This window comes from Microbacterium sp. RD1, assembly GCF_052220165.1.
In the GTDB taxonomy this organism is placed as follows: Bacteria; Actinomycetota; Actinomycetes; order Actinomycetales; family Microbacteriaceae; genus Microbacterium.
In genome coordinates this window covers 334,053-389,545 of sequence record NZ_JBQPOL010000003.1, presented here as the reverse complement: position 1 = coordinate 389,545, position 55,493 = coordinate 334,053, and the positions used below count along the sequence as shown (strand labels likewise).

53 protein-coding genes (2 of these 53 cut by a window edge) are annotated in these 55,493 nt (G+C 70.8%); 28 read left to right on the top strand and 25 right to left on the bottom strand.

The features are described 5' to 3' along the window. Positions 1 to 461, bottom strand: the beginning of a protein-coding gene (locus ACTU3I_RS16405; RefSeq protein ID WP_442926778.1) for a Glu/Leu/Phe/Val dehydrogenase dimerization domain-containing protein. Its footprint begins 616 nt before the window's first position; only the first 461 of its 1,077 coding nucleotides appear in the window; its start codon is at positions 459 to 461; the stop codon falls past the left edge of the window. Between the two features lie 144 nt (positions 462 to 605). On the opposite strand from ACTU3I_RS16405, the gene ACTU3I_RS16400 reads away from it, so the two are divergent. Then, entirely contained in the window at positions 606 to 1,412 is an 807-nt protein-coding gene (locus tag ACTU3I_RS16400; protein ID WP_442926777.1) for a methyltransferase domain-containing protein, read from the top strand. A gap of 7 nt (positions 1,413 to 1,419) precedes the next feature. On the opposite strand, the gene ACTU3I_RS16395 is transcribed toward ACTU3I_RS16400, so the two are convergent. Next, entirely contained in the window at positions 1,420 to 1,854 is a 435-nt protein-coding gene (locus tag ACTU3I_RS16395; protein ID WP_442926776.1) for a pyridoxamine 5'-phosphate oxidase family protein, read from the bottom strand. Between the two features lie 65 nt (positions 1,855 to 1,919). Here ACTU3I_RS16395 and ACTU3I_RS16390 point away from each other — a divergent pair, with 65 nt between their 5' ends. Next, complete coding sequence (locus ACTU3I_RS16390; protein WP_442926775.1) at positions 1,920 to 2,396, top strand: YbaK/EbsC family protein; 477 nt, start codon at positions 1,920 to 1,922, stop codon at positions 2,394 to 2,396. Between the two features lie 31 nt (positions 2,397 to 2,427). Here the strand turns inward: ACTU3I_RS16390 and ACTU3I_RS16385 are convergent, their stop codons facing one another. The 4 genes from ACTU3I_RS16385 to ACTU3I_RS16370 are packed head-to-tail and all read right to left on the bottom strand — an operon-like array spanning position 2,428 to position 7,630. Further along, positions 2,428 to 4,371: a glycogen debranching N-terminal domain-containing protein gene (locus tag ACTU3I_RS16385; RefSeq protein WP_442926774.1), complete on the bottom strand. Its 1,944-nt coding sequence runs from the start codon at positions 4,369 to 4,371 to the stop codon at positions 2,428 to 2,430. Continuing rightward, positions 4,368 to 5,291, bottom strand: a complete 924-nt coding sequence (locus ACTU3I_RS16380; RefSeq protein ID WP_442926773.1) for a carbohydrate ABC transporter permease — start codon at positions 5,289 to 5,291, stop codon at positions 4,368 to 4,370. Before ACTU3I_RS16380 ends, ACTU3I_RS16385 begins: the two co-directional genes overlap by 4 nt. After that, positions 5,288 to 6,388 (bottom strand): carbohydrate ABC transporter permease, encoded by a 1,101-nt coding sequence (locus tag ACTU3I_RS16375; RefSeq protein WP_442926772.1) that lies wholly within the window; start codon positions 6,386 to 6,388, stop codon positions 5,288 to 5,290. The genes ACTU3I_RS16380 and ACTU3I_RS16375 overlap by 4 nt, the downstream gene beginning before the upstream one ends. A gap of 3 nt (positions 6,389 to 6,391) precedes the next feature. Continuing rightward, on the bottom strand, positions 6,392 to 7,630 hold the full coding sequence (locus ACTU3I_RS16370) for a sugar ABC transporter substrate-binding protein (RefSeq protein WP_442926771.1): 1,239 nt from the start codon (positions 7,628 to 7,630) through the stop codon (positions 6,392 to 6,394). 154 nt (positions 7,631 to 7,784) lie between these two features. Between ACTU3I_RS16370 and ACTU3I_RS16365 the strand changes: the two genes are divergently transcribed. After that, entirely contained in the window at positions 7,785 to 8,795 is a 1,011-nt protein-coding gene (locus ACTU3I_RS16365; RefSeq protein WP_442926770.1) for a LacI family DNA-binding transcriptional regulator, read from the top strand. A gap of 25 nt (positions 8,796 to 8,820) precedes the next feature. On the opposite strand, the gene ACTU3I_RS16360 is transcribed toward ACTU3I_RS16365, so the two are convergent. From ACTU3I_RS16360 to ACTU3I_RS16340, 5 genes are all read right to left on the bottom strand, one after another. Continuing rightward, on the bottom strand, positions 8,821 to 9,285 hold the full coding sequence (locus ACTU3I_RS16360) for a SixA phosphatase family protein (RefSeq protein WP_442926769.1): 465 nt from the start codon (positions 9,283 to 9,285) through the stop codon (positions 8,821 to 8,823). Continuing rightward, positions 9,282 to 9,632 carry a gamma-glutamylcyclotransferase family protein gene (locus ACTU3I_RS16355; protein ID WP_442926768.1) on the bottom strand — a complete coding sequence of 117 codons (351 nt, stop codon included), beginning with the start codon at positions 9,630 to 9,632 and terminating at the stop codon, positions 9,282 to 9,284. Before ACTU3I_RS16355 ends, ACTU3I_RS16360 begins: the two co-directional genes overlap by 4 nt. A 16-nt stretch (positions 9,633 to 9,648) precedes the next feature. Further along, positions 9,649 to 10,917, bottom strand: a complete 1,269-nt coding sequence (locus ACTU3I_RS16350; protein WP_442926767.1) for a DUF445 domain-containing protein — start codon at positions 10,915 to 10,917, stop codon at positions 9,649 to 9,651. Continuing rightward, positions 10,917 to 12,074, bottom strand: coding sequence for an acyl-CoA dehydrogenase family protein (locus ACTU3I_RS16345; protein ID WP_442926766.1), 1,158 nt, complete (start codon positions 12,072 to 12,074; stop codon positions 10,917 to 10,919). Before ACTU3I_RS16345 ends, ACTU3I_RS16350 begins: the two co-directional genes overlap by 1 nt. Positions 12,075 to 12,205: 131 nt before the next feature. Next, positions 12,206 to 12,961: an alpha/beta fold hydrolase gene (locus ACTU3I_RS16340; protein ID WP_442926765.1), complete on the bottom strand. Its 756-nt coding sequence runs from the start codon at positions 12,959 to 12,961 to the stop codon at positions 12,206 to 12,208. Between the two features lie 253 nt (positions 12,962 to 13,214). On the opposite strand from ACTU3I_RS16340, the gene ACTU3I_RS16335 reads away from it, so the two are divergent. Beyond that, positions 13,215 to 13,619: a pilus assembly protein CpaE gene (locus ACTU3I_RS16335; protein WP_442926764.1), complete on the top strand. Its 405-nt coding sequence runs from the start codon at positions 13,215 to 13,217 to the stop codon at positions 13,617 to 13,619. Between the two features lie 57 nt (positions 13,620 to 13,676). Here the strand turns inward: ACTU3I_RS16335 and ACTU3I_RS16330 are convergent, their stop codons facing one another. Beyond that, a complete protein-coding gene (locus ACTU3I_RS16330) occupies positions 13,677 to 14,882 on the bottom strand; it encodes an MFS transporter (protein WP_442926763.1) in 1,206 nt (401 codons plus the stop codon). A 372-nt stretch (positions 14,883 to 15,254) separates the two neighbouring features. Here ACTU3I_RS16330 and nrdH point away from each other — a divergent pair, with 372 nt between their 5' ends. The 5 genes from nrdH to ACTU3I_RS16305 are packed head-to-tail and all read left to right on the top strand — an operon-like array spanning position 15,255 to position 19,591. Next, positions 15,255 to 15,488, top strand: coding sequence for a glutaredoxin-like protein NrdH (nrdH, locus tag ACTU3I_RS16325; protein ID WP_442926762.1), 234 nt, complete (start codon positions 15,255 to 15,257; stop codon positions 15,486 to 15,488). A gap of 5 nt (positions 15,489 to 15,493) precedes the next feature. After that, the gene (gene nrdI, locus ACTU3I_RS16320; protein WP_442926761.1) at positions 15,494 to 15,958 is read left to right on the top strand and encodes a class Ib ribonucleoside-diphosphate reductase assembly flavoprotein NrdI; all 465 of its coding nucleotides are present in this window, start codon (positions 15,494 to 15,496) and stop codon (positions 15,956 to 15,958) included. Positions 15,959 to 16,008: 50 nt separating this feature from the next. Further along, on the top strand, positions 16,009 to 18,108 hold the full coding sequence (gene nrdE, locus ACTU3I_RS16315) for a class 1b ribonucleoside-diphosphate reductase subunit alpha (protein WP_442926843.1): 2,100 nt from the start codon (positions 16,009 to 16,011) through the stop codon (positions 18,106 to 18,108). Between the two features lie 33 nt (positions 18,109 to 18,141). Beyond that, complete coding sequence (gene nrdF, locus ACTU3I_RS16310; RefSeq protein ID WP_442926760.1) at positions 18,142 to 19,116, top strand: class 1b ribonucleoside-diphosphate reductase subunit beta; 975 nt, start codon at positions 18,142 to 18,144, stop codon at positions 19,114 to 19,116. A 22-nt stretch (positions 19,117 to 19,138) separates the two neighbouring features. Further along, a complete protein-coding gene (locus ACTU3I_RS16305; protein ID WP_442926759.1) occupies positions 19,139 to 19,591 on the top strand; it encodes a hypothetical protein in 453 nt (150 codons plus the stop codon). A 108-nt stretch (positions 19,592 to 19,699) separates the two neighbouring features. Here the strand turns inward: ACTU3I_RS16305 and ACTU3I_RS16300 are convergent, their stop codons facing one another. Then, a complete protein-coding gene (locus ACTU3I_RS16300) occupies positions 19,700 to 20,788 on the bottom strand; it encodes a class I SAM-dependent methyltransferase (protein ID WP_442926842.1) in 1,089 nt (362 codons plus the stop codon). A 39-nt stretch (positions 20,789 to 20,827) separates the two neighbouring features. On the opposite strand from ACTU3I_RS16300, the gene ACTU3I_RS16295 reads away from it, so the two are divergent. After that, positions 20,828 to 21,292, top strand: a complete 465-nt coding sequence (locus tag ACTU3I_RS16295) for a DUF3817 domain-containing protein (protein WP_442926758.1) — start codon at positions 20,828 to 20,830, stop codon at positions 21,290 to 21,292. An 86-nt stretch (positions 21,293 to 21,378) separates the two neighbouring features. Here ACTU3I_RS16295 and ACTU3I_RS16290 read toward each other — a convergent pair whose 3' ends face one another. Continuing rightward, positions 21,379 to 21,534, bottom strand: a complete 156-nt coding sequence (locus tag ACTU3I_RS16290) for a hypothetical protein (RefSeq protein ID WP_442926757.1) — start codon at positions 21,532 to 21,534, stop codon at positions 21,379 to 21,381. A 95-nt stretch (positions 21,535 to 21,629) separates the two neighbouring features. Here ACTU3I_RS16290 and nhaA point away from each other — a divergent pair, with 95 nt between their 5' ends. Further along, positions 21,630 to 23,492 (top strand): Na+/H+ antiporter NhaA, encoded by a 1,863-nt coding sequence (nhaA, locus tag ACTU3I_RS16285; RefSeq protein WP_442926756.1) that lies wholly within the window; start codon positions 21,630 to 21,632, stop codon positions 23,490 to 23,492. On the opposite strand, the gene ACTU3I_RS16280 is transcribed toward nhaA, so the two are convergent. Both ACTU3I_RS16280 and ACTU3I_RS16275 read right to left on the bottom strand, forming a co-directional pair. Next, the gene (locus tag ACTU3I_RS16280; protein WP_442926755.1) at positions 23,443 to 24,213 is read right to left on the bottom strand and encodes an EI24 domain-containing protein; all 771 of its coding nucleotides are present in this window, start codon (positions 24,211 to 24,213) and stop codon (positions 23,443 to 23,445) included. The genes nhaA and ACTU3I_RS16280 overlap by 50 nt on opposite strands. Positions 24,214 to 24,244: 31 nt before the next feature. Beyond that, positions 24,245 to 24,616 carry a VOC family protein gene (locus ACTU3I_RS16275; protein ID WP_442926754.1) on the bottom strand — a complete coding sequence of 124 codons (372 nt, stop codon included), beginning with the start codon at positions 24,614 to 24,616 and terminating at the stop codon, positions 24,245 to 24,247. An 81-nt stretch (positions 24,617 to 24,697) separates the two neighbouring features. Between ACTU3I_RS16275 and ACTU3I_RS16270 the strand changes: the two genes are divergently transcribed. From ACTU3I_RS16270 to ACTU3I_RS16235, 8 genes are all read left to right on the top strand, one after another. Continuing rightward, a complete protein-coding gene (locus tag ACTU3I_RS16270; RefSeq protein ID WP_442926753.1) occupies positions 24,698 to 25,567 on the top strand; it encodes a hypothetical protein in 870 nt (289 codons plus the stop codon). A gap of 85 nt (positions 25,568 to 25,652) precedes the next feature. Then, on the top strand, positions 25,653 to 28,214 hold the full coding sequence (locus ACTU3I_RS16265) for an ATP-dependent Clp protease ATP-binding subunit (protein WP_442926752.1): 2,562 nt from the start codon (positions 25,653 to 25,655) through the stop codon (positions 28,212 to 28,214). An 82-nt stretch (positions 28,215 to 28,296) separates the two neighbouring features. Continuing rightward, positions 28,297 to 29,175, top strand: a complete 879-nt coding sequence (locus ACTU3I_RS16260) for an LLM class flavin-dependent oxidoreductase (protein ID WP_442926751.1) — start codon at positions 28,297 to 28,299, stop codon at positions 29,173 to 29,175. Beyond that, positions 29,172 to 29,960, top strand: coding sequence for an LLM class flavin-dependent oxidoreductase (locus ACTU3I_RS16255; RefSeq protein WP_442926750.1), 789 nt, complete (start codon positions 29,172 to 29,174; stop codon positions 29,958 to 29,960). Before ACTU3I_RS16260 ends, ACTU3I_RS16255 begins: the two co-directional genes overlap by 4 nt. Further along, entirely contained in the window at positions 29,957 to 30,379 is a 423-nt protein-coding gene (locus ACTU3I_RS16250; RefSeq protein WP_442926749.1) for a DoxX family protein, read from the top strand. Before ACTU3I_RS16255 ends, ACTU3I_RS16250 begins: the two co-directional genes overlap by 4 nt. 54 nt (positions 30,380 to 30,433) lie before the next feature. Further along, entirely contained in the window at positions 30,434 to 31,957 is a 1,524-nt protein-coding gene (locus tag ACTU3I_RS16245) for an ATP-dependent DNA ligase (RefSeq protein WP_442926748.1), read from the top strand. A gap of 26 nt (positions 31,958 to 31,983) precedes the next feature. Continuing rightward, entirely contained in the window at positions 31,984 to 32,595 is a 612-nt protein-coding gene (locus ACTU3I_RS16240; RefSeq protein ID WP_442926747.1) for a hypothetical protein, read from the top strand. A gap of 1 nt (position 32,596) precedes the next feature. Continuing rightward, the gene (locus tag ACTU3I_RS16235; protein WP_442926746.1) at positions 32,597 to 33,307 is read left to right on the top strand and encodes an NAD-dependent deacylase; all 711 of its coding nucleotides are present in this window, start codon (positions 32,597 to 32,599) and stop codon (positions 33,305 to 33,307) included. Here the strand turns inward: ACTU3I_RS16235 and ACTU3I_RS16230 are convergent. The 5 genes from ACTU3I_RS16230 to ACTU3I_RS16210 all read right to left on the bottom strand — a co-directional run bounded on the left by ACTU3I_RS16230 (position 33,304) and on the right by ACTU3I_RS16210 (position 38,526). Further along, entirely contained in the window at positions 33,304 to 34,578 is a 1,275-nt protein-coding gene (locus ACTU3I_RS16230) for a sugar ABC transporter permease (protein WP_442926745.1), read from the bottom strand. The two genes, ACTU3I_RS16235 and ACTU3I_RS16230, sit on opposite strands and share 4 nt — an antisense overlap. Then, positions 34,575 to 35,366, bottom strand: a complete 792-nt coding sequence (locus ACTU3I_RS16225; protein ID WP_442926744.1) for an ATP-binding cassette domain-containing protein — start codon at positions 35,364 to 35,366, stop codon at positions 34,575 to 34,577. Before ACTU3I_RS16225 ends, ACTU3I_RS16230 begins: the two co-directional genes overlap by 4 nt. 70 nt (positions 35,367 to 35,436) lie before the next feature. Continuing rightward, complete coding sequence (locus ACTU3I_RS16220) at positions 35,437 to 36,375, bottom strand: substrate-binding domain-containing protein (RefSeq protein ID WP_442926743.1); 939 nt, start codon at positions 36,373 to 36,375, stop codon at positions 35,437 to 35,439. A 285-nt stretch (positions 36,376 to 36,660) separates the two neighbouring features. Then, on the bottom strand, positions 36,661 to 37,524 hold the full coding sequence (locus ACTU3I_RS16215) for an NYN domain-containing protein (protein ID WP_442926742.1): 864 nt from the start codon (positions 37,522 to 37,524) through the stop codon (positions 36,661 to 36,663). Between the two features lie 18 nt (positions 37,525 to 37,542). Then, complete coding sequence (locus tag ACTU3I_RS16210; RefSeq protein WP_442926741.1) at positions 37,543 to 38,526, bottom strand: Gfo/Idh/MocA family protein; 984 nt, start codon at positions 38,524 to 38,526, stop codon at positions 37,543 to 37,545. A gap of 54 nt (positions 38,527 to 38,580) precedes the next feature. On the opposite strand from ACTU3I_RS16210, the gene ACTU3I_RS16205 reads away from it, so the two are divergent. Continuing rightward, on the top strand, positions 38,581 to 39,903 hold the full coding sequence (locus ACTU3I_RS16205; protein WP_442926740.1) for a M20/M25/M40 family metallo-hydrolase: 1,323 nt from the start codon (positions 38,581 to 38,583) through the stop codon (positions 39,901 to 39,903). Here the strand turns inward: ACTU3I_RS16205 and ACTU3I_RS16200 are convergent. After that, on the bottom strand, positions 39,887 to 40,429 hold the full coding sequence (locus tag ACTU3I_RS16200; protein ID WP_442926739.1) for a hypothetical protein: 543 nt from the start codon (positions 40,427 to 40,429) through the stop codon (positions 39,887 to 39,889). The two genes, ACTU3I_RS16205 and ACTU3I_RS16200, sit on opposite strands and share 17 nt — an antisense overlap. Positions 40,430 to 40,680: 251 nt before the next feature. On the opposite strand from ACTU3I_RS16200, the gene ACTU3I_RS16195 reads away from it, so the two are divergent. From ACTU3I_RS16195 to ACTU3I_RS16170, 6 genes are all read left to right on the top strand, one after another. Beyond that, a complete protein-coding gene (locus ACTU3I_RS16195; protein ID WP_442926738.1) occupies positions 40,681 to 41,697 on the top strand; it encodes a LacI family DNA-binding transcriptional regulator in 1,017 nt (338 codons plus the stop codon). 144 nt (positions 41,698 to 41,841) lie between these two features. Then, positions 41,842 to 42,576: an L-ribulose-5-phosphate 4-epimerase gene (locus ACTU3I_RS16190; protein ID WP_442926737.1), complete on the top strand. Its 735-nt coding sequence runs from the start codon at positions 41,842 to 41,844 to the stop codon at positions 42,574 to 42,576. 90 nt (positions 42,577 to 42,666) lie between these two features. Then, complete coding sequence (chvE, locus tag ACTU3I_RS16185; protein ID WP_442926841.1) at positions 42,667 to 43,737, top strand: multiple monosaccharide ABC transporter substrate-binding protein; 1,071 nt, start codon at positions 42,667 to 42,669, stop codon at positions 43,735 to 43,737. 93 nt (positions 43,738 to 43,830) lie between these two features. Then, positions 43,831 to 45,357 (top strand): multiple monosaccharide ABC transporter ATP-binding protein, encoded by a 1,527-nt coding sequence (gene mmsA / locus ACTU3I_RS16180; RefSeq protein WP_442926736.1) that lies wholly within the window; start codon positions 43,831 to 43,833, stop codon positions 45,355 to 45,357. A 22-nt stretch (positions 45,358 to 45,379) separates the two neighbouring features. Continuing rightward, positions 45,380 to 46,600: a multiple monosaccharide ABC transporter permease gene (mmsB, locus tag ACTU3I_RS16175; RefSeq protein ID WP_442926735.1), complete on the top strand. Its 1,221-nt coding sequence runs from the start codon at positions 45,380 to 45,382 to the stop codon at positions 46,598 to 46,600. Positions 46,601 to 46,659: 59 nt separating this feature from the next. Beyond that, positions 46,660 to 47,499: a sulfurtransferase gene (locus ACTU3I_RS16170; protein ID WP_442926734.1), complete on the top strand. Its 840-nt coding sequence runs from the start codon at positions 46,660 to 46,662 to the stop codon at positions 47,497 to 47,499. 101 nt (positions 47,500 to 47,600) lie between these two features. On the opposite strand, the gene ACTU3I_RS16165 is transcribed toward ACTU3I_RS16170, so the two are convergent. Continuing rightward, positions 47,601 to 48,542 (bottom strand): quinone oxidoreductase family protein, encoded by a 942-nt coding sequence (locus tag ACTU3I_RS16165; RefSeq protein WP_442926733.1) that lies wholly within the window; start codon positions 48,540 to 48,542, stop codon positions 47,601 to 47,603. 35 nt (positions 48,543 to 48,577) lie between these two features. Further along, a complete protein-coding gene (gene hrpA, locus ACTU3I_RS16160; RefSeq protein ID WP_442926732.1) occupies positions 48,578 to 52,501 on the bottom strand; it encodes an ATP-dependent RNA helicase HrpA in 3,924 nt (1,307 codons plus the stop codon). A 236-nt stretch (positions 52,502 to 52,737) separates the two neighbouring features. Between hrpA and ACTU3I_RS16155 the strand changes: the two genes are divergently transcribed. Beyond that, the gene (locus ACTU3I_RS16155) at positions 52,738 to 53,568 is read left to right on the top strand and encodes an aldo/keto reductase (RefSeq protein ID WP_442926731.1); all 831 of its coding nucleotides are present in this window, start codon (positions 52,738 to 52,740) and stop codon (positions 53,566 to 53,568) included. Position 53,569: 1 nt separating this feature from the next. Further along, on the top strand, positions 53,570 to 55,414 hold the full coding sequence (locus ACTU3I_RS16150) for a thioredoxin domain-containing protein (protein ID WP_442926840.1): 1,845 nt from the start codon (positions 53,570 to 53,572) through the stop codon (positions 55,412 to 55,414). On the opposite strand, the gene ACTU3I_RS16145 is transcribed toward ACTU3I_RS16150, so the two are convergent. Then, positions 55,399 to 55,493: the final stretch of an AAA family ATPase gene (locus tag ACTU3I_RS16145; protein ID WP_442926730.1), read on the bottom strand. The gene runs 667 nt beyond the window's last position; 95 of the gene's 762 nt are visible here — the last part of the coding sequence; its start codon lies beyond the right edge, outside the window — the gene reads right to left on this strand; its stop codon occupies positions 55,399 to 55,401. The genes ACTU3I_RS16150 and ACTU3I_RS16145 overlap by 16 nt on opposite strands.

Genomic DNA, 55,493 nt, shown 5'->3' with positions numbered 1-55,493 from the left:
GTGGGGCCGGCCGGCTCGCCCGACCCGCCCGCCGCGTCGGGAAGCCCCACGACGTGAGCGGTGCGCTCGCGCACGACGAGCATGTCCTCGGCGGTCGAGCCGACGTCTTCTGCGGTGCGATAGAGCCCGCCCAGCGACTCGACGGCGTCGCCGAGGTCGAGGAAGACGGCGCGGCGTCGCTCGGCGTCGAGCACCGTTCCCTCCGGCAGGCCGACGACGGACTTTCCTCCGCCGGCATCCAATCCGGCCGCGGCGTTCTTGAGCGTCATCGCGGCGGAGAGGCGCAAGGCGTCGCCCAGTGCCGCGCTCCAGTGGGGATAGGTCCACACGCGAGCGCCGCCGAGGGCGGGGCCGAGCGCGGCGGAGTGGAGTGCGACGGCGAGGAACAGACCACTGCGCTCTCCCGTCCTCACCTCCACGCGCTCGTGGGTGAAATCGGGCAGGGGCAGTGCAGGGGTCATCGTCGATCCTTCTCCGGCGGGCCTCGTGGGCCGTAGGTACAGCCGCCGCGGGTGTGCGGCAGCCGATTCCATTGTGCCCGGGCGCGGGACGAAACGACAGAGGGCGCGCTCCAGAGCGGGCGGCATCAGGGGTAGGGTCGGCGCATGGCGGAGCAGTACCTGCACGGGCACCATTCGAGCGTCGTCAGCTCGCACGCGCGGCGGACGGCCGAGAACTCCGTCGCCTACCTTCTTCCTCGTCTGCGTGAGGGGATGTCTCTTCTGGACGTGGGATGCGGGCCGGGGACGATCACTGTCGACCTGGCCGAGCGTGTCGCGCCGGGGCGTGTCGTGGGCATCGACACCTCCGAGGTCGCCCTTCAGATGGCACGGGAGGTGGCCGGGCACCGCGGCGTGCAGATCGACTTCCACGTCGACGACGCGTATGCGCTGTCGGCCGGGTCGGGGGAGTACGACATCGTCCACGCCCATCAGGTACTCCATCACCTCACGCGACCCACGGACGCGATCGCCGAGTTCGCCCGTGTCGCCGGAGCGGAGGGGATCGTGGCGCTGCGGGAGGTCGACTATGAGGGGATCTCCTGGTTCCCGCACGTGCCGGCCCTCGACGAATGGCTCGACCTCTTCGTGCGGCTGGGGCGCACGCTCGGCGGCGAGCCGTCCGCGGGCCGCCGCCTTCTCGGGTGGGCGCAGCAGGCGGGGCTCCGCGACATCGAGCCTTCCGCGTCGGTGTGGCTGTATGCCACGCCCGAGGACCGGGGCTGGTTCGCCGACTCGTGGGCCCAGCGCGCGACCGAGTCGGACTTCGCCCGGCACGCTCTCGAGCACGGGCTCGCCGACCGCGACGCGCTCGCGCGGATCGCCGAGGGGTGGCTCGAGTGGGCGGCGGCGCCGGACGGATGGATGCTGATGCCCCACGCCGAGATCATCGCGCGGGGCACCGCGTCGTGAGGGGCGCCTACCAGGCGAGCACGGTCTCCGGGGTGAAGACGAGCGCCGTCGAGAACGTCGCGACGATCGCGTCGAGCGGCTGCCCGTAGTCCGCGACGGCGGCGGCGTACTTCTCCTCGTACGCCGGCCGGAAATGCGCGAGCCACTGCGCCGAGGAGCGCTCCGAGACTTCAGCGGTGCCGCGGAGGATGACCACTTCGTTGCCGAACGCGCCAGTCTCCAGGTGCACCAGAACCGGCGATCCGGCACGCACGTGCGCCACCTTCGCCGTGGCGGCTCGGCTGAAGACGACCACGCGGCCGTCGTGCCAGAAGAACCAGACGGGAACCGCGTGGGGAGCGCCGTCGGCGTCGACGGTCGTGAACCACGCGATGATCCGCTTCTCCAGCAGGTCGATCGCCGCCTCGTTCGCGGGATCGCCGGGGGTGAATGTCCGCGCCATCATGCCTCCTCGGTGGATGCTCCCGAGAGTACAGAGCCTCCCTGACGCCGCTCTAGGCTGAGGGCATGACGGAGGCCCTTCCCGCCCGCAGCAGACTCGTCGCCGAACGGCTCGCGGAGGAGGGCATCGACGCGCAGATCGTCGTGCTCCCGGATGCCGCGTCCACCGCCGCCCTGGCGGCATCCGCTCTGGGCGTCGACGTGGGCGCCATCGCCAACAGCCTGGTCTTCGTCGGCGACGAGAAGCCGTTGCTGGTCATGACCAGCGGCGCCCACCGTGTGGACACCGTCGCGCTGGCGGAGCGTCTCGGCATGGAGCGGATCCGCCGGGCCACGCCCGAGGAGGTGAGGTCGGCCACGGGTCAGCCGATCGGCGGTGTGGCGCCCACCGGACACCCGGCGCCGGTTCGGACCGTCGTCGACGAGGCGCTCGCCGCCCACCCGGTCCTGTGGGCGGCCGGCGGCACCCCGCACACCGTGTTCCCCCTCACGTTCGGCGAACTGGTCGGCCTCACCGGGGGCGCCGTGGTGCGGGTGGACTGAACGGCGGCGAGGCCGAGGAGTATCCGACGACTCAGAGGCCTCCTCGAAGAGCCTCGCGGGCGGTGACCGCGGCGGCGGCCGACCACGCCTGCGGCCGGCAGGCGGCGGGGTAGGGCGTCGGGACCGACGACTCCGCCGCCGGGTCGCCGGAGTGCAGCTCGGGAACGCGGTATCCGAATCCCTCGGCGGCGGCGACGAGACCGTCCACGACCTCGCGCGCCCCGGCGCGCAGCCCGGCGCGGAGCATGCCGTGAACCGCGATCGCGGTGTCGTGCACCCAGACGCTCCCGCCGTGATAGGACAGCGGCCAGTATCCGGCCGACCCCGTCGACATCGTGCGGATGCCGTAGCCGCTCGACATCGTCGGGCCGAGCAGGAGCGCCGCGACGTGCGCCTCGTCGTCGGGAGAGAGGATGCCCGTTCCCAGGAGATGGCCGATGTTGCTGGTGAGGGTGTCGACGGCGTTCTTGTCGCGGTCCAGGGCCACGGCGGGGTAGCGGCCCTCCGGAGTCCGCACCCAGTACGCCTCGGCGAAGCGGGCTTTCAGCGCGGCAGCCCAGGCGCGCAGGCCTGCCGGATCGTCGGCGTCGTCTCCGAAGGCCTCCAGGAGGTCCGCGCCGGCGCGTGCGGCCTCGTACGCGTAGCCCTGCACCTCGCACAGCGCGATCGGCCCTTCCGCGAGCCGGCCGTCCCGCCACTGGATCGAGTCGCCGGAGTCCTTCCAGCCTTGATTGGCCAGCCCGGTCCCCATCCGGTCGATGTAGTCGAGGAAGCCGTCGCCGTCGCTGTCACCCTCCTCCCGCATCCACTGGAGCGCTCGCCGCAGCGCCGGAAGAAGGGCACGGACGTCGGCGTCGGGCATCCCCGCTCGCCATGCGTCGGCGAGGAGGCAGATCCACAGCGGAGTCGCGTCGACGCTGCCGTAGTACCGCGGCGGGAGGACGATGCCCTCGCCGGGGAGCTCGATCGCCGACGAGCGCAGCTCGTGGAGGATCTTCCCGGGTTCCTGGGCCGTCGCCGGGTCGTCGTCGGTGCCCTGCAGCCGGGCGAGGACGCGCAGGGTGGATGCGGCGATGCCGGGGTCCAGGGGCAGCGCGAGCCGCGCCGCCCAGAGGGAATCGCGCCCGAAGAGCGTGAAGAACCATGGCGCCCCGGCGGCGAAGAACTCGTCGTCCGGGGCATCCGGCAGCGCCAGGCGCAGGGCGTCGAGGTCGCCCAGCGCCACGTCCAGCCAGCGGGCGAGTCTCGAGTCGGCCGTCTCCTCGACGACCGACTCGGACTCCCACCGCACCGGGGTACGCGCGGCCTGCACGACCAGGGTCGGGTCGAACAGTTCGAGCGCCCATCCCACCGCGACACGTCCCCCGGGCGGGAGCTGCACGGGCCAGGTCGCCACGATAACCCCGTCGTCGTCGCCCAGGCGAGCGTCCGGGGCGGAGAACACGAAGCCCGCCTCCCCGGCCTCGACCCGGATGCTCCCGCGCGACGCCTGGGCGGTGAACGCCCGCGCGGCGACGGAGCCGGATTTCACCTCGAGGAGCGACGCGAACTCCGGGCGCAGGCGGACGGTGACCGCCGTCGTCACGGGCTCCCGCAATCCCGAGTGCAGCGTGTACGACTCGTGCACGAGCCCGGCTTCGACGCGGCGCTCGCGCATCACCCGCAGCTTCGGGTCGGGGGTGGCGTCGTCGACACCGCGCAGCAGACCGCCGAACACGAGCCGTGAGGGTCCGTGCGGGGCCGTGGAGATCCACTCGATCTCGGAGCCTTCGAACGACACCGTCACCTCGGCGACGTGGCGGACGTCGCCGTGGTAGACGCCGTCGACGGCGGCGCCGCCGATCTCGCCGGTGCTACGGGACCACACCTGAGTGGGTGCTCGCAGCCCGATGACGGCGTCCGAGAGCAGCGGCTGCCGCGGATGCTCCGCGGGGGCGGCGGCGTGCGCTGCGCGGGCGGGGGTGTCGACGGTCATTCCTTGACGGCTCCTTCGCTGGCGTTCATGATGCGGCGCTGGAAGATGAAGAACATCACGGCGACGGGGATCGTCATGATGGCCGCAGCCGCCAGCTTGATCGGGTATTGACTGCCCTGGCTGAGCTGGCCGCTCGCGAGCGAGGCGACCCCCTTCGTCAGCGTGGTCAGCTCGGAGGACTGGGTGGAGATCACGAAGTGGCTGAGTTCGTTCCACGACCCCTGGAACGACAGGATCACGATCGTGATGAGCGCCGGCCGGGCCATCGGAAGGACCACCGACCAGAAGATGCGGAACGTCCCGGCGCCGTCGATGCGCGCCTGCTCCTCCACCGAGGGCGGGATCGACTCGAAGAAGTTCTTCATGATGAACACCCCCGCCGCATCCACCAGAAGAGGCAGGATCATGCCGGCGTAGGAGTCGTAGATGCCCAGCTGGTTGATGACGAGGAACTTCGGGATGAGCAGGACGACGGTCGGCACCGCCATGACCGCCACGAGCGCGGCGAAGACGATACCGCGCCCCCGGAAGCGCAAGCGGGCGAGCGCATAGCCGGCGAGAGAGTCGAAGAACACCCGGCCGATGGTGACGAACACGGTCACGATCGCGGAGTTGGCGAACCACGTCGGGAAGTTCGACTGCAGGAAGAGCTGCTCGTACGCCGCCCAGGACACCGGGCTCGGAATCAGCGAGACCGGGTCGGCCGCCGCATCCGCATCCGTCTTGAACGACGTCGCCACCTGCACGAGGAACGGATAGATGTAGATGAGCGCGAGCGCCGCCAGCGCCGCATAGAGCACGACCTGCCACACCACCGTCTTGCGAGGGAGGTGCCGCCGCGGGCGCCCGAGACGAACGCCGCCGGTCTGCTCCTGCTCGACGAGGACGTCGGCCTGCAGGCCCGTCGCCGACGCCGTCATCGCACGGCTCCGTTCGAGCGGACCTCGTACTGCCGCGCGCGCCGGCGCGACACCGGCCGATCGCGCAGCACCCAGCGCTGGAGGATCGTGAAGGCCACGATGATGACGAAGAGCACAAACGCGATAGCGGCGCCCTGCCCCCACTCCTGCGAGATGAACGCGGAGTTGTAGCTGAGGTAGGCCGGCGTCAGGGTCGTCTTCCCGGGGCCGCCCTGCGTGCCGGTGTAGATCTGGTCGAAGACCTGCCAGCATCCGATGAGCCCCAGGGTGAGGACGGTGAAGAGCGTGGGCTTGAGCTGCGGGAGGGTCACGCGCCAGAAGCGCTGCCACGCGTTGGCGCCGTCCATCATCGCCGCTTCGTCGACGTCGCCGGAGATGTTCTGCAGCGCGGCGATGAACAGCAGCATGAAGGTCCCCGACGTGGTGAAGACGGCCATGATGATGAAGGCGCTCATCGCGACCGACGGACCCGCCAGCCAGTCCCACCACGTCACGCCCAAGAAGCCCGCACCGGTGAGGGCGTCGGGTCCGGACTGCACGCCGAAGACGGCCAGGAGATTGTGGAGGACGCCGCGCGGCTCGTTGAACCAGTTGGGTCCGTTCACGCCGAGCCACGACAGTACCTCGTTGACGGCGCCGGTGGTGGAGAAGAGGAAGAGCCACAGGACGGTGATGGCCACCGAGCTCGTGACGGACGGGAAGTAGAAGGCCGTGCGGAAGAAGCCCCTGCCGCGCAGCACTGCGCGGTTGACGAGCACGGCGAGGAACAGCGACAGCGCCGTCTGCAGCGGGACGACGAGGAGGACGTACCACGCGTTGTTGCGCAGCGAGATGCCGAAGTCGCGCTCGGCCAGCCCCCCGCCGGTCGTGATGGCGGCGTAGTTCTCGCCGCCGACGAACGACACGACGGAGGAGAACGGGCTGCCGCGACCGGTCCAGTCCGAGAAGCTCACCCACAGCGCCATGACGACGGGGACGAGGAGGAAGACGCCGAGGATGATCAGCACGGGGAGCGTGAAGATCCACCCGGCGGCGGCCTCGCCGCGCCGGATCCCGGAGGACCCGGCGCGGCGAGACGCCACGGTGACCGATGCCATGCGTTACTCAGCGATCACCTCGAGGTTGGACTGCACCGAGTCGAGGATCGTCTGCGGATCGCCCGTCTTCAGCGACTCCAGCTGCGCGTTGAAGTCGGTGATGACGTCGGCGGCCCCTGCCACGTTCGGCGGGAACTGCGCGTATTCGGCGCCCGCGAGGAAGGCCGACAGGTCGGGGTTGGCGCTGGTCCACGCGTCGGCGGCGGACTGGATGGACGGCATCGGGCCGAACGCCTCCGAGAAGGCGAGCTGCTGGTCGGTGCCGGTGAGGTACTCCACGAGGTCGAGGGCGGCCTCCTGGTTCGCGCTGTCGGCCGCCATGCCCCAGCAGTTCGTGAACTGCAGCGTGCCCTTGCCGGCGGGCCCGGCGGGAAGCTCGGCCACGGTGTAGTTCACGTCGGGGTAGTCGTTCGTGAGGGCACCGGTGATCCAATTGCCCTCGATGACCATCGCGGCCGCTCCGGTGCCGAAGGCCTCGCCACCCCATCCGGCGCCGATGTCGGCGGCGAACGCGAAGGACCCGTCGTTCAGATGCTGCTGCACGTAGGTGAGAGCCTCGACGTTCTCGGGGCTGTTGGCCGCCGCCGCGCCGTCGACGAGGAGGCCGCCGCCGGCCTGCGCCATGAAGGTGCCGACGCGCTGGTATTCGGCACCGAAGGCCAGGCCCACGTGATCGGCCGTCGTGAGGCGCTGGGCGACGGATGCCAGGGAATCCCAGTCGGTGGGGATATCGGCATCCGTCAGCCCGGCCGCGGCCCACAGGTCGGTGTTGATGACGAGCGCGAGCGTGGAGAAGTCCTTGGGCGCGCAGAAGAACTCGCCATCGAGCGTGAAGTTCTCCACGAGCGACGGATAGAAGTCGTCCTCGTTCGCGAGGTCGTCGCCGTACGCCTGGACCGAGCCGTTGCCGGCGTATCCGGCGAGGGCCTCGGGGGCGAGGTAGAAGAGGTCGGGCGGCGAGCCCGCGGCGAAGCCCTGCGACAGCTGCTGGGGGAGGTCGTTGGCGACCTGGACCTCCGCGTCGACGCCGGATTCGTCCGACCAGGCGGCGACGGCGTTCTCGACCGCTGCCGTCTCGGCATCACCCGAGGACCCGATGAGGATCGACAGGCTCCCGTCGTCCGAGGCTCCGCCGCCCCCGCCGTTGTCGTCGAATCCGGAACCGCACGCGGTGAGTGCGAGCGAGCCGGTGACCAGGAGCGCGCCGGCGCCGAGGACGGCGCGCGTGATGTGCCGTGTCATGTGTCTCTCTCCTTCGATGAGGCATGTGAGCGCGCTCGAATTTGAACGATCAAAGTTGCGCGCGGGATCACCGTACGTAGGGCGGGCGCGGGGTGTCAACCCCTCGCATCCGTCGCCATAGGATGGCGCTCGACGGACAGTGCGAGGAGGTGCGATGTCCCGGGCTCCCACGGTCGACGACGTCGCGCGCCTGGCCGGCGTGTCACGCCAGACGGTGTCGAACGTGCTCAACACCCCCGCGGTCGTGCGCGCTGCCACGCGAGAGCGGGTGGAGGCGGCCATCGCCGACCTCGGATACCGGCCCCACGCCGCGGCGCGGCGCCTGCGCACCCGCCGCAGCTCGACCATCGGCGTCCACCTCGACCCGTACGCCGGCGGGATCTCGGGGGTGGTGCTCGACCGCTTCGTCCATGCCCTGACCGAGCGCGCGAGCGACAGGGGGATGCGCGTGCTGGTCTACGCCGCGCGATCGCCCGAGGAGGAGATGGCGCGCCTGGCCGATCTGCTCGACGGCGGTGAGGTCGACGCCGTCGTCGTGACCGGGACCTTCCACGGCGATCCGCGCACCGGCTGGCTGAGCGGACGGGACATGCCGTTCGTGTCGTTCGGGCGCCCGTGGGGCGAGGACGACGTCGAAGCCCCGGCGCATCTGTGGGTCGACGTCGACGGCGCGGCGGGCACCGCGGCAGCCACGCGCCACGCGCTCGCCGTCGCCGGGCCGCGTGTGGCGTTCCTCGGCTGGCCCGAAGGCTCCGGGACGGGCGACGACCGGGAGCGCGGCTGGCGCGAGGCGCTGGCATCCGTCGGCGGCCGTGGCCCTCGGTGGTACGCGGAGGAGGGCGTCGGCACCGCCCGCGCCGTGGTCGAACGGGTGTTGCGCGCGGGGGAGGAGGTCGACGCGATCGTCTGCGTGAGCGACTCCCTCGCGATCGGCGCGCACCTCGCGGCGGGGGCGGCCGGTCTCCCCGGGTTGCCGATCGTGGGCTTCGACAACACTCCCGCGGCCGAAGCCTTGGGACTCTCGAGCGTGGAGCAGCTGCCCGAGAGAGTGGCCGCCGGGGCGTTGGAGCTGCTGATGGGGGCCACCGGCAGCGTCGTGGCACCCCGGCCCGCCGAATCCGGCTCAGCCCACGTGCTCGTCGAGCCGCGCCTGGTCGTCCGCTGACCTCCGCCGCGAAAGCGGGTGCGGGCTACGGGGTCGTGAGCTGCACGTCGTCGGGCGGCACGGCGCCGACGTCGTCCCACCCGCCGTCGTTCCACGTGAACACCGCGACCGTGGCGGTCGGCATGGTCACCTCGCGCCCGGCGAGCTCGCTGACGAGTGCGCTCATGCCGGGATCGTGAGCCACGACGAGCACCTCCGCGGCGCCGCTCTCGCGGGCGACGCGCAGGAGGGTCGGCGGGTCGGCCAGGTACAGCTCCGGATGCTCGGTCACCTCGGCTCCGAACACCTCGGCGAACAGCTCCGCCGTTGTCCGGGCGCGAAGCGCCGTGGAGGTCAGCAGAAGCTCGGGACGCACGCCCGAGCGCATCACGCGCCGCGCCACCTCGGGCGCGTCGCGCCGGCCCCGGGCGTTGAGCGGGCGGTCGTGGTCGTCGACCGAGGAGTCGGCCCAGTCGGATTTGGCGTGGCGGGCGAGGGCGAGCTGGATCATGCCGTCACGTACACCCAGGCTCGCAGGCCGCTGGCCAGCGTCACCGCGATGCGGCGGTACAGCGCCACCTCGTACTCGTCGGCCGCTTCCAGCTCCGTGTCGCTCAACCAGACCACTTTCCCCACCACCTTGTCCCGCGCGTCGCCGGTCTCGCGGAGGATCGGATGCACCGATGCCCCCGACAGCTCCGTCACGCGCGGATCGTCGATCTCGGCGTAGTCGATCGTGTACCCGGGGAGCACGTCATCGGCTCCGTCCAGCAGGCGTCCGAAGGTGTCGCGCTGCACGTCGGGGAATTGCAGCGTTCCGTAGGTGAAAAGCGCCTCGTCGGTGGGTGCGTCGACCACGATCCCAGGCTACTGGTCAGCCCCAGATCAGTTGCGCGATCGTGAAGATCGCCACGCCGGCCAATGCGCCGACGACGGTGCCGTTCAGACGGATGTACTGCAGATCGCGGCCGACGAGCAGCTCGATCTTCTCCGTCGTCTCCGCCGGGTCCCACCGCTCGACCGTGTCGGTGATGATCGAGGCGATGTCGTGACGGTAGCGGTCGACGAGGAAGACCGCCGCATCCGTCACCCACGTGTCGACGCGGTGCTGCAGGGCCGGTTCGGTGCCGAGGCGCTCGCCGATCTCGGTGAGAGCCTGCACGGCGCGCTGCCGCAGCCCGCTCGCGGGGTCGGCGAGCGCGGCGAGGAGGCCCGCCTTCGTCGTCGCCCACGCCTGCGCGGCGAGCGCGCGCACCCGCGGGCTGTCGAACACGCTCGCCTTCGCGTCCTCCAGGCGCCCGATCGTCGCAGGGTCGTGCTGGAGGTTGTCGGCGAGCCGCGCGAGGTAGCCGTCGATGGCGCGGCGGGCCGGATGCTGGGAGTCGCTTCGGACCGCGTCCACCCAGGAGACGGCCTGGCGGTAGACGGTGTCGTCGATCAGCCGATGAGCGATGCCGGGAAGCCACGACGGCAACCGCCGGGACACGAGGCCGGTGAAGGCCTCCTGATTGGCGGCGAGCCACGTCGCGACAGTGTCGGCCGCGAGGTCGACGGCGCCCTCGTGCGCACCCGACTCGACGACGCGCCCGAGCCATCCGCCCACCGAGGGGCCCCAGTCGGGGGAGAGCAGGTGCTCGCGGGCGAGGTCTTCGATCACGTCGCGCACGTCGTCGTCGCTGAGCGCCTGCAGCACCGCGACCGCTGCGGACGAGCCCTCGGCCACCACGCGCTCGGCGGAAGCGGGCTGGGCCAGCCACGCCCCCAGCCGCGCCGCGACGGGGGTGGACTCGAGCTTGCCGCGGACCACCGGGCCGGAGAGGAAGTTCGTCTCGACGAACTCGCCCAGGCTCCGGCCGATCTCGTCCTTGCGGCGGGGGATGATGGCGGTGTGCGGGATCGGGATCCCAAGCGGATGCCGGAACAGCGCCGTCACGGCGAACCAGTCGGCGAGCGCGCCGACCATGCCTCCCTCGGCAGCCGCGCGCACCCACTGCAGCCACGGAACCCGCTCCTGCAGGGCGAAGGAGACGGCGAAGAGCACGGCCATGAACACGAGGGCCCCGAGGGCCACCGCCTTCATGGTGCGAAGCCCTCGCCGGCGCGCGAGGTCGGACGGGGTCAGCAGGGAGTCGGGGGTCGGCATCAGCTCTCCAGCGGGCCGAGCCAGGCGGTGGCCGCGGCGCTGTGCGCCGACTCGGGGTCGGACGGGTGGAACATGCCCGCCAGGACGTCACGGTACAGCCGTGACAGCTCGCTGCCGGCGAAGTACGAGGAGCCACCGGCCACGAGCACCGCATCGTCGACGACGGCCTTGGCCATCGTCACCGCGCGGTGCTTGGCGCCGGCCAGGAGAGAGAACCAGCGCGCACCGTGGTCCACGCGCGCGTCGACGTCGCGGGCGAGGGCGGCCAGCTGAGGAGGGAGGGCGTCGTAGGCGAGCACCATGTCGGCGATGCGCCAGCGGACGTCGGGGTCGGAGGTGAGCGGCCGCCCGGTCCGCTTCGAGCGCCGTCGCCCCGCCGCATCCGCCGCGAGCTCCAGCGCGCGGGCGGCGATGCCGGTGTAGACCGACGCGAGGAGGATCTCGAACGCGGCGAAGATGCCGAACACGAGGGGGTCGGGCTGGGGCCCGGGTGCCACCCGCCGGACGACGCGATCGGCCGGGGCGACAGCGCCGTGCAACTCCGTGGTGCGCGACTGCGTGCCCCGCATCCCCAGGGTGTCCCAGTCGTCGCGGGTGACGACGGCGTCGGTGCGGGGGAGGAAGCCGTAGACGATCTGCGGGGCGTCGGGCGACGTCGTGTCGAGGCCGTGCACGCCCAGCTGCGTCCACACCGGGGCCAGCGACGTGAAGATCTTCGTCCCGGTGTAGGCGTAGCCGCCGTCGCCGGTCGGCGCGGCCACGGTGTCGCTGCCGAAGAGGACGAGGTCGTTGCCCGCCTCGCTGATGCCGAAGGCGAACACCTCGCCGGCCGCAGCGCCCGTCTGCACGAACGCGAGATCGTCGATGCCCCGATCGCGGAGGATCTGCGCGACGGCGGTCCACACGAGGTGCATGTTGATCGCGAGTGCCGTCGCGGGGGCGGCGGTGGCCAGCCGCTGCTGCAGAACGGATGCCTCGGCCAGGCCGAGCCCCGCCCCGCCCCGGTCGGCCGGCACGAGGATCGCGAGATACCCCGACGCCTGCAGCTCGGCGAGATCGGCCTCGGGGAACGTGTTGTCGCGGTCGTGCGCGGCCGCGCGCTCCCGGATGCGCTCGAGCATGTCGTCGGGCAGGTGGTGCGCGGGGTCGAACGTCATTCCCCTATTGTCCGCGCCCGGGCCGCCGTTCGCCCCGTCTCGCCTCCGCCGCCGGATTCGGATATGCGCGTCGGATTCGGACCTTCGGCGCCGCAGCATCCGAATCCGGCGTCGTCCTCCGAATCCGCGGCTCAGCCGAGGGCGGCGAAGAACGCGGCGATCGTGTCGTCGGGCTTGTCGCGGTGCGGCGAGTGGCCCGCGCCGGCGACGACCGACATCGTGACGACGGGATTGGCGAGCACCTCCTCGGCCAGGGCTCCACGGAAGATGGAGTACACCTGCGGGTCCGAGGCGAGGACGTGCGTCGGAACGCTCAGCCGCGCGGCGGCGCCGCGCACATCCCACTCCGGGTTCTGAATGCTCGTCTGCTCCACGGCCCATTCGCTCGCCTGCTGGGCCGACAGAGCCTTGAGCTCGACGTCCTGCGGATGCCACGTGGGATGCTCCGCCCGCACCGCGGCGATGCTCGTGTCGGCGAACGCCCGTTCCTGACTGGAGCGCACGATCTCCCGGTCGCGCGCCGCGAGGTGCAGCGCCGGATCGACGAGGACGAGCCGCCGGGCCCAGGCCGCGTCGTCGGCCGCGACGACAGTTGCCGCTGCACCGCCGAGGGAATGGGCGACCACGAGGTCCCACGCGCCGCGGTCGTCCGGGCGCAGCTCGGCGAGGTCGGCGGCGTAGGCGGCGATGGAGTAGTCCAGCGCGCGGGGGGCGGTCCCGTGTCCGCGCAGATCCACCGCATCCGCCCGCCAGCCGGCGTCGGCGAGGGCGACGCCGTAACGCCACATGAGCGCGCCGTTCGAGCCGAGGCCGTGGACGAGGAGCGCGCGACGCTGAGCGTCGGGTCGGCCCCACGACTGGCGGGGGAGGGTGACCGGAGAAGGCATGCCCCCAGCCTATTGAGCCCCGCCTGTGGCGTCGCCGGGCGTCTCCGGCCGCGGCCGGCCCGTACTCAGTCTGGCTGTGCGGCGCCGCGGCGTTCCGCCGCGGAAACCCGCGATCGGCCCGTCGGGCCGATGCCGTCCAGACTGAGTACGGTACGCGGATGCGGCGAAGCCGGGCCGGGCGGATGCGGAGGAGCCCGGGCCCGGACACAGATGCGGCGGAGCTCGGGCGGCGCGAAGCCCGCAGAATGGAGGCATGATCTCCACCGAGGCCGCCCTGGCCCTGCGCGACTCGGGCCTGGTGTGGACGCCGCGGTCGGGCGACCGATTCCAGCTGAACGAGCCGGAGTTCGACGCCGACGTCTTCACCGTCAGCGAGATGACGATCGAGGCCCGCAGCTACCCGACCGGCACGATCCTGGCCTTCAACGGCACGACCGAGTGGGCGCTGGACTCGGTCGCCCTCGAAGACGCGCTGTGGCTGCCCACGGAGGAGCAGCTGCGGGAGATGCTCCGCGGTTCCTTCCGGGCGCTGCGGCGCCTGTCCGACACCTACGAGGTGGAGATCGTCGTCGCCGGCGCGGTGCGGACCTTCGCTCATCCGGAGCCCGCCGACGCCTACGCGGGCGCGGTCCTGGCGCTGCTCGCCCGCATCGCCTGACGAGTCCGCGCGCTCGGACGCGGGCGATCGCCCGCTCCCGGTGGGCGGATGGTGCGGCTAGGTGATCGTGTGCACCGGCGCGGTGTCGGGGAGCGGGCTCGCATCGCGGTGGCGGAGATCGGGGAACCCGCGCACGCACACGACGGCGACCACGACGCCCACGACGGCGAACCCGAGAGCGGCCACGTACGCGCCGAACGGGCCGACGCCGTCGATGAGGAAGCCGGCGGCGGCAGACCCCGCCGCGGCGCCGATGAGCTGCCCGGTGCCGATCCAGCCGTAGGCCTCCGCGGTCTCGCTGAACCGGACGCTCGCCGAGGTGATCGCGAAGATCACCGCGAGCGCGGGGGCCAGGCCGATCCCGGCGACGAAGAGCGCGCCGCCGAGCCACCACGCATCGAGGGCGAAGAGGGTGAGGACGAGTCCTCCCGCGACGATCGCCATCCGCCGCCCCATCGCCCAACGGCCGATCGGGATGTGGCCGAGCGACAGGCCGCCCGCAAGGCTCCCGATCGAGAAGACCGCGAGGACGAGGCCGGCTTCCGGTCCGCCGTGCCCGAACTCGGCGACGACCCCCGCCTCCACCGCCGAGCACGCGGCGATGAGGAGGAACCCGCAGACGGTCCCCAGGAGCACGGCGGGCTTGGCCAGCACCTTGCCGAATCCTCGCCGGCTCCGCGGGATGCGCACGCGCCCGACCTCGGGGGAGAGGATGAACCACGCCCCGCCGCCGACGAGGATCGCGACGATGAGCAGCAGTGCCTGCACCGTCCCGACCTGCGTCGCCACGAAGGTGATGACGACCGGCGCGATGATCCAGATGATCTCCTGCAGGGAGGCGTCGAGGGAGAACAGCGGGGTGAGCTGACGCGAGGTCACCATCTTCGGATAGATGGTGCGCACGGCCGATTGCACGGGCGGGGTCGACAGCCCGGCCACCAGGCCCAGCGCCATGTAGCCCGGGAGGGGCAGTCGCACGAGCGCCAGCAGCGCGATCGAGACCGCGCAGACGGCCATCGTCAGAGTGAGCACCCGACGCATGCCCCAGCGGCCCATCCAGCGACTCGTGATGGGGCCGGCCACCGCCTGCCCGATCGATGTGGCAGCGAGCACGAGCCCCGCGGCGCCGTACGAGCCGGTGACCTGTTCGATGTGCAGGAGGAGGGCGAGGCTCGTCATCCCGCTCGGGAAGCGGGCGGTGAGCTGGGCGGCGATGATGCGCGCGACGCCGCGCGTTCGCAGGAGGTCCCGGTAGCCAGCCACGACATCCCACGCTACCGATTCGCCTCGAGCGCGGCGACCCGTCGAGCGACACGCGCGACACGCCGGATGCGCAGATTCCACAGAACTCCGGATGTCGGGGGCCCCTCGTAACGTGCGGCCTGTGGACAACCGCGGCGGGGCAGGTCGAAATCAGCGTGATTCAGGGTTTTTTCAGGTTTCCTGGTATCTGCCGACCTGTGGATGAAACGGTGGACAACGTGTGTTGTATCTGAGGAGAGCGGTGGAAAACTACACGAATGTAACTACTACCCCTTGTGGTGCCTTCCAATGTCGGCACCCATATGTAGTATTGAGCTCCCGGCGCAGCGACGCCGCACCACACCAGGATTTTGAGGGGAGAAACGGGTAAACATGGCTATCACGGTGTACACCAAGCCCTCGTGCGTTCAGTGCACGGCGACCTACCGCGCGCTGGACTCGAAGGGCATCGAATACGAGGTGCACGACCTGTCGCAGGACCCGGCAGCGCTCGAGCAGGTCAAGGCTCTCGGTTACCTGCAGGCCCCCGTCGTCATCACGGACGAGGACCACTGGTCGGGCTTCCGTCCCGACAAGATCGACGAACTCGCGTCGCGTCTGGTCTGATCGTCATGGCAACCGCGATCGCTGAGCGAGAAGCGGTTGCCGGATCGAGCACCGCTCCGCTTCTGGTCTACTTCTCGAGCGTGTCGGGCAACACCGCACGTTTCATCGAGAAGCTCGGGATGCGGGCCGTGCGCATTCCCCTCCACGCGAACGAGACGCCACTGGTCGTCGACGAACCCTATGTGCTCCTGACCCCCACCTACGGCGGGGGTCAGGGGCGGGGCGTCGAGAAGGGCGCCGTTCCCAAGCAGGTCATCCGGTTTCTGAACGACGAACACAACCGGAGCCTCATCCGCGGGGTCATCTCCGCGGGAAACACGAATTTCGGTGAGCACTTCGGGCTCGCCGGCGAAATCATCAGCCGCAAGTGCTCCGTGCCGCACTTGTACAAACTCGAGCTCTTCGGCACCCCCGACGACGTCGCGCGCGTCAGCGAAGGATTGGAACGATGGTGGAAACAACGTCCCTAGAGGCGGCCTTGACCGCGAACGACTTCAAGGCGGACCTGCGGTTCGACGGCATGGATTACCACGCCCTCAACGCGATGCTGAACCTGTACGACGCCAACGGCAAGATCCAGTTCGACGCCGACAAGCGGGCCGCACGGGAGTACTTCCTGCAGCACGTGAACCAGAACACGGTGTTCTTCCACTCCCTCAAGGAGCGGCTGGACTACCTCGTGGAGAAGGAGTACTACGAGCCCGAGGTGCTCGAGAAGTACTCGTTCGAGTTCATCCAGCAGCTCAACGACTTCGCGTACGGCAAGAAGTTCCGGTTCGAGACGTTCCTCGGGGCGTTCAAGTACTACACCAGCTACACGCTGAAGACGTTCGACGGCAAGCGCTACCTCGAGCGCTTCGAAGACCGCGTCGTCATGACCGCCCTCGCCCTCGCCGACGGCGACGAGCAGCTCGCGACCTCGCTCGTCGACGAAATCATCTCCGGCCGCTTCCAGCCGGCCACCCCGACGTTCCTCAACGCCGGCAAGGCCCAGCGCGGCGAGCTCGTCTCGTGCTTCCTGCTGCGCATCGAAGACAACATGGAGTCGATCTCCCGCGGCATCAACTCCTCCCTCCAGCTGTCCAAGCGCGGCGGTGGCGTCGCGCTCCTGCTGTCGAACATCCGCGAGGCCGGGGCTCCGATCAAGCAGATCGAGAACCAGTCCTCGGGCATCATCCCCGTGATGAAGCTCCTCGAAGACAGCTTCAGCTACGCCAACCAGCTCGGCGCGCGTCAGGGCGCCGGTGCGGTGTACCTCTCGGCGCACCACCCCGACATCATGCGATTCCTCGACACCAAGCGTGAGAACGCCGACGAGAAGATCCGCATCAAGACCCTCTCGCTCGGTGTCGTCGTCCCCGACATCACGTTCGAGCTCGCGAAGAACGACGAGGACATGTACCTCTTCTCGCCGTACGACGTCGAGAAGGTCTACGGACTGCCCTTCGGCGACATCTCGGTCACCGAGAAGTACCGCGAGATGGTCGATGACCCGCGCATCAAGAAGACGAAGATCAACGCGCGCGAGTTCTTCCAGACCCTCGCCGAGATCCAGTTCGAGTCGGGCTACCCGTACATCATGTTCGAGGACACGGTGAACAAGGCGAACCCGATCAAGGGCCGCATCAACATGTCCAACCTCTGCAGCGAGATCCTGCAGGTGAACACGCCGACGACGTTCAACGAGGACCTCTCGTACGACTCGATCGGCAAGGACATCTCGTGCAACCTCGGCTCGCTCAACATCGCCCTGGCGATGGACGGCGGCAACCTCGCGCAGACGGTGGAAACCAGCATCCGCGCCCTCACCGCGGTCAGCGACCAGAGCCACATCCGCTCGGTGCGCTCGATCGAGGACGGCAACGACCGCTCGCACGCGATCGGCCTGGGGCAGATGAACCTGCACGGCTACCTCGCCCGCGAGCACGTCTTCTACGGCTCGGAGGAGGGTGTCGACTTCACGAACATCTACTTCTACACCGTGCTCTTCCACGCGCTGCGCGCATCCAACAAGCTCGCCATCGAGCGGGGGACGACCTTCGACGGTTTCTGGGACTCCACCTACGCGTCGGGGGAGTTCTTCGACAAGTACCTCGAGCAGGTGTGGGAGCCGAAGACCGACAAGGTCAAGGAGATGTTCGTCGGCCACCACATCCCCACGCAGGACGACTGGCGTGAGCTGAAGGCCGCCATCCAGCAGTTCGGCATCTACAACCAGAACCTGCAGGCGGTGCCGCCGACCGGCTCGATCTCGTACATCAACAACTCCACCTCGTCGATCCACCCGATCGCCGCGAAGGTCGAGATCCGCAAGGAAGGCAAGCTCGGGCGCGTCTACTACCCCGCCGCGTTCATGACGAACGACAACCTGGAGTACTACCAGGACGCGTACGAGATCGGCTACGAGAAGGTCATCGACACGTACGCCGCGGCCACGCAGCACGTCGACCAGGGCCTGTCGCTCACGCTGTTCTTCAAGGACACCGCGACCACGCGCGACATCAACAAGGCGCAGATCTACGCCTGGAAGAAGGGCATCAAGACGATCTACTACATCCGCCTGCGGCAGATGGCCCTCGAGGGCACCGACATGACCGAGTGCGTCAGCTGCACGCTGTGATCGTCCGACCTGGGATTTCGAAAGAGAAGTGACATGAGCGAGAAGCTCCAGCTCCTGGATTCGGTCCAGGCCATCAACTGGAACCGCATCCAGGACGACAAGGACCTCGAGGTGTGGAACCGCCTCGTGAACAACTTCTGGCTGCCCGAGAAGGTGCCGCTGTCCAACGACATCCAGTCGTGGAACACGCTCACCCCCGACGAGCAGACCCTGACGATGCGGGTCTTCACCGGCCTCACGCTCCTGGACACCATCCAGGGCACGGTCGGCGCGGTGTCGTTGATCCCGGATGCGCTGACCCCTCACGAGGAGGCGGTGTACACGAACATCGCGTTCATGGAGTCGGTGCACGCCAAGAGCTACTCGTCGATCTTCTCGACGCTGTGCTCGACGAAGGAGATCGACGAGGCGTTCCGCTGGTCGGTGGAGAACCCGAACCTTCAGAAGAAGGCTCAGATCGTCATGGAGTACTACCGTGGCGACTCGCCTCTCAAGCGCAAGGTCGCCTCGACCCTGCTGGAATCGTTCCTGTTCTACTCGGGCTTCTACCTGCCGATGCACTGGTCGTCGCGGGCGAAGCTGACGAACACGGCCGACCTCATCCGCCTCATCATCCGCGACGAGGCCGTGCACGGGTACTACATCGGCTACAAGTTCCAGAAGGGCCTCGAGAGGGTCAGCGAGGCCGAGAAGCAGGACATCAAGGACTACACCTTCTCGCTGCTGTACGAGCTGTACGACAACGAGGTGCAGTACACGCAGGACCTCTACGACGGCGTCGGCCTGACCGAGGACGTCAAGAAGTTCCTGCACTACAACGCCAACAAGGCGCTGATGAACCTCGGCTACGAGGCGATGTTCCCGTCGACCACGACTGACGTGAACCCGGCGATCCTGTCCGCGCTGTCGCCCAACGCCGATGAGAACCACGACTTCTTCAGCGGTTCGGGCTCGTCCTACGTCATCGGCAAGGCCGAGGCCACCGAAGACGACGACTGGGACTTCTGAGAAAGATTGCGAAGGGGGGCGGATGCGCCGGCATCCGCCCCCCTTTCTCGTCGTCGCCGATGTGCGCGACGATGGCGTCATGACCCGCTACGCCATCGACGCTGCTGTCGCGCTTCGCATCGTTCGGGAGCGCCTTCCCGTCAGCGCCGAGCATCAGCTCGTGGGACCGGCCATGCTGCGCTCGCACGCGATGGCGAGCCTGTACCGCCAGGCACGCGCCGGGAAGATCTCGGACGCCGAGGGGCGGGCGCTGCTCGAGAGCGTCGCGACGCTGAAGATCCGGCTCCTCGGCGATCGCGTGTCGCGCGCCACCGCCTGGCGACTCGCGGCGCAGCTGGACTGGGACGATCCGGCGCTGGCGGAGTACCTGGCCGTGGCCACTCTGCAGGCCGATGCGCTGGTCACCGACGACCCCGCGTTGCGGGCCGCCGCATCCGGACGCATCCCGCTGGCGTCCCTCTCGGCTCTGGCGTGACAGCGCCGCCTGCGGGTCGCCAGCGCACATCCTCCTCGCGAACGCACATTCCGTTCGGCCGAAAAAGCTACGCGTTCGGTAAGACGATGTGCGCTCGCGGCGTCCGCTTCAGCGGCGGACGGAGGCCGTGACGGTGAACTTCGGGTTGCGCGCGATCTGACGGGTCGGGCCGACGAGGCGCTCGAGCGCGGGGCGGTACTGCAGCGCCGAGTTCCACACGGTCCACAACTCGCCGCCCGGTCGCAGCACCCGCGCGGCGTCGGCGAACAGGTACGGCGCGATGCCCTCGTCGATCGCCGCGCCGCGGTGGAACGGCGGGTTCAGCGCGATGAGTGACGCGCTCGCATCCGGGCGCTCGGAGAGCGCGTCGTCGCGGACCACGGTCATCCGATCGGCCATGCCGTTCGCGGCCGCGGTGGCGCGCGCCGACGCCACCGCGGCGGCCGATTCGTCGGTGGCGTAGACGCGGGTGCCCGGATGCCGCAGGGCCAGCGTCGCTCCGACGACGCCATTGCCGCACGCGAAGTCGATCACCTCCTCGCCCGGGTCCGGCAGGTGGGCGAGCAGCAGCCGTGTGCCGATGTCGAGCGCGGCGCCGGCGAACACCCCGCCGAACGCGCACACCGCGACGCCGTCGATGCGCGTGCGCGCCGCTACCGGATCGCGACCGTCGTGCGGTCCGCGCGCGACGAGCACGCGGGACTTCTGCCGCGCGTGCGTGACGTCCACGGTCTGGAAGTGCTCGCGCAGCACATCGTTCATCGCGAGCGCCATGTGCTTGATCCGGCCGCCGGCGAACACGACGACGTCGGGAGCGGCGTGCGCGGCGACGAGCCCGGCGATGTCGCGGAGCGCGTCGAGCGACCGCGGCAGGCGGAGGAGGATGACGCGGGCGCCGCGGATGAGGTCCGCCTCCAGCGCCAGGGAGCGCACCGCCGCCGTCATCCCTTGCGCTTCGGCCCGGGTGGCCAGCATCCGCTCGCCCGAGAGCGGATCCTGGTGAACGCGCACCGCGCCGGGCCCGCGCGCCCCGGATGCGGCAGCCAGCGCGAGGGCGCCGGATCCGTCGCCGATCACGGCGATCTCCTCGCGCGCCCGGCCGCCGCGCGCGACGGCGGATTCGTCCAGCAGCAGCCGGTCGGCTGCGTCGAGGACCGGCTCGGCCGAGCCGTCCGGTCGTCCGGGGGAGCCGCGCAGCGTCTCTAGGCTGGAAGCGTCCCGACCCGAAGGAGACCCGTGTTCCGCGCGCCCCTGACCCTTTTCCGCGTCCTGGCGATCGCCGAGGCGATCTCGTGGACCGTGCTGATCGCCGCGCTCATCGCGCGCGCCGTCGCGGGGCTCGACGTCGCCGTGACCGTCGGAGGTGCTCTGCACGGTTTCGTCTTCCTCTCCTACGGGGCCACGGCCATTCTCGTCGCGCTGAACCAGCGTTGGCCGGTCGGGATCGCGCTCATCGCCGTGATCAGCGCGGTCATCCCGTACGCGACGATCCCGGCGGAGATCTGGTTGCACCGTACCGGCCGCCTCCGCGGCGGCTGGCGCCTCGCGCAGACGGAGGACCCGCGCGATCGTCGCCCGCTCGATCGGATGCTGCGCTTCTTCCTTCGACGGCCGTGGGTGCTGGCACTGCTCATCGCCGGGGCCGTCATCGCCCTGTATGCCGTCCTGCTCGTCGTGGGCCCGCCGGGCGGGCGCCACTGAGGTCGTCCCGCTCTCGTTCACCCGCACCCGATTGCTGCTCTGAGCGCCGCATTGCCGCACAACGGTGCGGGGGAGCGGAGAGGGGGTTAGGAGCGACGGGTCAGGTGGATCGGGAGCGCGAGCGCGGCGGCGACGGCGAGGATACCCAGGATGAACACCAGGGCCTGGAAGGGCGCGAGCGAGAACGAGATGCCGACGAGGAAGACCCCGCCGACGAACAGGATGAGCGCGATGATGAACATGGAACCTCCCGCACCAGGCTATCGTGCCGGGCGCTCGCGCCGTGCGCACGGCGACTTCCGCCCGCCGGCAGACCAAAACACGGCAGGATGACATCGTGACGTCGATCTCGCTGCAGCGTCCCGGCCGGCCCCCGCGCGCGTCGGGGACCGTGAGGAACGCCAAGAAGGGGCTGCAGGGCGAGCGTCTCTCGGCCGCGCTCATGCTCGTCGGCGTGGCCGTCGCGATGGTGTGGGCGAACATCCCCGGCGACACCTACCACGACGTGTGGGAGCTGCCGCTCTCGTTCGCGGTCGGCGACATGTCGTGGACGTTCACCCTGCACGCGTTCGTCAACGAGGGTCTCATGACCCTGTTCTTCTTCCTCGTCGGGCTCGAAGTGAAGCGCGAGCTGACCATCGGCGAGCTCACCGACCGCTCCCGCGCCCTCGTGCCGATCGCCGGGGCGGTCGCGGGCCTGGCCGTCCCCGCGCTGATCTTCATCCTGGTGAACATGCAGAGCGGTGAGGCGGATGCGTGGGGCGTCGTCATCTCGACCGACACCGCGTTCCTCCTCGGCGCCCTCGCGCTCATCGGACCCCGGTTCTCCTCGCGCCTGCGGACATTCCTCGTCACGCTCGCGGTGGTCGACGACATCGGTGCTCTCCTGGTGATCGGCCTGTTGTACAACAGCGGATTGAAGCCGCTGCCGCTGATCCTGTCGGCCGGTCTCATCGGGCTCCTCGCCCTGGTCCGCTTCCTCCCCGCTCCCGCGCGTGGCCTCGCCTACACGGTCCTGGGGGCGGCGCTGTGGGTCACGGTCTATCTCGCGGGCATCCACCCCACCCTCGCCGGCGTCGCCGTCGCGCTCCTCATCCCGGTGTTCCCCCCGCGGCGCACCGACGTCGAGCGCGCCGCCGAGCAGGCGCAGGCCTTCCGCGAGTCGCCGAACCCGCGGTACGCCGCAGCTGTCTCTCGGAGCCTGCGGGACTCGATCTCGATCAACGAGCGGGTGCAGGACGCGTGGCGGCCGTACATCGCCTACGGCGTGCTGCCGATCTTCGCTCTGGCGAACGCGGGCGTGCATGTCACCGGAGACACGCTGATGGCCGCGATCGCCTCGCCGGTGGCATGGGGCATCGTCGCGGGCCTGGTCGTGGGCAAGTTCATCGGGATCACCGGCGCGACGTGGTTCGTCCGCATCATCGGCAAGGGCCAGCTCGCCCCGGGTCTCAGCCTGCACCGCGTGGCGGGCGGGGCCGCACTGTCGGGCATCGGCTTCACGATCTCGCTCTTCCTCGTTCCGATCGCCATCCAGGACGAGCTCACGCGGGACATCGCGCGCGTCGCCATCCTCGCCGCATCCGTTCTCGCGTTCCTGCTCGGATGGGCGATCCTCGCCCTCGGCGACCGGCTGAGCCCTCCGACGGCGGTGGGGCTCAAGCTCGCGCGTCCGGTCGACCCGCAGCGAGACCACGTGAAGGGCTCGATGGAGGCCCCGTACGAGATCGTCGAGTACGGCGATTACGAGTGCCCCTTCTGCAGCCGGGCAACCGGATCGATCGACGCCGTGCGCGAGCATTTCGGCGCCGACATCCGCTGGGTCTGGCGGCACCTCCCCCTCGACGCGGTGCACCCCCACGCGCAGGAAGCCGCGCAGGCGGCAGAAGCCGCCGGACGGCAGGGGCAGTACTACCAGATGGGGTCCAAGCTGTTCGAGCACCAGGATTCCCTCGAGCGCGACGACCTCTTCCGGTACGCGGAGCTCCTCGGCCTCGACCCCGACCAGTTCGCCGCGGACTTCTCGTCACCGAAGGTGCTGCGGCACATCCAGGACGACCGTCTGGATGCGGAGCTGATGGACCTGCACAGCACGCCGACGTTCTTCGTCAACGGCTACCGCCACGTCGGTCCCTACGACTCCGCCTCGCTCATCCGCGCGCTGCAGGCGCCGCCTCCGAAGGCGAAGAAGGACGGCTGAGCCCGAGGAGATCGTGGGCGAGGTAGGTCGAGCCCGCGACGGCTGCCGGCATGACGGCGACCGCCCCCAGGGGGATGAGGAAGCACGCCTGCGTGGCGACGCCGAAGCCGAGTGCCCGCGCGCGCGAGCCCCGCAGCAGGCGGCGGCGCGCGGCGCGGTCGATCCCCCGCGCCGACAGCGCGCGGGAGGTCAGCTCGTCGCCGAGCAGCCACCCGGTGAGCGTGATGCCCACGACGGCGGCCAGCAGCCCTCCCGCCAGCGGCACCAGACCGATCAGCCAGGCGAGAAGAGCCACACCGACGCCGCGGAGGAGGAGCAGGGCGGCGTCGCCCGTCGCGCGCCAGAACCCGTAACCGGCGTCGGGGACCGCCCCGAAGGCATCCGTTTCGACGGCCCGCCACACGCGGTCGTAGAACGGCTCGCCTACGATCAGGGTGAGGGCGGTGAAGCTCACCACGGCCAGGGCGATCCCCGCGCCCAGCGTCGCGATGGCCACCGCGACGCGGAGGGTCCCGCTCCAGAACGGGTCCCACGCCGCGGCGAAGGGCGTGACAGTCTCGGCGAAGGCGGGCAACACGACGATCAGAGCGCCGAGCGCCCCGGCCAGAACCAGGGCGACCACGGCCGCCGGCACGAGCGCCCACAGCATGACCCCGGGGCGCGTGCGCCAGAATCCGAATCCGCGGAGGAGAAGGCGCACGCCCCGGCCGAATTCGCGCATACCCCCAGTCTGACAGGGGCGTGCGCGCCGCTCACTCCCGCGAGGGGAGCTCCTGCAGCGTCCAGCGGTTGCCGTCGGGGTCGGCGAACGTCACGAACCGGCCCCATCCCTGCTCGTCGACGCCGTCGGCGTCCACACCCAGCGCCCGCAGATCGGCGAGGGCCTGATCGGCGTCGGGCACGACGACCTGGATGCTGTCCTGCTGACCCGGCTGCAGCGTCAGGCCCAGATTCGTCCCGAAGGCGATCGAGCAGGCCGACCCGGGCGGGGTCATCTGAACGAATCGGAGTCCCTCGAACGGTGTCTGATCGTGGTCGGCGGAGAAGCCGATCCGCGAGTAGAACTCCTTCGCGCGATCCACGTCGGTGACGGGTACGAAGATGAGTTCGATCTTCCAGTCCATGGCGTCGTCCCTTCTTTGCGGCGAGAAGGCCAGGCTAGAACCGACCGCGGACATCCGGTGTCCGCACGAGGGGAGACGCGGATGCAGCTGCGCAGCACGTCGACACAGCGCACCTATCGGTACGTCCGTGTCTCGATCGTGGGGGCCGTCGCCTTCCTCGCGGTCGCCCTCGGGGCGGAGATCATCTCGGGCGGTGCGCTCGGATCGGTGAGCGCCGCCTTCTACACACCCGCCCGGAACGTCTTCGTGGGCTCCCTCTGCGCCATCGCGGTCGCCCTCCTCGCCCTGTCGGGTCGGAGCGTCGAGCAGGTCCTGCTGGACATCGCCGCCGTGTTCGCTCCCGTGATCGCCCTCGTTCCGGTCCCGCTGACGGCGGCCGACACCGCCCGGCTCGGCGTGCGGTGCGGCGAGGGGTACCCGTGCGTACCCGCCGCGACGCTGCCGGATGTCGCCAACGCGGTCCTCACGCTCGCGGTCGGCGGCGTCATGGCGGTGGCCGCCGCGGGAGTCCTGGCCGTGGTCCAGCGCAGCGTGCGGGCGTCCGCGGTGGTGCCGATCGCCGCCGCCGCGGTCGTCGTCGGCGCCGGAGGAGCCTGGTGGTCCACCGCCCCGCACAGCTTCCTCGTCGCCGCTCACGACGTCGCGACCGTCGCCTTCTTCTCCCTGATCGCGGTGGTCGCGGCGCTCGCCGCATGGCGGCCGGCAGGTCGCCCCCGCCGTCGCCGGATGATGCAGGTGCTCTACGCCGTCATCGCCGCGGGGATCGCGGCGACCCTCGTCTTCCTGGTCGTCGTGGCCGGATGGCGGGGGAGCGGCGCGTCGCCGGGGTTCCCGCTCTTCTTCGCCGGGGAGGCCGTCGCGCTCGGCCTCTTCGCGGCGTTCTGGGTCGTGCAGACCGTCGAACTGTGGGACGACGACGATCCCGCGCTGCTGAGCGTCCGCCGGGAATAGTGGGAACCGCACCGCGTTGAACTTGATATTGACGCGCTCAAGTTCCAAACTTGACTGCACAAGACTCAAGTATCAGGAGACGGGAATGCCCGAAGACTTCACCCCGAACGCCGGCGACGGCGCGAGCTCGTTCGACGAGTTCCTCGCGCGATACCTCGCCGGTGAACGTGCGCGCGCGGAGCGGTCGATCGACCTCAGCCGCTTTCTGAGCGCACGCACCCAGACGCTGCTGCAGCAGGCCGGACGGTTCGCCCTGGAGCGCGGTCAGCGCGAGCTGGACGCGCTGCACCTCTTGCGCGTCCTCGTCGCGGAGGAGCCCGCGCGCGAGGCCGTCACGCGCATCGGCGCCGACGCGCAGGCGATCGCCCGGGCCACCGAGGAGCGCCTGCCCGCTGCATCCGGTCCCGCCGACATGGACGGCGCCGTCGTGACCCCGTCGGTGTCGCGTGCGCTGTTCCACGCGTTCCAGGTGGCCCGGTCGTCGGGTTCGACCTACGTGGACCCGGAGCACCTCTTCTTCGCGCTCGTGCTGGCGCAGGACACTCCGGCGGGGCAGATCCTCGCGCAGGCGGGTGTCACGGCCGACGCTCTGACGCAGGGGGTGCGCGAGACCGTCACTCCCGCCGGTGAGCCGGTGACGACGGACGACGCACAAGCCGCGTCGACGACCCCGAACCTCGACAAGTTCGGCACCGACCTGACCGCGCGTGCCGCGGCCGGCCAGCTCGACCCGGTGATCGGACGCAGCGACGAGATCGAGCAGACGATCGAGATCCTCAGCCGTCGCACGAAGAACAACCCGGTGCTCGTCGGCGAGGCCGGCGTGGGAAAGACCGCGATCGTGGAGGGCTTGGCCTCCGCCATCGTCGCGGGCGCCGTTCCCGAGCAGCTGCGCGGCAAGCGCGTGATCGCGCTCGACCTGCCGGCCATGCTCGCCGGCACCCGCTACCGCGGTGACTTCGAGGAGCGGCTCACCCAGACCATGGACGAGATCGCCGCATCCGGCGGCGACCTGATCGTCTTCCTCGACGAGGTGCACACCGTCGTCGGCGCCGGAGGCGCCGGTGACGGCGGCATGGACGCCGGCAACATCCTCAAGCCGCGCCTGGCACGCGGCGAGCTGCACCTGGTCGGCGCCACGACGCTCAAGGAGTACCGCACGATCGAGAAGGATCCGGCGCTGGAGCGCCGCTTCCAGCCCGTCCGCGTGGGCGAACCCTCCATCGAGGATGCGGTGGAGATCCTGCGCGGCCTTCGCACCGCGTACGAGGAGCACCACGGCGTGACCTACACGGATGAGGCCCTCCGCGCCGCGGTGGAGCTCGGCGACCGCTACCTTCCCGACCGCGTGCTGCCCGACAAGGCCATCGACCTCATCGACCAGGCCGGGGCGCGGCTGCGCCTGCGGCTCGGCGTGAAGGTCGACGTCACGGGGCTGCTGGAGCGCCTGGCGACCCTCGAGGCCGACAAGAACGCCGCCGTGTCGGGTGAGCGCTACGAGGAGGCCTCGCGCATCCGCGACGAGATCCTCTCCGTGCAGCAGAAGCTCGACGAGGCGACCGCCGCGGGCTCCTCGGCATCCGCCGGTGCCGCCGTGGTGGACGAGCCCGAGATCGCCGCCGTGATCAGCCGTGCCACGGGCATCCCCGTGAACCGGCTCACAGAGGGTGAGCGGGAGCGCCTGGCGGCGCTCGAGGAGGAGCTCCACGACCGCGTGATCGGCCAGGACGACGCCGTGGCCGCCGTCGCGAAGGCGGTGCGGCGCAATCGGACCGGCATGGGCGACGCCCGGCGTCCGGTCGGATCGTTCCTCTTCCTCGGCCCCACCGGTGTCGGCAAGACGGAGCTGGCCAAGGCGCTCGCCGCGTCGTTGTTCGACGACGAGGGCGCGGTCATCCGCTTCGACATGAGCGAGTTCGGCGAACGGCACACGGTGTCGCGCCTGGTCGGTGCCCCTCCGGGATACGTCGGCTACGACGAGGCCGGTCAGCTCACCGAGCGCGTGCGGCGCAACCCGTACTCGATCGTGCTGTTCGACGAGATCGAGAAGGCGCACCCCGACGTGTTCAACCTGCTTCTGCAGGTGCTCGATGACGGTCGCCTGACCGACGGCCAGGGCCGCACGGTCGATTTCCGCAACACCGTGGTCGTGATGACCTCGAACCTCGGCAGCGAGTTCCTCGCCTCGCGCTCCGGCGCGATCGGCTTCATCGCCGACGGCGGCGGAGCCACCGGCTTCGGTTCGGAGAAGGACCTGCGCGACCGCGTGATGGGCAAGCTGCGTGAGGCGATGCGTCCGGAGTTCCTCAACCGCATCGACGAGATCGTGCTGTTCCGCAAGCTCGACCAGCCGCAACTGCGCCAGATCGTGCGCCTGATGCTCGGTGCCACGCAGGCCCGCCTCGGCAAGCGCGAGGTGACCCTCGAGGTCACCGACGCCGCCGTCGACTGGCTCGGTGAGCACGGATACGAGCCCGAGTACGGTGCACGGCCGCTGCGCCGGCTGCTGCAGCGCGAGCTCGACGACCGGATCGCCGATCTGTTCGTCACCGGCGACCTCGTCGACGGGGGCGCCGTGACCGTGGACGCCCGGGACGGCGAGCTGCACGTGCGTGCCGTTCGTACCGTGTGGGCCTCCGCGGCCTGAGATCCCCCGCGAACGCCTCCCGGAGTTACCCTTCGGGAGGCGTTCGCCGTCGGTGCTCCGCCGGGGATGGCAGAGTGAGGGCATGAGTCGCATCGGGACGATCTTCAACCCTCACCCCCATCCGCCGGAGGAGCTCCCCGAGGCTGCGCGCCGAGCCGAGCAGGCGGGGGTGGGAACCCTCTGGCTGTGGGAGGACTGCTTCAACTCCTCCGCCTACGCCGCGGCCGCCGTCGCCCTGACGCACACCGAGCGTCTGCGCGTGGGCCTCGGAATCGCGCCGCTGCCGCTGCGCAACGCGGCGCTGACGGCGATGGAGATCGCTACGATCGCGCGGTTGTTCCCGGGACGCTTCCTCCCGGGCGTCGGGCACGGAGTGCAGTCGTGGATGCAGCAGGCCGGTGCCCGCGTCGCGTCGCCCCTGACCCTGCTGCGCGAGCAGGTGCCGGCCGTTCGCGCGCTCCTGGCCGGCGAAACCGTGACGACGGAGGGCCGCTACGTCACGCTCAACGACGTCGCGCTGGACTGGCCGCCGTCGTCGGTGCCGCCGGTCTACGCTGCCGCCGGCGGACCGAAGACGCTGCATCTCGTCGGCTCGGTCGCGGACGGCGTCATCCTCGACAGCCGCAACACCGCCGAGGATGTCGCCCGGGATGTCGAGATGCTCCGCGCCGGGCGCGCCGAGTCGGGCCGCTCAGACCCGCTCGACATCGTCGCCTACGTCGTCACCGCGTTCGGGGATGACGCCCTGGCGCGAGCGGCGAAGCGGCTGGGCGATCCGCCGGATGCCGCATCCCGTTCGCTCTCGGGAACCCCCGCCGAGGTCGCCGAGCGCGCGCAGGCCTATTTCGCGGTCGGTGTCGACGAGATCGCACTCCTTCCGACAGACGACGCCGATCTGGCGTCGTTCTACGACCTCGCCGGCGAGGTCTCCCGCCTGGTCGCCGAAGGCAGCAGAGGGTGAGCGCTGCGCGCCGGATCTCGGTGGGCGTCGCCGGCGCCCTGGGCGCGGAGCTGATCGGCCGGTTGGCGCCCGAGATCGAGGCGGCCGGCTTCCACGCGCTGTGGGTCAACGACACGCCCGACGGCGATGCCGTCGCGGCCCTCGCGGCGGCGGCTCGGACGACCGGTCGGCTGATGCTGGCGACGGGGGTCGTCCCGGTCGACCGGCGCGCGCCCGAGCAGCTCGGGCGCGACGTGGCAGCAGCCGGCATTCCTCCCGAGCGGCTCCTCCTCGGGATAGGGTCGGGCGCCGCGCCGCAGGGATCGCTCGCCCGTGTGCGACACGCGATCGAGCATCTGCGCGCGACGTCGTCGGCGCGCATCGTCGTGGGTGCCCTCGGCCCCCGGATGCGACGGCTGGGCGCCGAGCGCGCCGACGGCCTCGTCCTGAACTGGTTGCCGCCGGAAGTGGCGGCCGAGCAGACCCGGGAGGCGCACGCGGTCTCCGGGGCCGCGCACGTCGCGCTCTACGTCCGCACCGCGCTCGACCCCGCGGCCGGCGCCCTCCTCGAGCGGGAGGCTGCCCGGTACGCATCGATCCCCACCTACGCGGCGAACTTCGCCCGGCTGGGGGTACCCGCCTCCGCCACGACGCTCCCCGACCCGGCGAGCATCGCAGCGAGACTCCCGGAGTACGAGCGGGTGGTGGACGAGGTGGTGCTGCGCGCCGTCGTGGCCGGCTCCGACCTCTCGTCCTACCGGTCGTTCGTCGCCGGCGCGGCACAGGCGAGCGGACTGAGCGGATGACGGCCGACCGGCGCCGCGTGGTCACTGTGCGCGCCACGGCGCGATGGCTTCTGGCTGCGCTCCTCGTGACGGCGGGGGCGTCCCATCTCACGTGGGGGAGACGCGGTTACCGCGTCGTGGTGCCGGACTGGGCGCCGCGCGTGCTCCGGATGGACGCCGACGCCGTGGTCGTCGCATCCGGCGCGGTGGAGATCGTCCTCGGGTGCGCCGCGATCGCCCTCCCTCGAGAGCGCCAGCGCGTGGGGTGGGCGATCGCGGCGTTCTTCGTCGCCGTGTTCCCGGGGAACGTGCACCAGTGGCGCACCGGGCGGTCGGCGCCCGGCCTGCGCACCGACCGCGCCCGGCTCGCCCGCCTCTTCCTGCAACCGGCCCTTCTCGCGTGGGCCCTCGCCGCGACCGGTCCGCACCGCCGCCGCTGAGCGCGTTCGCGCAAGCCCGCCATCCCTGTCGGAGCCCGGTGGGATGATGCCGACATGCTGTGGGGTGAAATCGTTCAGGCCGCCGACGCTGTCGCTGCGACGCGCGCGCGTTCGGCCAAGGTGACGATGCTCGCCGACCTGTTCGCCCGGCTCGCGCCGGAAGAGATCGTCCCGGCCGTCGGCTTGCTTCTCGCGGCGCCGCGGCAGGGGCGGCTGGGGATCGGATGGCGCTCCCTTTCGTCGCTCCCGGTCGCCCATGCCGACGAAGCCTCCCTGACGATCGCCGACGTCGACGCGACGTTCTCCGCGCTGGCCGCCACGGCGGGCGCCGGCTCCGTGGCAGGCCGCCGGAACCTGCTCGCCGGCTTGGCGTCCCGCGCCACCTCGCCCGAGTGGAACCTGCTCTCGCGCGTGATCCTCGGAGAGCTTCGCACCGGCGCGCTCGAAGGACTCCTGCTCGAGGCGGTCGCGCGCGCATCCGGGCGCGACATCGCCGCCGTCCGGCGTGCCGCGATGCTCACCGGCGACCTCGCGGACACCGCCCGTCTCGCACTCACCGAGGCCCCCGGCGCGCTCGACCGGGTCGGGCTCGCCGTCGGGCGGCCCGTGCTCCCGATGCTCGCCAGCACGGCGGCGTCCGTCGGCGAGGCGATGACGGTCACCGGATCGGCGTCGGTGGAGTACAAGCTCGACGGCGCGCGCATCCAGGTGCACCGCTCGGGCGACGACGTGCGGGTCTACACCCGCAGCCTCGCCGACGTCACCGCGCGGGTGCCGGAGATCGTCGAGGTGGTGCGAAAGCTTCCCGCCCGGCAGCTGATCCTGGACGGCGAGACCCTCGCGCTCGACGAGGCCGGCGCGCCCCGCGCGTTCCAGGACACGATGGCCCGCTTCGGCGCGGAGACGGCGTCGCAGATCGCCCTTCGCCCCTGGTTCTTCGACGTGCTGCACGTCGACGGTCGCGACCTCATCGACGAGCCCCTCTCGGTGCGCCAGGACGCGCTGGAGGCGGTCGCCGGGCCGTGGCGCATCCCCGTGGTGCGCACCTCCGACATCACGGCGGCGGAAGAGTTCGCCGAGCGCTCGCTCAGCAACGGTCACGAGGGCGTGATGGTCAAAGACCTCCACGCCCCGTACGCCGCCGGGCGCCGGGGAAGCGCCTGGCTGAAGGTCAAGCCGGTGCACACGTTCGACCTCGTGGTGCTCGCGGTGGAGGAGGGGTCGGGCCGACGCTCGGGGTGGCTCTCGAATCTGCACCTGGGAGCACGGGATCCCGCCGGTCTCTTCGGCGAGCCCGGCGGGTTTGTCATGGTCGGGAAGACGTTCAAGGGCCTCAGCGACGACCTGTTGCGCTGGCAGACGGCGCATTTCTCCGATCTGCAGACCCATCGCAGCGGCCACATCGTCTTCGTCGAGCCGGTCACCGTCGTCGAGATCGCCATCGACGGGGTGCAGCGCTCGCCGCGGTACCCCGGCGGGGTGGCGCTGCGCTTCGCGCGGGTGAGAACCTACCGGCCCGACAAGAGGCCCGACGACGCCGACACCATCGACAGTCTCCGCGCGATGCTCCGGGGATGATCGGCTCGCGTGCCAGGATGGCGGTCATGACCTTTCCGGATCCGCGGGCGGAGATCGCGTACCGCATGGTGGGTGCGCCGGGCGCCGCCCGGACGGTCGTCGTGCTGCGCAGCGGTGCGCTGGCGATGACCGACCCCGACCCTCCCGTCACCCGTCGCTTCGACGTGCACCTTTTCCTCATCGACCTCGACGGCGAGGAGATGTCGGATCCGCCGGCCTTCGGCGGTGAGACCCCCGCCGGTTCCACCGCGGCGGAGATCGTCGCCCTGCTCGATGAGATCGCGCCCGACGGGGCGGTCGGACTCGTGGCCGAGCACGATGCGGCGCACTTCGCGGTGTCGTTCGCGGCGGAGGTGGGCCCGCGCATCGACCGGCTCGTCCTCGTCGCCCCGCCGCTTCCGCCCACGGCGCTCGCGCGCGACATCACCGCGCAGCGGCTCGCCCGCATCTCCGCGGACGTCCAGGTCATAGAGGCGGTCCCCAGCCCGTCCGAGGCGGCGGCCTGGTACGCCGAGCGGCTCCCGGTGTGCGAGGTCGTCGACGGTCTCGCCCGGAACGTCCACGGCGGCAGGCTCGCCCTCACCGCGGTGTGGCCGGGGGTGCTCGCCCACGTGGCGCGCGGGGCCGCGCGCGTCTGACATGCGCGTCGTGGTCCTCACCGGCGCCGGGATCTCCGCCGAGAGCGGACTCGCGACCTTCCGCGACGCCGGCGGGTTGTGGGAGGGCTTCGCCGTGGAGGACGTCGCCACCCCGGAGGGATTCGCCCGCGACCCCGACACGGTCCTGGCGTTCTACGACGCGCGGCGGCGGGCCGCCGCATCCGCGGTCCCGAACCCCGCCCACGACGCGCTCGTCGCGCTGGAGCGGGAATTGGGCGAGGATCTGCTGGTCGTGACCCAGAACGTCGACGATCTGCACGAGCGGGCCGGATCGAGGCGCCTGCTGCACATGCACGGCGAGCTCGCCCGGGCCCGCTGCACCGCGTGCGGTCTCGTCACCGCCTGGCACGCCGACCTGCGCCCGCGCCCCGCCTGCCCGTCATGCGGTCGCCGGGCGCTGCGCCCCGACGTCGTCTGGTTCGGGGAGGTGCCCTACGGTCTCGACACGATCGAGGACGCGGTCCGCGGATGCGACGTGTTCGCCGCGGTCGGAACCTCCGGCGCGGTGTACCCCGCCGCCGGCCTCGGTGCGACGGCCGCCGCCTTCGGTGCGCGGACGGTGGAGCTCAACCTCGCCCCGAGCCTCCCCGCCGTCCCGTTCGACGACGTGCGGGTGGGGCCGGCGACCGCGGTGGTGCCGGCGTGGGTCGACGAGATCGTCCGCGGCGGCACTCCCGGTCTCGCCGGCTAGCTCCGCAAGAAGCTTCCTCCCGCCCTCAACCTCGACAGGGCGTCGACGGTGGCCGCCAGGATCAGCACGCCACCGGTGACGAGCAGGTTGATGCCGGCCGGCAGATTCAGCAGCGCCAATCCGTTCGTGATGGTCGCGATGACGAGCGCACCGATCGCGGCGTGCAGGAGCCGCCCCCGCCCGCCGAAGAGGCTCACACCGCCGACGACTGCGGCCGCCACACCGCTCAGCACGATGTCACGCCCGACTGTCGCATCGACGGAGCCGACGCGGGACACGCTGAGCAGGCCCGACACGACGGCGAGCGTGGAGCAGATCACGAACGCCGACCACTTCACCCAGCGCACCTTGACGCCCGAACGGCGGGCGGCCTCGGCGTTGCCGCCGATGGCATAGACGTAGCGGCCGAACTTGGTGCGGTCGAGCACGAACGTGCCGATCCACAGGATCGCGAGAGTCACCGGGACGATGATCGGCACGCCCTGGACGGCGATGACCGACTGTCCGCGGTCCAGATTCAAGATGTAGACGAACACTCCGCCGATCACGCCGATGACGGCGAGTTTGATCCAGACGAGCGAGAGCGCCCGGTTGGGCACGCCTGCACGCCGGCGGCGCGCGCGGTCCCAGAACGAGCTGCCCGCGGAGATGGCGAGCATCACGGCGAGCATCGCCCAGCCCGCCCACACCGGCAGGTTGCCGTTCTGGAGCGCCAGCAGCTCGGGCACCTGCAGCCGGTAGAGCCCGCCGTCGCCGATGATGAGCAGCGCCAGGCCCTGATAGCCCAGGAACAACCCCAGCGTGACGACGAAGGAGGGGATACCCACACGCGCGACGAAGAACCCGATGAGGGCCCCTGTCGCCAGCCCCACCCCGAACCCGACGAGCAGCGCGAGGATCCAGTTGACCTGGAACTGCGCGTTGAGCACCACGAAGAGGGCCATCGCGACGCCACCGGTGACGCCGGCCGACAGGTCGATCTCGCCCAGCAGCAGCACGAAGACCAGAGCCATCGCGAGCATCACGAGGGTCGCTGCCTGATTGAGGAGGTTCGCGAAGTTGCGCTCGGTGAGGAAGAAGGGGCTGAGCGCGGAGAACAGCACGACGAGCACGACGAGGCCGCCGATGGCGGGCAGGGCTCCCATGTCGCCGCCGCGCACGCGCTGCCACCACCCCGCGACCTGGTCGCGGAGTCCTCCCTCGACGCCGCTGCCGATCAGGTCGCCCGACATCGGGTCGGGCGAGGCGGAGGTGCGTGCTGCGTCGGTCATGCGGATTCCCCCGAGGTCGCGATGGTGTCCGTGGTCAGAAGGGGTGCCCCCGTGAGGGTCTTCGTGCCGGTGATGTATCCCACGACGTCGTCGCGCGTGGTCTCCTTCGCCGGCAGCTGTGCGACGAGCTGACCGAGGTACAGCACGGCGATGTCATCGGCCACGGCGAAGACGTCGGCCAGGTTGTGGCTGATGAGGATGACCGCCACCCCCTGTTGCGCCAGCCGCTGCACGAGATTCAGCACCTGCTCGGTCTGGGCGACGCCGAGTGCCGCAGTGGGCTCGTCGAGGATGACCACGCGCGCCTTCTTGAGGACCGCGCGCGCGATGGCCACCGTTTGACGCTGTCCGCCCGAGAGCGACGACACCTTCTGCCGTACCGACTTCACCGTGCGGACGGACAGCGAGCGCAGGGTGTCGGATGCCTCGCGCTCCATGCGGCCCTCGTCCATCGTGCCGGCGGTCAGCTCTTCCCGGCCGAGGAACATGTTCTGGACGATGTCGAGGTTGTCGCACAGCGCCAGGTCCTGGTACACGACCTCGATGCCGAGGGCCGCCGCCTCGCGAGGGGAGTGGAGATCCCGATGCTCGCCGTCGATGAGCACTTCGCCCTCGTCGTAGGGCTGCACGCCGGCGAGGCCCTTGATGAGGGTCGACTTGCCCGCTCCGTTGTCGCCGACGAGGGCGGTGACCGTGCCGGGATGCACGCGGAGGTCGACTCCTTTGAGGACGCTGACGGGGCCGAAGGATTTCTTCACGCCCACGAGTTCGATGATGGGTGGGGTCATTCTCGCTTCCTTGCGTGAGCAGACGGGAAGGGCGCCGCGCCGGAGTCGACGCGGCGCCCCGCAGGTGTCGTTACTGGACGCCGAACTCCGCGCACTTGGGTGCCACGTCGCCGGTGCAGATCTCCGCCGCGTCCGCGTCGCCCGCGTCGACGACGTTGATGACCTCCTCGGGCCCGACCAGCTGCGGCGTGACGGCGATATACGGTGTGCCGTCCTCCAGCTCCTGATCCGCCTCGGGGGTCTCGCCGCTGAGAAGCGCGACAGCGACCTCCACGGCAGCATCCGCCTCTTCCTTGACCGGCTTGTAGACGGTGGCCGTCTGCCACCCCAGCAGGATGTTCTGCAGCCCCGCGACGTTGGCGTCCTGGCCGGAGACGGCCACGCCGGTGAGGTTGTTGTTCTGCAGCACCTTGATGACGCCGGCCGCGTTGGTGTCGTTCGCGACCCACACGCCGTCGACCTTGCCGCCGAGCGAGGTCAGCGCCTGCTCGAAGTTGGTCTGCGACTTGGCCTGATCCCAGATCCCGGGAGGTTCGGCGGCCGGGGTGATACCCGCGGCCTCCATCACCTCCACGGCGCCCTCCTTGAACATGGCGGCGTTGCCGTCGGTGGGGTCTCCGCCCATGTAGACGACCACGGACGTGGCCGGGTCCTTCCCGGCTGCGGCGAGTCCGTCCAGCACGGTCTGCCCCTCGAGCCGCCCGACCTCCACGTTGTCGAAGGACACGTAGTAGTCCGCGCCCGCGAACGGACGGTCATAGGCGACGACGGGGATGCCCTCGGCCTTGGCCTTGGTCGCGACAGCCTCCGCTGCGCCCTGATAGTCCACGAGAAGCATGACGCCGCAGCCCTTGGTCAGCTGCTGATCGGCGATCGTGGAGTACTTGTTCGTGTCGCCCTGGGCGTTTTGGATGTCGACTTCAAACCCGGCGCCCTCCAGCCCTTCCTGCAGGTACTTGCGGTCGAAGTTCTCCCAGCGCGGCGATGACGCGGCGTCGGGAAGGATCACGCAAGCCCGGTCTCCCGCGCCGCCGGCTTCACCGCCGCCACCACCGCTGTCGCCCGAGCCTCCGCCCCCGGCACAGCCTGCGAGCAACAGGGCCGCAGCGCCTGAGAGCGCTACCACAGCGGCCAACGAGCTTCGCTTCATTTCTCATCCTCCGTTGGTTGAGGGTCTCCCCAAAAAGCCACGATCAGCACCGACCCCGGCGAGGGACATGATGCTCGCCTTCGCGGGCGACCGCACTCAGACGGAGGTCACGTTTCGATCACGCTTGCGAAACGTTTTCGACGTTCAGGTGGTCGCGGCCACCGGACGCACCCGCACGATGTTCTCGGATTCGTCCGTTTCGGCCACCTCGGGATAGGCCTTGAGGAAGTCGGAGAAGCTGCGCACGCCGTACGCCTTCTCGCTGAACGCCGGGTCCAGGCGCTTGAGCAGGCTCTTGACCGCCGAGGCGTGCTGCCACTCGGTCTCGTCGCCCTCGCCGCTGAGCCGCAGCGCGCGCTCGAGGAGGTCCGCCCCGGGGTCGGTCGTGCGCTTGCGCGAGCGCGGCCGCGCCGGGGCCGGCTCCTTCTTGGCGGTGGCGGGGAGCTTGATCCCCGGCAGCGCGTCGTACGAGTCGAACTGGTCGCACGCGGCGGCCAGCGACTTGGCGGTGGACCCTGCGACGCCCACGCCGACGACGTAGCGTCCGAGGCGCTTGCACCGCTGTGCGAGCGGGACGTAGTCCGAGTCGCCGGCCACGATCACGACGTGGCTGAGGTCGGGGAGGCGGAACATGTCCTCCACCGCGTCGACGGCCAGGCGGATGTCGGCACCGTTCTTCGCGTACGCGGCGGCGGGGAACAGCTGGACGAGGTCGACGGCGCGTGCCACGAGCTGCGAGCGGTACTCCGCGTTGACGGGCGAGGACCAGTCGGCGTAGGCGCGGGTGAGGACGAGGGTGCCGAAGGACGCGGCGTAGTCGATGACCGCTCCGACGTCGATCGTCGCCTGGGCGAGACGCTCGGCGATCTCCGGCTCGGCCGGGTTCTCTGCGATGCGGGTGCGATCGCGCGCGTAGGCGTTGCGGCCGTGGACGCGGTCGTACCACGACATCACGATGTTGTCGAAGTCGAGGTACACCGCCACGCGGGCGTGCTGTGAGTCGGGCATGGTTCCCAGTCTGGGGCCTCAGTCCTCGCCCGGGTAGCGCAGACCGATCTGGGCGCGCACCTCGTCGAGGGTTGCCATGATGGCGACGGTCTCGTCGATGGGGAGGATGTCACCGGCGAGACGGCCTTCGCGGACGAGTTGCTCCGCGTACAGTGCCTGGAACTGCATGCCGCGACCGGCCACGTCCGAGTGGTACGCCTCGAGGACCGTGCCGTCGGCCGCTGTGACGCGGAAGTCCGTCGGGGTGTACCAGATGGCGTCGATCTCGATGCGCGCCTCGCTGCCGACGATCGCCGCGGTGTTCGGTCCGGCGCCGCGGGACGACGAGATCGTCGTCGACAGGGCACCGCCGTCGTGCGTGAAGATCGTGGCGACCTCGGTGTCCGCCCCGGTCTCGCCGAGGCGTGCCGAGGCGGAGACGCGGGTCGGGGCGCCGAGGATGTCCCAGACGAACGAGATGGGGTAGACGCCCAGGTCGAGCAGTGCACCCCCGCCGAGCTCGAGGGCGTTGATGCGGTGCGCCCGATCCCGGGGCAGCCGCTGGGTGTGATCCGCTGTGACGACGCGGATCTCGCCGAGCGTCCCCGCCGCCAGGATCTCGTGGATGCGGCGCATATGCGGCAGGTACCGCGTCCACATCGCCTCCATCGCGACGAGCCCACGCTCTGCCGCGCGCTCGCGCACGCGGGCCGCCTCCGACGAGTTCAGCGTGAACGCCTTCTCGACGAGGACGTGCTTGCCGGCCTCCAGCGCCAGCAGGGCGTCGTCGGCGTGCATCGGATGCGGCGTCGCGACGTAGACGATGTCGACCTCGGGGTCGGCCACCAGCTCTTCATACGAACCGTATGCGCGAGGGATGCCGTACGGGCGGGCGAAGGATTCCGCGCGCTCGGGGCTCCGCGACCCCACCGCGCTCACCGTGAGGCCGGCCGTCTGGAGGTCGGAGGTGAAAGCGTGGGCGATGCCGCCCGTCGCCAGGATTCCCCATCGCAGTTCGCTCATCCCTCGAGGGTAGACCGCGGCGGGAACGGCGGCGTCCGGTCCTAGGCTCGGAGCGTGGACCCCGTCGACCGCTTCCGCGAGCTGCTGCGCATCCCGACGATCTCGCGCGCCGACCCGTCTCACGTGGACGCCGGGGCGTTCGCGCAGTTCCGAGAGGCGCTCGAGCGGCTGTACCCGCTCCTGCACGCGACGCTCGAGCGCGAGATCGTCGGCGGGTCCCTGCTGTACCGCTGGCGGGGAGCGTCTCCCGACGAGCCGCTGGTGCTCCTGGCGCACCAGGACGTCGTCCCCGTCGTCGCCGAGCAGTGGCAGCATCCGCCGTTCGCCGCCCAGCTCGTCGGCGCGGGCACCGACGCGCAGATCCACGCGCGCGGGGCCATCGACGACAAGGGCGCGCTCGTGGCCATCGTGGAGGCGGTGGAGGCTCTGCTGTCCGACGGCATCACCCCGCCGAGGGACGTCTACCTCGCCTTCGGCCACGACGAGGAGACGCACGGCTCCGGTGCGCGCGGCCTCGTGGCGGTCCTGCGCGAGCGCGGGGTGCGCCCCGGCCTGGTGCTGGATGAAGGGGGTGCTGTCGTCGACGGGGTGCTTCCGGGGCTCGCGCAGCCCGCGGCCATGATCGGCGTCGCCGAGCGCGGGGCGGCGACATTCGTCCTCACCGCGCGTGAGACGGGAGGGCACGCCTCGACGCCCCCGCGTCTGCCGGCTCCCGCGCGACTTGCCCGCGCGATCGGGCGGCTCCAGCGCTCGCCCTTCCGGCCGCGCCTGACGCCGGCGGTGCGGGCGCTGTTCGCCTCGGCGGCCCGCCACGTGGGGGAGCCCCTGCGCACCGTGTTCGCGTCGGCTCGGGCTTTCGCTCCGGTGCTCACGCGGGCACTGGCGCTGCTCGGGCCGGAGACGAACGCGCTCGTGCGGACGACCGCGGTCGTCACAGAGCTCTCCGGCGCCGACGGATACAACGTGCTCGCCACCAGGGCGCGCGCGTGGGTCAACGTGCGCCTCCTCACGGGCGACACCCTCGACGGCGTGGCGGGGCATCTGCGCCGCGCGATCGCCGACCCCGGGATCGAGATCGACCGGGTGGAAGGCTGGGAGCCCTCCGCGGTGTCGCCGTGGCGCGGCCCGGCGTGGCGGCGGCTGGCCCGCACGGTGGGCTCCGCACTGGGGAGCGAGATCGTCGTGCTTCCCTACCTGCAGCTCGGAGCCAGCGACAGCCGGTTCTTCACCGAGATCACGGATGCGGTGTACCGCTTCACGCCCTTCCGCCTCACCCGCAGCGAACGAGACGCCCTCCACGCGCACGACGAGCGGATCGGTGTCGACGTGTGGCTGCGCGGCATCCGGTTCTACCGCGAGCTCATCGTCGCGGCGTGACGGGCTGAGGCGGATCGTCCGAGACGCCCAGGAGGAACGCGGCGATGCCCGCCGACGTGCCCTCCAGCACCGGTCCCGCCCCGAAGGACCACTCCGCATCGGACGCACGGACCGTCCGCCCGCTGATCACCGCGCGGCGATCGGCGGGGGCGTTCGTCGATGCGTAGAGGGCGACCCCGCCGGCCACGAGCGGGTCGAGCGGCGCGGGAGCCCCACGGTCGCGGGCGAGGATCAGAAGCGCGCGCACGCCGGCGGCCAGTGCGCGGAGACGGCGTCGGGGGCCGGTGCGGACGCGCTCGGCCAGGGCGTGCATCCGCACCGCCGGGTCGGACTCCGTCCCCGCCTCGCTCGTCAGAGCCGCGATGTCGACGAACCGGCGGGCGGCAGCGTCGGCGTCATCCGGTGGCAGCAGCCCCGCGGCGGCGTCGATGACGTCGGCGAGGGCGCGACGGCGGTCGGAGGACACGGCGGCGTCGTCGCCGGTCGCACGCTGGCTCAGCGGCAGGTAGCTGGCGAATCCGGACACGCGGCCAGTGTATGTCGGCCGTCTTCTGCTCTGTACCGTACTCAGTATCCGTCGAGGGTAGGCCGCGCCTCTCCCGCCTGATTCCGCGGCGGGCGCCGCAGCCTCCCGACGCTGAGACTGAGTACGGCCCGGTGGCAGCTGAGCTGGTACCCGGATGTGACAGGCGTGTGACAGAATCCGTCTGACGGTTCGGCGATGTGACAGTCACATGCGATCTCGCCCCCGTCGCGCCGGTGCGGCGGGGGGAACACATGAGCGAGGACGCGGCGGCCAGGCGCCCGAGCATCCGCGATGTCGCGCGCCTCGCGGATGTGTCGCACCAGACCGTCTCCCGCGTGCTGAACGACCACCCCAGCATCCGCCCCGAGACCCGGGCGAGGGTGCAGCAGGTCATGGCCGACCTTCAGTACCGTCCGAATCGTGCCGCCCGCACGCTCGTGACCGCGCGATCGCAGACCATCGGCATCCTCGCCGCCGCCAGCACGCAGTACGGCCCGGCCTCGAGCATCGCCGCGATCGAGGCGGCCGCGCGGGTGCGCGGCTACTGGGTGAGCACGGCCAACATCGAACCCCGCGACCCCGACTCGATCGCGCAGGGACTGTCGCATCTGACCGCGCAGGGGATCGAGGGGCTGATCGTGATCGCCCCGCAGGTCCGGGTCATCCGGGCGATCGCCGCTCAGCAGCTGGACATCCCGTACGTGACCCTGCAGTCCACCGACGTCGGCCAGGGTCACGTCATGTCGGTCGACCAGATCGCCGGGGCCCGGCTGGCCACCCGTCACCTCATCGAGCTCGGACACCGCCAGATCTACCATCTGGCCGGGCCGCAGGACTGGATCGAGGCCGAAGCGCGGATGCGCGGATTCCTCGAGGAGATGTCGGCGAGCGATATCGCCACGACGGCACCGATCCTGGGGGATTGGACGGCCGACTTCGGCTACTACGCCGGACGCGAGCTGCTGCGCGTGCGCGATTTCACCGCCATCTTCTCCTCGAACGATCAGATGGCGCTGGGCCTGCTCCACGCGATCCGCGAAGAGGGTCTCGACGTTCCCGGCGACATCTCGATCGTCGGGTTCGACGACATCCCCGAGGCCGCGCACTTCTCGCCGCCGCTGACCACCGTGCGCCAGGACTTCCCGGAGCTCGGCCGTCGCAGCGTCGACCTGCTGCTGGGGACTGCCGCGGGGCTGGACGTCGCACCCGCGCCGATCCGGCCGGAACTCGTCGTGCGCGCCTCGACGCGCGCCGTCAGCCGCCCCTGACGTCGCGCTGCTCTCGCGGGCCGTTACCAAGCCGAGACCCGGATGAATTGACACGCGCCCTCGACGCCTGGCTATAGTGTCCCGATGTGAACGGTCACATTACGGCCGATCGCTTCACGATCGATTCGACGAGGGAGTCGCCGCATGAGTCGCAGCGCCGGAACTGAGCGCGCGGATTCCTACGTGGCCGGCGTCAAGACCGAGGTCGCCGTCGCCCGCATCCGCGCCGAAGTGGCCTCGCTGCACGGCGAGCTGGTGCGGTACGGACTCGTCGTCTGGACCGGCGGCAACGTGTCGGCGCGCGTGCCCGGTGCCGATCTCTTCGTCATCAAGCCCTCGGGCGTCTCCTACGACGAACTGGCGCCCGAGAACATGATCCTCTGCGACCTCGACGGCGTCGTCGTCGCCGGCACGCCGGGCAGCGATCGTGCGCCGTCCTCGGACACCGCCGCGCACGCCTATGTGTACCGGGCGATGCCGGAGGTCGGCGGGGTCGTGCACACGCACTCGCCCTTCGCGACGGCATGGGCCGCCCGCGGCGAGGAGATCCCCTGCGTGCTCACCGCGATGGCGGACGAGTTCGGCGGTCCGGTTCCGGTCGGTCCGTTCGCCATCATCGGCGACGACTCGATCGGGCGCGCGATCGTCGAGACCCTCCGCGACTCGCGATCGCCCGCCGTGCTCCTGCGGAACCACGGCCCCTTCACCATCGGCGCAACCGCGCGCGACGCGGTGAAGGCCGCCGTGATGCTCGAGGACGTCGCCCGCACGGTGCACTACGCGCGCCAGGCGGGCGAGCCGATCCCCATCCCCGCCGAGGCGGTGGACCGGCTCTACGACCGCTACCAGAACGCCTACGGCCAGCGCACCCATAACTGAATACCCACACCTCGACGAAGACGTCCTACGAAAGGAAACACAGTGAAAGCCAAGAAGGTACTGCTCGCGGCTGTGGCCGCGGGTGCCCTGATGCTCTCGGCCTGCAGCGCAGGCGGAGGCAGCGGCGGCGAGGGCGGCGGCGACGGCGGTCTCATCGGCGTCGCGATGCCCACCAAGAGCTCCGAGCGGTGGATCCAGGACGGCAACGCCGTCAAGGAGACTCTCGAGGAGCAGGGCTTCTCGGTCGACCTCCAGTACGCGGAGGATGACATCCCCACCCAGGTCTCGCAGATCGAGAACATGATCACCAAGGGCGCGGAAGCCCTGATCATCGCCTCCATCGACGGCACCACGCTGTCGGAGGTGCTGCAGACCGCGGCAGACGCCGACATCCCGGTCATCGCCTACGACCGCCTCATCAAGGGGTCGGAGAACGTCGACTACTACGCCACGTTCGACAACTTCCTCGTCGGTCAGCAGCAGGCGTGGACCCTCCTCAACGGTCTGGGTCTCACCGATCTCGAAGGCAACCCGCTTCCGGATGCCCCGGCCGGCCCCTTCAACATCGAGCTGTTCGCCGGCTCGCTGGACGACAACAACGCGTTCTTCTTCTTCGACGGCGCGATGGACGTCCTCCAGCCGCTGATCGACGACGGCACGCTCGTGGTGAAGTCGGGTCAGACCGACATCGAGCAGGCGGCCACCCTCCGCTGGGACGGCGAGACCGCGCAGAGCCGCATGGAGGACCTCCTCACCGCGAACTACTCCGACGGCTCGAAGGTCAACGCGGTGCTGTCGCCCTACGACGGCATCTCGCGCGGCATCATCTCCGCCCTCACCGACGCCGGGTACACCGTCGGCGACGAGTGGCCGACCATCTCCGGTCAGGACGCCGAGGTCGACTCGGTCAAGGCGATCCTCTCCGGCGAGCAGTACGCGACGATCTTCAAGGACACGCGTGAGCTCGCGAAGGTCGCCGCCGACATGGCCGTCGCCGTTCTCAACGGCGAGGAGCCCGAGGTCAACGACGAGGAGACCTACGACAACGACGTGAAGATCGTCCCGTCGTACCTGCTGGCACCGGTCCCCGTCGTGACGGACAACGTCGAGGCCGTGCTGGTCGACTCCGGCTACTGGACGGCCGAAGAGCTCGGCCTGTAAGACCGAGACACCGCGGTGACGGTGGGCGGAGGCTTCAGCATCCGCCCGCCGTTCCCGCCGTTTCCATCCACCTCACGAGGAAGTCGGGAGAACGTGTCAGACAACATCCTGGAGATGCGCGGCATCACCAAGACGTTCCCGGGCGTCAAGGCGCTCTCGCAGGTCACCCTCGCCGTCCGGCGCGGGGAGATCCACGCGATCTGCGGCGAGAACGGCGCGGGCAAGTCCACGCTGATGAAGGTGCTGTCGGGGGTGTACCCGCACGGGACCTACGACGGCTCGATCGTCTACGACGGTGAGGAGGTGCAGTTCCGCAATCTCCGCGACAGCGAGGCCAAGGGCGTCGTCATCATCCATCAGGAGCTCGCCCTGAGCCCCTACCTGTCGATCGCCGAGAACATCTTCCTCAACAACGAGCGCACCTCGGGCGGCCTCATCGACTGGAACCACACGAACTTCGAGGCGCGAAAGCTCCTCGAGCGCGTCGGTCTGCGCGACAACCCGACGACGAAGATCAACCAGATCGGCGTCGGCAAGCAGCAGCTGGTGGAGATCGCCAAGGCCCTGTCCAAGGACGTCAAACTGCTCATCCTCGACGAGCCGACCGCCGCTTTGAACGACGAGGATTCCGCGCACCTGCTCGAGCTGATCCTGCAGCTGAAAGCCGAGGGCGTGACGTCGATCATCATCAGCCACAAGCTGAACGAGATCAAACGCGTCGCCGACAGCGTCACGGTCATCCGGGACGGCAAGACCATCGAGACGATCGCGAAGGACGAGGTCACCGAGGACCGCATCATCAAGGACATGGTGGGGCGCGACCTCGAGCACCGCTATCCCGACCATGAACCGCAGATCGGCGAAGAGCTGCTGCGCGTGGAGAACTGGACCGCGCACCATCCGCAGGACCCCAGCCGCGTCGTCGTCGACTCGGTCTCGCTGACGGTCCGCGCGGGCGAGATCGTCGGGATCGCCGGCCTCATGGGCGCCGGGCGCACCGAGTTCGCCATGAGCCTGTTCGGGCACAGCTACGGCACGCGCATCTCGGGCCGCGTCTTCATGCGCGGCACCGAGATCAAGACCCGCACCGTGGCCGAGGCGATCCAGAACGGTCTCGCGTACGCCACCGAGGACCGCAAGACCTACGGGCTGAACCTGATCGAAGACATCAAGCGCAACATCTCGATGGCGTCGCTGCGCAAGCTCGAGCGCGCCGGCCTCGTCAACGACAACGAGGAATACAAGGTCGCCAACGACTACCGGCGCGAGCTCAACATCAAGGCGCCGAACGTGCTGGTGAAGACCGGGAAGCTCTCCGGAGGGAACCAGCAGAAGGTCGTGCTGTCGAAGTGGATCTACTCCGACCCCGATGTGCTCATCCTCGACGAGCCCACCCGCGGCATCGACGTGGGCGCGAAGTACGAGATCTACACGATCATCAACCGCCTCGCGGCGCAGGGGAAGGGGATCATCGTGATCTCCTCCGAGCTCCCCGAGCTGCTGGGGATCTCCGACCGCGTGTACGCGCTGTCGGAGGGCCGCATCACCGGCGAGCTGCCGATCGACGACGCCACCCCCGAGTCCGTACTCAAGCTCATGACCATGGAGAACCCCCGCTGACCGGGGTTCGGGAGACACACCAATGACCAACAACACCGAGGCCGTCGGCGCGAACATCAACCCGCCGGACAACAGACTCACCCGCTGGTTCACGCACATCCTCAGCGACCTGGGCCGAAACGGCATCTTCATCGCGCTGATCGCCGTCGTCGCCCTGTTCGCGATCCTGACCAACGGCATCCTGCTGCGCCCGCAGAACATCTCCAACCTCGTCGTGCAGAACGGCTACATCCTCGTTCTGGCGATCGGCATGGTGATGGTCATCATCGCCGGCCACATCGACCTGTCGGTCGGGTCGGTCGCCGCGTTCGTCGGCGCGCTGTCGGGCGTCTTCGCGGTGAAGATGGGGATGCCATGGTGGCTGGCGATCGTGCTGTCGCTTCTCATCGGAGCGCTCGTCGGGGCGTGGCAGGGGTTCTGGATCGCGTTCGTCGGGATACCGGCGTTCATCGTGACCCTCGCCGGCATGCTGATCTTCCGCGGGCTCGCGCTCGTGGTGCTGGGAAACGCCAACATCGGTTCCTTCCCGACCGAGTATCGAGCGCTCGGCAACGGGTTCCTCAGCGGACTATTCGGCGAGACCGATCCTGACATCTTCACGCTCGCGATCGGCGCCGTCGCGATCGTCGCGCTCGTGGTGCAGCAGTTCCGCACGCGGGCGGGGCGTCGCAAGTACGGCCAGGAGGTCGAGCCCATCGTCTGGGTCGTCGCCAAGCTCGTGCTGGTGTCGGCGGCGATCGCGTTCTTCACCTACTCGCTCGCGTCGTACAAGGGCATCCCCGTCACGCTGATCGTGCTCGCGGTGCTCGTCATGGTCTACGGCATCGTGATGAACCGCACCGTCTTCGGGCGCCACATCTACGCGATCGGCGGCAACCGCCACGCGGCGGAGCTGTCGGGCATCAAGACCCGCCGGGTGGACTTCTGGCTGTTCGTGAACATGGGCTTCCTCGCCGCGCTGGCCGGCCTCATCTTCACCGCGCGGCTGAACCTCGCGGGACCGAAGGCCGGTGACGGGTTCGAGCTGGAGGCCATCTCCGCCGCGTTCATCGGCGGTGCCGCGGTGCAGGGCGGCGTCGGCACGATCGGCGGCGCCATCATCGGTGGTCTCATCATCGGCGTGCTCAACAACGGCATGTCGATCATGGGTATCGGCATCGAGTGGCAGCAGGCCGTGAAGGGCCTCGTGCTGCTCCTGGCCGTCGCCTTCGACGTCTACAACAAGCGACGCTCGGGCAACTGAGCTCGACGCGTGGATGCCCTCGCCCTCCGGGGCGGGGGCATCTTCCGTAGGCTCGGCGCATGGTCGAGATCCTTGTCCAAGCTTCCGAGCTGGCCGCGTCCCTGGAGGAGGGCGCAGCGGTGCGCCTCCTCGACGTGCGGTGGCGCCTGGACCGCCCCGACGGGCGTCCGGACTACGAGGCCGGGCATCTCCCCGGCGCCGTATACGTCGACCTGGGCGCGGAGCTGGCCGACCCGCACGCGCGCGGGCAGGGCCGGCATCCGCTGCCCGATGCGGGCGCGCTCCAGGAGGCTGCTCGCGGGTGGGGCGTGCGGCAGGGCGATCTGGTGGTGGTCTACGACGACTGGCAGTCGATGGCGGCCGCGCGGGCGTGGTGGGTGCTCGCCGATGCCGGGCTGAAGGTGCGCATCCTCGACGGCGGGCTGCGCGCGTGGACGGCGTTCGGGGGCACCCTCGAGACCGGGAACGTCGAGCCGTCCCGGGGCGATGTCGTGCTGGCGACCGGCCGCTTCCCTCGGCTCTCGATCGACGATGCCGCTGCCTTCCCGGCCTCCGGCACCCTGCTCGACGTGCGAGCGCCGGAACGCTACCGCGGCGACGTCGAGCCCATCGACCCGCGCGCCGGGCACATCCCCGGAGCGATCAACCTCCCCACCGCGGGCAATCTGGACCAGGACGGGCGGTTCCTCGATCCTGAGCGACTCCGGGAGCGGGCGCTCGCCGCGGGCGCGGGGCCGGAGGATCCGGTTGGGGTGTACTGCGGGTCGGGGATCACGGCCGCGCACGCCAGCGTCGCGCTCATGCTGGCCGGCTATGCGCCGCAGCTCTTCCCCGGCTCGTGGAGCCAGTGGTCGACGACCCCCGGGCGCCCCGTGGCGACGGGCTCTCAGCCCGGCTGAGCGCGCGCACAACGGCGGAGTTGTCGGCGGCGCGCCGCGGCATCCGTGGTGGGGCGGCGTGTCGTGGCGGATCTCCGCTGTTGTGCGGGGGAGTGGAGCCGTCAGGGGACGAGCAGGATCTTGCCGTCCGTCCCGGCCTGGATGAGGCGGTGCGCCTCGGCCGCTTCCGCCAGCGGGAGGACGGGCCCCTGCTCCACCGCGAACGCCCCCGCCTCGAGCAGTGCGAGGCTCACCGGCATGGCCTCGCTGCGCCAGCGGACCTGCTGCTCGGTGAGCGGATGCGGGCTGCCCCCTGACCACGCCTGAATATCGAGGTCATCGGCCTGCGCGCCGCGAACGAGCGTGCCGATACGGCCGCGGTCGGCGACGAGCGTGATCGAGGTCTCCAGGGCCTCGTCGGTGCCCACCGCGTCGAGGGCGACCGTCACACCCTCCGGGGCTGCGTCGCGCACGCGGTCGAGGAGGCCGTCGCCGTAGCGCACCGGGGTCGCGCCGAGAGCGGCAACGGCCGCAGCCCGCCGGTCGGAGGACGTGGCGACGACCCGCGCGCCCCACCGCACGGCGAACTGGATCGCCGCCCGGCCCACGGCCCCCGAGCCGCCGGAGATGAAGAGAACGTCTCCGGGGCCGGCGGCCAGCGAGCGAAGAGCCTGGTACGCAGTGCCGACCGGCACCCCGAGGGCCGCGCCCTGGGACGCGCTCACCGCCGTGGGGCGCAGGGCGGCGGATGCGGCCGCGACGGTGACCTCGTCGGCGTAGGCGCCCGAGATGCCGAACAGCGCCACCGGGGTGCCGGGCCGGAACCCCTCGACGCCGTCGCCGGCCTCCACGACGACACCCGCGGCATCGAATCCGAGGCGGCGGGGATCGGAGATCGCGCCGGAGGGGCGCAGTCCGCTCCGCAGCTTCGCATCGATGGGATTCACCCCGATCGCCTCGACCCGCACGCGGATCTCGCCGGCGGCCGGTGCCCGAGAGGGGATGTCGACGACGGTGAGGACTTCCGGTCCTCCGAACTCGGTGTACACGACGGCGCGGGGCATAGCGCTCAGCTTGCCACGCCCCCGCGGCGCACCGGCTAGGAGGCCAGCGCGCGCGTAATCCGCTGCAATGACGCCGGTTCGGCGGTGCCCAGACGTTGCGCGAACAGGCTCACGCGGAACTCCTCGAGGAGCCACCGCGCGTGGATCATGCCCGGCGGTGCGTCGGCGTCCGGCGGGATCTGCCCGCCGGCCTCGGCGTATGCGGCGGCGGCGCGCTCGTATTCGTTCTGTCGCTGGCGATCGCGGCCGGGATTGTCCGCGAGCGTGCGCACGCGATCGAGCGCCCCCTCCAGGTAGCGCGGCACGTGGGTCAGTCGTGGCAGGCCGGTCGCGGAGACGAACCCGGGGAAGACCAGGCCCGACAACTGCGCCCGCACGTCGCCGAGCGCCGCCAGGAGCGCCATCGCGTTCTGCGCCTTCAGGGCGCGTTCCACCTCACGCGAGCCGGTGAGCACGCGTGCGGCGAGGGAGACCGTCGCGAACGTCTCGTCGACGACCACCGCGGAGAACGCGTCCCGTGCGCGCTCGAACGCCGCACGCGTGCGGAGAGGTTGGGTCGTATCGCCGAGGATCGCGTCGGCGACGGCCACTCGGGCATCCTCGATGAGCGCCTTCGCGTTGGCGTAAGGGGAGGCGGCCAGGGCGAGCTTCTCCGCCGAGGTGAGGTGGTCGAGCACGTAGCCCGCGGGGGAGGGAACGGCCAGGAGGAGAAGCCGGCGCACCCCGGACCGGGTGAGACGGGCGGCATCCTCGGGGCGCGCCTCGACGCGGAGAGCGACCGACGACCCCTCGTCGACGATGGCGGGGTATCCGCGCACGACACCCCCCGCCACGCGCGTGTCCAGGACGTCGGGGAGGTCCTCGAAGGTCCAGGCGTCGAGCCCCGTGCGCGAGGAGAACCCGGGCGCGGACGTCATCGGGGCCGCCACCCGCGCCGCACCGCGGTCGATGGTCGCGGCGACGCTCGTGCGGGCGCGATCGGCGAGTCGCTGCTGCAGGGCCGCCAGGTCGCGGTCGGTGCCGGCGACGCGTCCGCGTGCATCGACGGCGCGGAAGGTGGGGCGGAGGTGATCGGGGACGCGCTCCACCTCGAAGTCGGCGGCGGTCACCGGCTGGTTCGCGACTCGCTGCACGAGCGCGGCGAGTGCGGCGGTCAGTGTCGAAGCGGGGGAACCGGCGGTGTGCTCCGGCCCGCGACCCGCGAGATCGGCCGCGAACCGCTCCGCCCAGTCGGCGGCCGGGACGACGTTGCGCCGGACGGCCTTGGGCAGGGCGCGCAGGAGCGCGGTGACGAGTTCGTCCCGCAGTCCCGGTACTTGCCAGTCGAAGCCATCCGGGCGCAGCGACGCCAGGAGGGCGAGGGGCACGACCACCGTGACGCCGTCGTCGGGGGCGCCCGGTTCGAAACGGTACGCCAGCGACAGCGTCTGATCGCCCTGGGTCCAGCGGGCGGGGAATCCGCGGTCGTCGCCGCGTGCGGCGTCGCCGGTGAGGTCGGCCTCGCTGAGGTCGAGAAGGTGCGGGGTGCGGGCGACGGCATCCGTCCACCATCGCTCGAACGAGCGGACGTCGAAGACATCGGCGGGGATGCGCGCGTCGTAGAACGCGAACACCGCCTCATCGCCCACGAGGATGTCGCGGCGGCGCTCGCGCTCCTCGATCTTCTCGAGCCGGCGTCGCTGTTCGGTGTTGCGGCGGAGGAACGCGGTGAGGCTCTTGTCGAGGGGCGTCGCGTCCCACTCGCCCTCGACGAGCGCGTGCCGCACGAACATCTCGCGGGCGAGCGGCCGGTCGAAGCGGGCCAGCTGCACCCTCCGCCGCGGGATGATCTCCACGCCGAAGAGGGTCACCTTCTCCCAGGCGGATGCTGCTCCGGACGACTTCGACCAGTGGGGTTCGCTCAGCGACCGCTTGGCGAGATGGCCGGCCAGCTCCTCCGCCCAGGCCGGATCGACCGCGGCGACGGTGCGGGCGAAGAGGCGAGACGTCTCCACGAGCTCCGCGGCCATCACCGCCGAGGGGCGGCGCTTTCGCAGGCCCGAGCCGGGGAAGATCGTGAACCGCGCTCCTCGCGCACCGACATACTCGCCCTTGGCCGGGCGGTTGTCCGCGCCCTGCCGCGCGGCGCGGCGGTCTTTCGGCGGGTTCGCCGTGCGCGCGTCGAGGATGCCGATCTGCGACAGCAGGCCCGCGAGGATGGCTCGATGCACGGCATCCGGATCGGCCGCGGCGTCCGGCTCCTTCCGTGGCGCACCCAGCAGCGACCGCAGCTGGCGGTGCACGTCGAACCACTCCCGCACGCGGACGTAATTGAGGAACTCGGCGCGGCAGAGCCGCCGGAAGGCGCTCGAGCCGAGCGCGGACTGCTGCTCCTGCAGGTGGTTCCACAGATTCAGCAGGGACAGGAAGTCGCTCGTCGGATCGGTGAAGCGCGCGTGGGAACGGTCCGCCTCCTCGCGGCGCTCCTCCGGGCGCTCGCGCACGTCCTGGATCGACATGCCCGCGACGATCGCGAGCACATCGCGAAGCACCCCCGAACGACGGGCCTCCAGCAGCATCCGTGCGAATCGCGGGTCGATGGGCAGCCGCGAGATCTCCCGGGCGATGTCGGTCAGGCGCGGTCCCTCGCTCCTGCCGTCACCCGTCGCCGGCCGGGATGCGGCGGCCGGGCGGATCGCGCCGAGCTCGAGCAGCAGGTCGAAAGCCGCCTTCACCCCGCGCGAATCGGGCGGGGTGAGGAACGGGAACGCCGCGATGTCGCCGAACCCCAGCGACAGCATCTGCAGGAGCACCGACGCCAGCGACGTGCGGAGGATCTCGGGTTCGGTGAACTCCGGGCGGCGGTCGAAATCCTCCTCGGAGTAGAGGCGGATGGCAACTCCCGGCGCAGTGCGACCGGCCCGCCCGGCACGCTGCTGCGCCGACGCCTGCGACACCGCTTCGATCGGCAGGCGCTGGATCTTCGAGCGGGCGCTGTAGCGGGAGATGCGGGCGGTTCCGGTGTCGACGACGTAGCGGATGCCCGGGACGGTGAGGCTCGTCTCGGCGACGTTGGTGGCGAGGATGACGCGGCGGCGGACGCCCGCCACCTGCGACGGTTCGAAGACGCGGTGCTGCTCGGCGGCGGAGAGCCGGCCGTAGAGCGGCAGCACCTCGGTGGGCGCGGCCTCCTTCGCGAAAGCGCCGCGCACGGCGTCGGCGGCGTCGCGGATCTCTGCCTCGCCGGGGAGGAAGACGAGCACGTCCCCGGGCGGTTCTCGGTCGAGCTCCCGGAGCGCCGCGACGATCCCGCCCACCTCGTCGGCATCCTCCTCGCCGCCGGCCCCCGAGCCTGCCGACGGGTCGGCCACGAGCGGCCGGTACCGGACCTCGACCGGGTAGGTGCGCCCCGACACCTCGACGATCGGCGCGGGTCGCGGCTCGGGACCTGACCGGTCGGCGAAGTGCTTCGCGAAGCTCTCGGGGTCGATGGTCGCGGAGGTGATCACGATCTTGAGGTCGGGCCGTTTCGGCAGGAGCCGGCGGAGGTACCCGAGCAGGAAGTCGATGTTGAGCGAGCGCTCGTGCGCCTCGTCGATGATGATGGCGTCGTAGCGGCGCAGCATCCGGTCGCGGTGGATCTCGTTGAGGAGGATCCCGTCGGTGACCAGCGCGATCCTGGTGTCCTCCGACACCTTGTCGGTGAAGCGCACGCGGTAGCCGACGGTGGAGCCCATCGGCACCTGCAGCTCCTCGGCGATGCGCTCGGCGATCGTGCGCGCGGCGATGCGGCGGGGCTGGGTGTGGGCGATGCGCGTGCGTCCGAGCTCCAGCAGGATCTTCGGCAGCTGCGTGGTCTTGCCCGAACCGGTGGCGCCGGCGACGATGACCACCTGGTTGTCCCGGATGGCGCGCGCGATCTCGTCCCGCGCGGCGCTGACGGGCAGCTCGGGCGGATAGGAGATCACGGGTTCGGACACAGCCTTCCATCGTAACCGCTCCCCGCGCTGTCACGAGGGCCGTCACGAGGGGAGGCCCCTCACGAGGGAGGCCCCTCACGAGGGGAGGGCCGTCACGAGGGGAGTGGATCTCATGAGGGGAGGCCCGGATGCGCGACATCCAGCCTCCCCTCGTGACATGCCCTCCGCTCGTCGCGCCGCGCAGCGGATCGTCAACCCCCGCGAGGGGCGGATGCGACGCTCCTAGGCTGGACGGCATGAGCATTCCCACCGTGTCCTTCCACGACGGCAACACCATCCCCCAGCTGGGCTACGGCGTCTTCCTGGTGCCGCCGGAGGATACCGAGCGGGCCGTGAGCGAGGCGCTCGAGGTGGGGTACCGCCACATCGACACCGCGGCGATCTACCGCAACGAGAAGGGCGTGGGCGCGGCGATCGCGGCGAGCGGCATCCCGCGCGACGAGCTGTTCGTCACGACGAAGCTGTGGAACAACCGCCAGAGCGGCGACCAGCCGCACGCCGCCATCGACGAGAGCCTGCAGAAGCTCGGGCTCGAGTACGTCGACCTGTACCTCATCCACTGGCCGGCGCCCGCGCGGGCGAACTACGTGAACGCGTGGGAGAAGCTCGTCGCCATCCGCGAGGCCGGTCAGGCGCGCTCGATCGGCGTCTCGAACTTCCTCGTGCCGCACCTGGAGGAGATCATCGCCGCGACCGGCGTCACGCCGGTCGCCAACCAGATCGAACTCCACCCCGCCTACCAGCGCCGCGACCTCACCGACTGGGCTGACGCGCACGATGTGCGGATCGAGTCGTGGGGCCCGCTCGGGCAGGGCAAGTACGACCTGTTCGGCATCCCCGCGATCGCTGATGCCGCGGGTGCCCACGGGGTGTCGCCGGCGCAGGTCGTGCTCCGCTGGCACCTCCAGCACGGATTCATCGTGTTCCCCAAGTCGGTGCGCCGTGAGCGTCTCGAGGAGAACATCGACGTGTTCGGGTTCGAGCTGACCGAGGCCGAGATCGCGGCCATCGACGGGCTCGACCGGCCCGACGGCCGCGTCGGATCCACCGCGGATGAGGTGAACTGACCTGAACCGCCTCGCGACCGCCGCCAGCCCCTACCTCCGCGCCCACGCGACCAACCCGGTCGCCTGGTACGCCTGGGGGCCGGAGGCGTTCGCCGAGGCGCAGCGCCGGGACGTGCCGGTGCTCGTGTCGATCGGATACTCGACCTGTCACTGGTGCCACGTCATGGCGCGCGAGTCCTTCGCCGACGAGGCCACCGCCGCGATCATCAACGACGGGTTCGTCGCGATCAAGGTCGACCGCGAAGAGCACCCCGATGTCGACGCCGCCTACCTCGACGCCGCATCCGCCTTCACGCCGAACCTCGGCTGGCCGCTGACGGTGTTCACGACACCGGCCGGTGGCGTGTTCTACGCCGGCACGTACTGGCCGGAGGAGCCGCGCCCGCCGATGCCGGCCTTCCGCGAGGTGCTCGCCGCCGTCCGGGAGGCGTGGACGTCGCGCCGCGGCGAGGTCGAGAAGACCGGCGCCGCGCTGCGCGACGCCCTCGCGCGAGCTGCCGTCGAGTCGGCACCGGGCCAGCCGTCACCGGCTGATCTGGCAGAAGCGGCGCGAGCAGTGGTCCGCCATGAGGACCGCCGATACGGCGGCTTCGCGTCGGGCACGGGCATCGAGAGCCCCAAGTTCCCGAACGTCCCGGTCCTGCGCTTCCTCGTCTCGCCGCCGCTGGCCGAGCCGGTGCCCGAGGCGGCCGAGGTCGCCCGCCGCGCGCTGACGGCGATGGCGGCATCCGAGCTCCACGACTCTGTCGACGGCGGCTTCTTCCGCTATGCCACGCGCCGCGACTGGACGGTGCCGCACTACGAGCGGATGCTGACCGACAACGCCGGGCTCATCGAGGCGGCCCTGGACGCCGGCGAGCCCGACATCGCCCGGGACGCCGCGCGGTTCCTCGTCGACGTCCTGCAGCAGCCGTCCGGGGGCATCGCGGCGGCGCAGGACTCCGAGTCGATCATCGACGGCGAGCGCAACGAGGGCGGCTACTACGGGCGCGACGCGCACGCCCGGGCGGCGCTGCCGCCCCCGGCGCTGGACGGCAAGATCGTCACCGGATGGAACGGCTCGGCGCTGGGCGCACTGGCTCGTGCCGGCGCGGCCCTCGGCGAGCCGCGCTTCGTCGAGGCCGCCCGATGGGCCGCCGACGCCGTGCTGGAGACGAACGTCGGCCCCGACGGCCTGCTGCGGCGGGCATCGCTCGACGAGATCGTGTCGGCCGCTCCGGCGACCCTCGAGGACTATGGCGGGCTCGCGCGGGGCCTGCTGCTGCTCGCCCAGGCGACGGGTGAGCCGGCATATGCGGTGCGCGCGCGTGAACTCGTCGACGCATGCCTCCCCGTCGACGACGTCGTGGCCGTCCCGGGCGGCGGCGACCCGGTGCTCCGGGCACACGGCATGCGCCCCGCCGGAGTCCCCAGCGACGGCGCCGCGCCGTCGGGCCCGTCGGTGTTCGCGGCCGCGGCGCTCCTGCTGTGGCAGCTCGGGGCGGGGGAGCGCTACCGCGACGTCGCCGTCTCGCTCGTCCGCGCCGCGGCGCCCGCGGCGCTGGCCGCCCCGATCGCCCACGGCGCGATCCTCGAGGTCGCGGCCGGGCTCGCCTCGGCTCCGCACCAGCTCGTCGTGGTGGGCGACCCCGCCGATGCGATCGCGGACCGCGCTCGCGGCATCCGCGCGGATGTGGTCGCTGTCGTCAGCCCGCAGCAGGCCGAGGCGTTCGTGAGCGCGGGCTTCTCCCTCTTCGAGGGCAAGACGCCGCAGCAGGGGCGTACGACGGCGTACGACTGCCGGGCGTTCGCCTGCCGGCTTCCCGTCACCGATCCGGCCGCCCTCGAGGCTCAGTCGAGCAGGTGACGGAAGAATCGCCCCGGCGCGTCGAGGAAGCTCCGGTGCGCGCGCACCAGTTCGAGCTCCTCCCACGCCGAGGTGCGGA

Bases quoted from the DNA above. Each gene is read 5' to 3' on its own strand.
- ACTU3I_RS16400 (WP_442926777.1), top strand. From the start codon at position 606: ATGGCGGAGCAGTACCTGCACGGGCACCATTCGAGCGTCGTCAGCTCG.
- ACTU3I_RS16395 (WP_442926776.1), bottom strand. From the start codon at position 1,854: ATGGCGCGGACATTCACCCCCGGCGATCCCGCGAACGAGGCGGCGATC.
- ACTU3I_RS16390 (WP_442926775.1), top strand. From the start codon at position 1,920: ATGACGGAGGCCCTTCCCGCCCGCAGCAGACTCGTCGCCGAACGGCTC.
- ACTU3I_RS16385 (WP_442926774.1), bottom strand. From the start codon at position 4,371: ATGACCGTCGACACCCCCGCCCGCGCAGCGCACGCCGCCGCCCCCGCG.
- ACTU3I_RS16380 (WP_442926773.1), bottom strand. From the start codon at position 5,291: ATGACGGCGTCGGCGACGGGCCTGCAGGCCGACGTCCTCGTCGAGCAG.
- ACTU3I_RS16375 (WP_442926772.1), bottom strand. From the start codon at position 6,388: ATGGCATCGGTCACCGTGGCGTCTCGCCGCGCCGGGTCCTCCGGGATC.
- ACTU3I_RS16370 (WP_442926771.1), bottom strand. From the start codon at position 7,630: ATGACACGGCACATCACGCGCGCCGTCCTCGGCGCCGGCGCGCTCCTG.
- ACTU3I_RS16365 (WP_442926770.1), top strand. From the start codon at position 7,785: ATGTCCCGGGCTCCCACGGTCGACGACGTCGCGCGCCTGGCCGGCGTG.
- ACTU3I_RS16360 (WP_442926769.1), bottom strand. From the start codon at position 9,285: ATGATCCAGCTCGCCCTCGCCCGCCACGCCAAATCCGACTGGGCCGAC.
- ACTU3I_RS16350 (WP_442926767.1), bottom strand. From the start codon at position 10,917: ATGCCGACCCCCGACTCCCTGCTGACCCCGTCCGACCTCGCGCGCCGG.
- ACTU3I_RS16345 (WP_442926766.1), bottom strand. From the start codon at position 12,074: ATGACGTTCGACCCCGCGCACCACCTGCCCGACGACATGCTCGAGCGC.
- ACTU3I_RS16340 (WP_442926765.1), bottom strand. From the start codon at position 12,961: ATGCCTTCTCCGGTCACCCTCCCCCGCCAGTCGTGGGGCCGACCCGAC.
- ACTU3I_RS16335 (WP_442926764.1), top strand. From the start codon at position 13,215: ATGATCTCCACCGAGGCCGCCCTGGCCCTGCGCGACTCGGGCCTGGTG.
- nrdH (WP_442926762.1), top strand. From the start codon at position 15,255: ATGGCTATCACGGTGTACACCAAGCCCTCGTGCGTTCAGTGCACGGCG.
- nrdI (WP_442926761.1), top strand. From the start codon at position 15,494: ATGGCAACCGCGATCGCTGAGCGAGAAGCGGTTGCCGGATCGAGCACC.
- nrdE (WP_442926843.1), top strand. From the start codon at position 16,009: ATGGATTACCACGCCCTCAACGCGATGCTGAACCTGTACGACGCCAAC.
- nrdF (WP_442926760.1), top strand. From the start codon at position 18,142: ATGAGCGAGAAGCTCCAGCTCCTGGATTCGGTCCAGGCCATCAACTGG.
- ACTU3I_RS16305 (WP_442926759.1), top strand. From the start codon at position 19,139: ATGCGCCGGCATCCGCCCCCCTTTCTCGTCGTCGCCGATGTGCGCGAC.
- ACTU3I_RS16290 (WP_442926757.1), bottom strand. From the start codon at position 21,534: ATGTTCATCATCGCGCTCATCCTGTTCGTCGGCGGGGTCTTCCTCGTC.
- ACTU3I_RS16280 (WP_442926755.1), bottom strand. From the start codon at position 24,213: ATGCGCGAATTCGGCCGGGGCGTGCGCCTTCTCCTCCGCGGATTCGGA.
- ACTU3I_RS16275 (WP_442926754.1), bottom strand. From the start codon at position 24,616: ATGGACTGGAAGATCGAACTCATCTTCGTACCCGTCACCGACGTGGAT.
- ACTU3I_RS16270 (WP_442926753.1), top strand. From the start codon at position 24,698: ATGCAGCTGCGCAGCACGTCGACACAGCGCACCTATCGGTACGTCCGT.
- ACTU3I_RS16265 (WP_442926752.1), top strand. From the start codon at position 25,653: ATGCCCGAAGACTTCACCCCGAACGCCGGCGACGGCGCGAGCTCGTTC.
- ACTU3I_RS16260 (WP_442926751.1), top strand. From the start codon at position 28,297: ATGAGTCGCATCGGGACGATCTTCAACCCTCACCCCCATCCGCCGGAG.
- ACTU3I_RS16250 (WP_442926749.1), top strand. From the start codon at position 29,957: ATGACGGCCGACCGGCGCCGCGTGGTCACTGTGCGCGCCACGGCGCGA.
- ACTU3I_RS16245 (WP_442926748.1), top strand. From the start codon at position 30,434: ATGCTGTGGGGTGAAATCGTTCAGGCCGCCGACGCTGTCGCTGCGACG.
- ACTU3I_RS16240 (WP_442926747.1), top strand. From the start codon at position 31,984: ATGACCTTTCCGGATCCGCGGGCGGAGATCGCGTACCGCATGGTGGGT.
- ACTU3I_RS16235 (WP_442926746.1), top strand. From the start codon at position 32,597: ATGCGCGTCGTGGTCCTCACCGGCGCCGGGATCTCCGCCGAGAGCGGA.
- ACTU3I_RS16230 (WP_442926745.1), bottom strand. From the start codon at position 34,578: ATGACCGACGCAGCACGCACCTCCGCCTCGCCCGACCCGATGTCGGGC.
- ACTU3I_RS16225 (WP_442926744.1), bottom strand. From the start codon at position 35,366: ATGACCCCACCCATCATCGAACTCGTGGGCGTGAAGAAATCCTTCGGC.
- ACTU3I_RS16215 (WP_442926742.1), bottom strand. From the start codon at position 37,524: ATGCCCGACTCACAGCACGCCCGCGTGGCGGTGTACCTCGACTTCGAC.
- ACTU3I_RS16210 (WP_442926741.1), bottom strand. From the start codon at position 38,526: ATGAGCGAACTGCGATGGGGAATCCTGGCGACGGGCGGCATCGCCCAC.
- ACTU3I_RS16195 (WP_442926738.1), top strand. From the start codon at position 40,681: ATGAGCGAGGACGCGGCGGCCAGGCGCCCGAGCATCCGCGATGTCGCG.
- ACTU3I_RS16190 (WP_442926737.1), top strand. From the start codon at position 41,842: ATGAGTCGCAGCGCCGGAACTGAGCGCGCGGATTCCTACGTGGCCGGC.
- chvE (WP_442926841.1), top strand. From the start codon at position 42,667: ATGCTCTCGGCCTGCAGCGCAGGCGGAGGCAGCGGCGGCGAGGGCGGC.
- mmsB (WP_442926735.1), top strand. From the start codon at position 45,380: ATGACCAACAACACCGAGGCCGTCGGCGCGAACATCAACCCGCCGGAC.
- ACTU3I_RS16170 (WP_442926734.1), top strand. From the start codon at position 46,660: ATGGTCGAGATCCTTGTCCAAGCTTCCGAGCTGGCCGCGTCCCTGGAG.
- ACTU3I_RS16165 (WP_442926733.1), bottom strand. From the start codon at position 48,542: ATGCCCCGCGCCGTCGTGTACACCGAGTTCGGAGGACCGGAAGTCCTC.
- ACTU3I_RS16155 (WP_442926731.1), top strand. From the start codon at position 52,738: ATGAGCATTCCCACCGTGTCCTTCCACGACGGCAACACCATCCCCCAG.